Origin of the sequence: Siminovitchia fortis, assembly GCF_007681465.1 — a bacterium.
Classification (GTDB): domain Bacteria; phylum Bacillota; class Bacilli; order Bacillales; family Bacillaceae_C; genus Siminovitchia; species Siminovitchia fortis.
In genome coordinates this window covers 1-57,671 of sequence record NZ_VEKZ01000005.1, presented here as the reverse complement: position 1 = coordinate 57,671, position 57,671 = coordinate 1, and the positions used below count along the sequence as shown (strand labels likewise).

The 57,671-nt window shown below is 44.4% G+C and carries 49 protein-coding genes and 2 riboswitches (1 of these 51 running past the window's edge); of the genes, 36 read left to right on the top strand and 13 right to left on the bottom strand.

Annotated features, from left to right (window positions below):
- A protein-coding gene (locus tag FS666_RS03120) for a flavin reductase family protein (protein WP_144460551.1) crosses the window boundary here: on the bottom strand, window positions 1-536 show its 5' portion. It extends 88 nt beyond the left edge of the window; only the first 536 of its 624 coding nucleotides appear in the window; it begins with the start codon at window positions 534-536; its stop codon lies beyond the left edge, outside the window.
- 150 nt (window positions 537-686) lie between these two features.
- Between FS666_RS03120 and FS666_RS03115 the strand changes: the two genes are divergently transcribed.
- A complete protein-coding gene (locus FS666_RS03115; RefSeq protein WP_144460593.1) occupies window positions 687-1,982 on the top strand; it encodes a Zn-dependent hydrolase in 1,296 nt (431 codons plus the stop codon).
- Between the two features lie 28 nt (window positions 1,983-2,010).
- Here FS666_RS03115 and ytxJ read toward each other — a convergent pair whose 3' ends face one another.
- Window positions 2,011-2,349 (bottom strand): bacillithiol system redox-active protein YtxJ, encoded by a 339-nt coding sequence (gene ytxJ, locus FS666_RS03110; RefSeq protein ID WP_144460553.1) that lies wholly within the window; start codon window positions 2,347-2,349, stop codon window positions 2,011-2,013.
- 157 nt (window positions 2,350-2,506) lie between these two features.
- Window positions 2,507-3,583 carry a mechanosensitive ion channel family protein gene (locus FS666_RS03105; RefSeq protein WP_144460555.1) on the bottom strand — a complete coding sequence of 359 codons (1,077 nt, stop codon included), beginning with the start codon at window positions 3,581-3,583 and terminating at the stop codon, window positions 2,507-2,509.
- A 180-nt stretch (window positions 3,584-3,763) separates the two neighbouring features.
- Here FS666_RS03105 and FS666_RS03100 point away from each other — a divergent pair, with 180 nt between their 5' ends.
- From FS666_RS03100 to FS666_RS03085, 4 genes are all read left to right on the top strand, one after another.
- Complete coding sequence (locus tag FS666_RS03100; RefSeq protein WP_144460556.1) at window positions 3,764-6,937, top strand: DEAD/DEAH box helicase; 3,174 nt, start codon at window positions 3,764-3,766, stop codon at window positions 6,935-6,937.
- A gap of 162 nt (window positions 6,938-7,099) precedes the next feature.
- Window positions 7,100-8,566 carry a catalase KatA gene (gene katA, locus FS666_RS03095; protein ID WP_260842589.1) on the top strand — a complete coding sequence of 489 codons (1,467 nt, stop codon included), beginning with the start codon at window positions 7,100-7,102 and terminating at the stop codon, window positions 8,564-8,566.
- Between the two features lie 154 nt (window positions 8,567-8,720).
- Window positions 8,721-9,950 (top strand): threonine synthase, encoded by a 1,230-nt coding sequence (locus FS666_RS03090; protein ID WP_144460558.1) that lies wholly within the window; start codon window positions 8,721-8,723, stop codon window positions 9,948-9,950.
- 38 nt (window positions 9,951-9,988) lie between these two features.
- On the top strand, window positions 9,989-11,194 hold the full coding sequence (locus tag FS666_RS03085; protein ID WP_144460559.1) for a dicarboxylate/amino acid:cation symporter: 1,206 nt from the start codon (window positions 9,989-9,991) through the stop codon (window positions 11,192-11,194).
- Between the two features lie 89 nt (window positions 11,195-11,283).
- On the opposite strand, the gene uraA is transcribed toward FS666_RS03085, so the two are convergent.
- The 3 genes from uraA to FS666_RS03070 form a co-directional block, all read right to left on the bottom strand.
- Complete coding sequence (gene uraA / locus FS666_RS03080) at window positions 11,284-12,564, bottom strand: uracil permease (RefSeq protein WP_144460560.1); 1,281 nt, start codon at window positions 12,562-12,564, stop codon at window positions 11,284-11,286.
- 373 nt (window positions 12,565-12,937) lie between these two features.
- The gene (pepT, locus tag FS666_RS03075; protein ID WP_120074282.1) at window positions 12,938-14,182 is read right to left on the bottom strand and encodes a peptidase T; all 1,245 of its coding nucleotides are present in this window, start codon (window positions 14,180-14,182) and stop codon (window positions 12,938-12,940) included.
- A gap of 92 nt (window positions 14,183-14,274) precedes the next feature.
- On the bottom strand, window positions 14,275-14,592 hold the full coding sequence (locus tag FS666_RS03070) for a winged helix-turn-helix transcriptional regulator (protein WP_120074284.1): 318 nt from the start codon (window positions 14,590-14,592) through the stop codon (window positions 14,275-14,277).
- Between the two features lie 195 nt (window positions 14,593-14,787).
- On the opposite strand from FS666_RS03070, the gene FS666_RS03065 reads away from it, so the two are divergent.
- The 5 genes from FS666_RS03065 (at window position 14,788) to FS666_RS03045 (ending at window position 20,079) form a co-directional block, all read left to right on the top strand.
- A complete protein-coding gene (locus FS666_RS03065) occupies window positions 14,788-15,396 on the top strand; it encodes a nitroreductase family protein (protein WP_144460561.1) in 609 nt (202 codons plus the stop codon).
- Window positions 15,397-15,847: 451 nt separating this feature from the next.
- On the top strand, window positions 15,848-16,390 hold the full coding sequence (locus tag FS666_RS03060; protein ID WP_144460594.1) for a biotin transporter BioY: 543 nt from the start codon (window positions 15,848-15,850) through the stop codon (window positions 16,388-16,390).
- Between the two features lie 13 nt (window positions 16,391-16,403).
- A complete protein-coding gene (gene bioB, locus FS666_RS03055; RefSeq protein WP_144460562.1) occupies window positions 16,404-17,414 on the top strand; it encodes a biotin synthase BioB in 1,011 nt (336 codons plus the stop codon).
- 412 nt (window positions 17,415-17,826) lie between these two features.
- Complete coding sequence (gene yidC / locus FS666_RS03050) at window positions 17,827-18,588, top strand: membrane protein insertase YidC (protein WP_144460563.1); 762 nt, start codon at window positions 17,827-17,829, stop codon at window positions 18,586-18,588.
- A gap of 123 nt (window positions 18,589-18,711) precedes the next feature.
- Window positions 18,712-20,079: an FAD-binding oxidoreductase gene (locus tag FS666_RS03045; protein ID WP_144460564.1), complete on the top strand. Its 1,368-nt coding sequence runs from the start codon at window positions 18,712-18,714 to the stop codon at window positions 20,077-20,079.
- 55 nt (window positions 20,080-20,134) lie between these two features.
- Here FS666_RS03045 and gdhA read toward each other — a convergent pair whose 3' ends face one another.
- Window positions 20,135-21,511, bottom strand: coding sequence for an NADP-specific glutamate dehydrogenase (gene gdhA / locus FS666_RS03040; RefSeq protein ID WP_390614760.1), 1,377 nt, complete (start codon window positions 21,509-21,511; stop codon window positions 20,135-20,137).
- 169 nt (window positions 21,512-21,680) lie between these two features.
- Here gdhA and gltC point away from each other — a divergent pair, with 169 nt between their 5' ends.
- The 15 genes from gltC (at window position 21,681) to cysI (ending at window position 39,253) form a co-directional block, all read left to right on the top strand.
- A complete protein-coding gene (gene gltC / locus FS666_RS03035) occupies window positions 21,681-22,583 on the top strand; it encodes a glutamate biosynthesis transcriptional regulator GltC (protein WP_144460565.1) in 903 nt (300 codons plus the stop codon).
- Window positions 22,584-22,789: 206 nt separating this feature from the next.
- Window positions 22,790-22,899: riboswitch (SAM riboswitch) on the top strand.
- Window positions 22,900-23,265: 366 nt separating this feature from the next.
- On the top strand, window positions 23,266-24,426 hold the full coding sequence (locus FS666_RS03030; RefSeq protein WP_120071738.1) for an aminotransferase class I/II-fold pyridoxal phosphate-dependent enzyme: 1,161 nt from the start codon (window positions 23,266-23,268) through the stop codon (window positions 24,424-24,426).
- Window positions 24,410-26,263, top strand: coding sequence for a bifunctional homocysteine S-methyltransferase/methylenetetrahydrofolate reductase (locus FS666_RS03025; RefSeq protein ID WP_144460596.1), 1,854 nt, complete (start codon window positions 24,410-24,412; stop codon window positions 26,261-26,263). Before FS666_RS03030 ends, FS666_RS03025 begins: the two co-directional genes overlap by 17 nt.
- A gap of 25 nt (window positions 26,264-26,288) precedes the next feature.
- Complete coding sequence (gene metE, locus FS666_RS03020; protein WP_144460566.1) at window positions 26,289-28,577, top strand: 5-methyltetrahydropteroyltriglutamate--homocysteine S-methyltransferase; 2,289 nt, start codon at window positions 26,289-26,291, stop codon at window positions 28,575-28,577.
- 409 nt (window positions 28,578-28,986) lie between these two features.
- Window positions 28,987-30,753, top strand: a complete 1,767-nt coding sequence (locus FS666_RS03015) for an SLC13 family permease (RefSeq protein ID WP_144460597.1) — start codon at window positions 28,987-28,989, stop codon at window positions 30,751-30,753.
- A gap of 11 nt (window positions 30,754-30,764) precedes the next feature.
- Entirely contained in the window at window positions 30,765-31,364 is a 600-nt protein-coding gene (gene cysC, locus FS666_RS03010; RefSeq protein WP_144460567.1) for an adenylyl-sulfate kinase, read from the top strand.
- Between the two features lie 89 nt (window positions 31,365-31,453).
- Window positions 31,454-32,170 (top strand): phosphoadenylyl-sulfate reductase, encoded by a 717-nt coding sequence (locus FS666_RS03005; RefSeq protein WP_390614738.1) that lies wholly within the window; start codon window positions 31,454-31,456, stop codon window positions 32,168-32,170.
- A 17-nt stretch (window positions 32,171-32,187) separates the two neighbouring features.
- On the top strand, window positions 32,188-33,333 hold the full coding sequence (sat, locus tag FS666_RS03000; RefSeq protein ID WP_144460569.1) for a sulfate adenylyltransferase: 1,146 nt from the start codon (window positions 32,188-32,190) through the stop codon (window positions 33,331-33,333).
- A gap of 24 nt (window positions 33,334-33,357) precedes the next feature.
- Window positions 33,358-34,128, top strand: a complete 771-nt coding sequence (cobA, locus tag FS666_RS02995; RefSeq protein ID WP_144460570.1) for a uroporphyrinogen-III C-methyltransferase — start codon at window positions 33,358-33,360, stop codon at window positions 34,126-34,128.
- Window positions 34,129-34,142: 14 nt separating this feature from the next.
- Window positions 34,143-34,466 (top strand): sirohydrochlorin chelatase, encoded by a 324-nt coding sequence (locus FS666_RS20170; protein WP_244943829.1) that lies wholly within the window; start codon window positions 34,143-34,145, stop codon window positions 34,464-34,466.
- The gene (locus FS666_RS20165; RefSeq protein WP_244943828.1) at window positions 34,463-34,885 is read left to right on the top strand and encodes a CbiX/SirB N-terminal domain-containing protein; all 423 of its coding nucleotides are present in this window, start codon (window positions 34,463-34,465) and stop codon (window positions 34,883-34,885) included. The genes FS666_RS20170 and FS666_RS20165 overlap by 4 nt, the downstream gene beginning before the upstream one ends.
- 4 nt (window positions 34,886-34,889) lie before the next feature.
- Window positions 34,890-35,522, top strand: coding sequence for an NAD(P)-binding protein (locus tag FS666_RS02985; RefSeq protein WP_144460571.1), 633 nt, complete (start codon window positions 34,890-34,892; stop codon window positions 35,520-35,522).
- Entirely contained in the window at window positions 35,497-35,643 is a 147-nt protein-coding gene (locus FS666_RS02980; protein WP_144460572.1) for a YezD family protein, read from the top strand. The genes FS666_RS02985 and FS666_RS02980 overlap by 26 nt, the downstream gene beginning before the upstream one ends.
- A gap of 22 nt (window positions 35,644-35,665) precedes the next feature.
- Entirely contained in the window at window positions 35,666-37,501 is a 1,836-nt protein-coding gene (locus FS666_RS02975; protein WP_144460573.1) for an assimilatory sulfite reductase (NADPH) flavoprotein subunit, read from the top strand.
- Window positions 37,502-37,528: 27 nt separating this feature from the next.
- Window positions 37,529-39,253, top strand: coding sequence for an assimilatory sulfite reductase (NADPH) hemoprotein subunit (cysI, locus tag FS666_RS02970; protein WP_144460574.1), 1,725 nt, complete (start codon window positions 37,529-37,531; stop codon window positions 39,251-39,253).
- A 165-nt stretch (window positions 39,254-39,418) separates the two neighbouring features.
- Here the strand turns inward: cysI and FS666_RS02965 are convergent, their stop codons facing one another.
- Entirely contained in the window at window positions 39,419-40,528 is a 1,110-nt protein-coding gene (locus FS666_RS02965; protein ID WP_144460575.1) for a 5-methyltetrahydropteroyltriglutamate--homocysteine S-methyltransferase, read from the bottom strand.
- Between the two features lie 86 nt (window positions 40,529-40,614).
- Window positions 40,615-40,706, bottom strand: a riboswitch (SAM riboswitch).
- 201 nt (window positions 40,707-40,907) lie between these two features.
- On the opposite strand from FS666_RS02965, the gene FS666_RS02960 reads away from it, so the two are divergent.
- The 5 genes from FS666_RS02960 (at window position 40,908) to FS666_RS02940 (ending at window position 45,352) form a co-directional block, all read left to right on the top strand.
- Complete coding sequence (locus FS666_RS02960; protein WP_120071713.1) at window positions 40,908-41,594, top strand: phosphoribosylaminoimidazolesuccinocarboxamide synthase; 687 nt, start codon at window positions 40,908-40,910, stop codon at window positions 41,592-41,594.
- A 64-nt stretch (window positions 41,595-41,658) separates the two neighbouring features.
- Complete coding sequence (locus FS666_RS02955) at window positions 41,659-42,117, top strand: nucleoside deaminase (protein ID WP_144460576.1); 459 nt, start codon at window positions 41,659-41,661, stop codon at window positions 42,115-42,117.
- An 18-nt stretch (window positions 42,118-42,135) separates the two neighbouring features.
- Window positions 42,136-42,918 carry a cobalamin-binding protein gene (locus tag FS666_RS02950; RefSeq protein WP_144460577.1) on the top strand — a complete coding sequence of 261 codons (783 nt, stop codon included), beginning with the start codon at window positions 42,136-42,138 and terminating at the stop codon, window positions 42,916-42,918.
- Window positions 42,919-43,396: 478 nt separating this feature from the next.
- Window positions 43,397-44,434, top strand: coding sequence for a SepM family pheromone-processing serine protease (locus tag FS666_RS02945; protein ID WP_144460578.1), 1,038 nt, complete (start codon window positions 43,397-43,399; stop codon window positions 44,432-44,434).
- 12 nt (window positions 44,435-44,446) lie between these two features.
- Entirely contained in the window at window positions 44,447-45,352 is a 906-nt protein-coding gene (locus FS666_RS02940; RefSeq protein ID WP_144460579.1) for a DUF1002 domain-containing protein, read from the top strand.
- A gap of 44 nt (window positions 45,353-45,396) precedes the next feature.
- On the opposite strand, the gene FS666_RS02935 is transcribed toward FS666_RS02940, so the two are convergent.
- Together FS666_RS02935 and FS666_RS02930 are read right to left on the bottom strand one after the other, a co-directional pair.
- Window positions 45,397-46,416 (bottom strand): DUF1646 family protein, encoded by a 1,020-nt coding sequence (locus FS666_RS02935; RefSeq protein ID WP_144460580.1) that lies wholly within the window; start codon window positions 46,414-46,416, stop codon window positions 45,397-45,399.
- Between the two features lie 162 nt (window positions 46,417-46,578).
- The gene (locus FS666_RS02930) at window positions 46,579-47,964 is read right to left on the bottom strand and encodes a M28 family peptidase (protein WP_144460581.1); all 1,386 of its coding nucleotides are present in this window, start codon (window positions 47,962-47,964) and stop codon (window positions 46,579-46,581) included.
- A gap of 184 nt (window positions 47,965-48,148) precedes the next feature.
- Between FS666_RS02930 and FS666_RS20160 the strand changes: the two genes are divergently transcribed.
- A complete protein-coding gene (locus FS666_RS20160; protein WP_244943827.1) occupies window positions 48,149-48,382 on the top strand; it encodes a hypothetical protein in 234 nt (77 codons plus the stop codon).
- A 315-nt stretch (window positions 48,383-48,697) separates the two neighbouring features.
- On the opposite strand, the gene FS666_RS02920 is transcribed toward FS666_RS20160, so the two are convergent.
- The gene (locus FS666_RS02920) at window positions 48,698-50,293 is read right to left on the bottom strand and encodes an acetolactate synthase large subunit (RefSeq protein WP_144460582.1); all 1,596 of its coding nucleotides are present in this window, start codon (window positions 50,291-50,293) and stop codon (window positions 48,698-48,700) included.
- Between the two features lie 69 nt (window positions 50,294-50,362).
- Window positions 50,363-51,121, bottom strand: coding sequence for an AAA family ATPase (locus FS666_RS02915; protein WP_144460583.1), 759 nt, complete (start codon window positions 51,119-51,121; stop codon window positions 50,363-50,365).
- Between the two features lie 161 nt (window positions 51,122-51,282).
- Between FS666_RS02915 and FS666_RS02910 the strand changes: the two genes are divergently transcribed.
- Both FS666_RS02910 and FS666_RS02905 read left to right on the top strand, forming a co-directional pair.
- Window positions 51,283-52,209, top strand: a complete 927-nt coding sequence (locus FS666_RS02910) for a S66 peptidase family protein (RefSeq protein WP_244943826.1) — start codon at window positions 51,283-51,285, stop codon at window positions 52,207-52,209.
- Between the two features lie 96 nt (window positions 52,210-52,305).
- Entirely contained in the window at window positions 52,306-53,886 is a 1,581-nt protein-coding gene (locus FS666_RS02905; protein WP_144460584.1) for a bifunctional metallophosphatase/5'-nucleotidase, read from the top strand.
- Here FS666_RS02905 and FS666_RS02900 read toward each other — a convergent pair.
- Window positions 53,883-54,680 carry a YihY/virulence factor BrkB family protein gene (locus FS666_RS02900; RefSeq protein ID WP_144460585.1) on the bottom strand — a complete coding sequence of 266 codons (798 nt, stop codon included), beginning with the start codon at window positions 54,678-54,680 and terminating at the stop codon, window positions 53,883-53,885. The two genes, FS666_RS02905 and FS666_RS02900, sit on opposite strands and share 4 nt — an antisense overlap.
- Window positions 54,681-54,954: 274 nt before the next feature.
- Here FS666_RS02900 and FS666_RS02895 point away from each other — a divergent pair, with 274 nt between their 5' ends.
- The 3 genes from FS666_RS02895 (at window position 54,955) to FS666_RS02885 (ending at window position 57,572) form a co-directional block, all read left to right on the top strand.
- Window positions 54,955-56,157, top strand: a complete 1,203-nt coding sequence (locus FS666_RS02895; protein WP_144460586.1) for a CynX/NimT family MFS transporter — start codon at window positions 54,955-54,957, stop codon at window positions 56,155-56,157.
- A gap of 25 nt (window positions 56,158-56,182) precedes the next feature.
- Window positions 56,183-56,365, top strand: a complete 183-nt coding sequence (locus tag FS666_RS02890) for an SE1832 family protein (RefSeq protein ID WP_120071689.1) — start codon at window positions 56,183-56,185, stop codon at window positions 56,363-56,365.
- A gap of 112 nt (window positions 56,366-56,477) precedes the next feature.
- On the top strand, window positions 56,478-57,572 hold the full coding sequence (locus FS666_RS02885; protein WP_144460587.1) for a PRK06851 family protein: 1,095 nt from the start codon (window positions 56,478-56,480) through the stop codon (window positions 57,570-57,572).
- Window positions 57,573-57,671: the final 99 nt, after the last annotated feature.

Genomic DNA, 57,671 nt, shown 5'->3' with positions numbered 1-57,671 from the left:
AAAACATAGCCTTTTTGGGGGTCATATACTTCTTCATCCATATGTACGTATATAACTCGAGCCATGAGAAAATCAGTTACGGTGTCGCCGCGGTCATTTTTGATTTCGTGGTGCTGCTCAAGCCGGCACTCAAATCGGACCTTTGCTTCCAAAATGCCGGGGACGCTCACTTTTGTGCTCTCTACAATGTTAAGCCCCGTTAACTCCAGCTCACTGCGAGCTGCGGGAAGCAAGGCGGCGGTTTCGTTAATATCTTCAATCAGGTTTTCCGTGCTTATATGTACGACAAGCTCACCACTTTTAATGGCATTCCGTGCCGTATCCTTCATGGTGTTTCCTTTCCGTCTTCCGATGGACAGCGAAATAATCGGGGGGGCGCTGCTGATTATATTGAAAAAGCTGAATGGAGCTGCGTTGACCGCTCCATTTACAGTTGAAGAGGTTGTGACAAATGCGATAGGGCGAGGAACGATGGCCCCAGATAGCAGTTTGTACATTTCCTTGCCCTTCAGTTCATTTGGATCAAGAGTGATCATGAAATACCGCCTTTCTTAAGTATTCCGATTAATTTTTATTTCAATTGTACACAAGCTCTGGTGAAAAGAGAATATATATCTTTTGTCCAGGCATCCGGCATCCGCTATTCTTAAGATATAAATACTTTCTTATAGAAAGCGGTGTGGATGATGGAAAAAGTTTTTTCAAAAAAGCGTTTGCTGAAAGAATTAAACGATTGTCCTTCGTATGAAGGGATAGATCCGGCTGAATTGGCGGAAAAGCTGGCTGGGCTTGCTGAAATCGGAAGAACAGTGGGAGGGGGAGTCTCCCGTTTTCCTTATAAAGTTGAAGAAAAGCAGGCTAAGCAATTGTTCAGCGGATGGATGGAAGAAATGGGTCTTGCCGTCAAGGAGGATGCGATTGGAAACTTATTCGGAAGGCTTGATGGGGAAAATCCTGACCTTCCTGTGGTGTTGACAGGCTCCCATTTGGACAGTGTCCCGAATGGCGGTGCTTTTGACGGACCGCTCGGATGCGTCAGCAGCCTGCTTGCCGTCAAGGCGCTTATCCAGTCAGGCGCCCCTTTGAAAAGGTCGGTTGAACTCGTCGTATTTGTCGACGAAGAAGGTACAAGGTTCAACAACAGCCTGTTTGGGAGCAGGACATTGATGGGCGAAGTAAAAAAAGAAGACCTGATGAAATTTAAGGACCAGAACGGAAAAGTGTTATATGAGGCGATGAAGGAAAGCGGCTTCGACCCCGACAATATTTCATCCGCTTATCGGAACCCGAAGGAAATCCATGCTTTTTTGGAATTGCATATTGAGCAGGGAAAAAGGCTGGAGGCGGAAGGGAAAAATATCGGGATCGTAAACGGGATCGCCGGACCTGTCTGGACTTCCTTTACATTTTATGGTGAAACAGACCATGCAGGAAACACGCCGATGGAGTATCGGAAAGATACGGTGGCTGCAGCAGGGGAGTTTATCTTGGCGGTTGAACAAATGCCAAGAATATTTAGCGAAACGGCTGTCGCGACTGTCGGCAAAATGAATATTTTTCCTAACGGAACAAACGTGATTGCAGGAAAAACGGAATTAATGGTGGATGCAAGGGATATTGATGAAAATGCGAGAGACCGAATGATTGCCGCTTTGAAAAATACGGCGAAGGAAATCGCGCAAAAACGGGGGCTGTCTGTAGAAGTAAAAGAAGAAGTCAAAATCCCGCCTGTTGTTGTCCCTAATAAAATTCAGGAAGCAGTCCGTGAAGCTGCTGAAACAAGCGGATTGACGGCCATCAACATTCCAAGCGGGGCAGGACATGACGCGATGATCATGGGAAAATATGTGCCATCCGGTATGATTTTTGTTCCAAGCCTGAACGGGAAAAGCCACTCCCCTGAAGAATGGACGTCCTTGCCGGACTGTGTGAATGGAATCCAAGTGATGAAAAAGGCGTTGAAACGGCTGGCTAACGATTAAAGGGCGCCCTCCGCGCCCTCTCAAGTCATTATTTTATATTCTCTTCCAATGCTTCCTTCATATTTTTCTCCGTAATATTCCAGTGGGAAGTGTTCCACGCGGCTTTTCCATCGTCTAAAAGGAAAATCTGCGGCGATTCATGTTTGATTCCCAAATCCTCCGCTACTTGATTTGAAACCGGGCGGCTTTCGCTCACGATCAAATAATACTTGTCCAGGTCAGTTGCAAACTCTTGGTATTCCTTATAGGCATTGGCGCTGACAGGGCATGTAGTGCTATGTTTGAACAAAAATGCAGGTTTCTCTTTTGAACCCTGCAACAGGGCTTCCCATTCTGCTTCAGATGTAATTTGTTTTAATTCAGCCATGATGATCATCCTTTCATTACTTTAAAGTTTGTAGAGTTGGCTTTACTTCCGGCATTGGACGCCGCGCTTTTCGCTTTTTGTGTCTGGCTGCAAAAGCTCAGTCCTTCCGTCGCTAAACGAGCCTTCCACTTTTCTTATTATCCCAAATATCTCTCCATCAATCACCTTTATTGCCTTCTTCCGGTTCATCCGGAACATCTGCAGGCCGAATATCGTTTTTATAAAAAGAAGAGACGATCAAATGACGGAGTTTATCCTCCAACTTTTCTTTGCTTTCGGTATTTTTAACCGGGATTGCAACGGAAAATGTCAAAGTCGATTCTTGGATGTCGGTAAGCCGGACCGATGGCGGAGGGTCTGGGAATACACCTTCCTCACCTTCAATCCCCCGATTAGCTGCTTCTTGCAAAAGAGCTTCCGCTTTTTTCGTATCCGTCCCATAAGCTACGCCGACAGTAATATTCGTATAAAGTTTTTCGCCCCCCAGATTCCTGATCAAGTTTTCAATGAGATATTGGTTCGGAATGATAAGCGTCCCTTCTTTGTACAGCTTTATGGAAGTGGACCTCAATTTTATTTTTGTCACTACTCCTGTCTTGCCGTCGACTTCAATTACTTCACCAACCTCCAGCGGCTTTTCGAATAAAATGATCAGCCCCGAGATGAAATTCGCTGCCACATTTCGAAGCCCGAATCCTACACCAATGCCAAGTGTACTGAATATGACGGCAATGGCTTTCCAATTAAAGCCGACAATGGCAAAGCTGATCATGATGGCAATCATCATCACTATATAGTAAATGAGGCGGTTGATCGTATAGCCGGTACCGGCATCTACATGAAACCTTTTGTAAGCGAGCGGCATGACATGGGTGTTGAATACTTTTACGATTCGGTTTGCGAATGTGATAATCATGAAGGCCACCAGAATCAGGAAGAGGGAAACATCGATCCCTTTTACTTTATAAATAGGGGCGAACAGCCATTTTTCTCTTGAAAAATAAAAGATGAATAAAAGGATGGTTCCGTAAAACGTGAGCCAATTGAGAATGGCTTCAACAGTTGGAATAAAACTTCCTTTGGACTTTCCTGATGTATATACCTTTTTGAAAATAAACAGGACTGTCCATTTTACAGCAAAAATAATAAAAACATATACAAAGAAAAGAAGAATGCCTTTGAGTGATAAATTTTTCAGGAAATCGAGCCCATGAATCATTTGATTGTCACCCAAGCATGACTACCTCCCCAGACGATTATTCCTTTCCCCCTTTCCCTGTTTTATAAAGGAAAAACGGCAGTTTTTCGGGAATGTGAATGTGTCTGAAAATATGATAAAATAGGTAAGATAAACTTTTAGAATAAAAGCTTTAACGATAAATCAATTCGGATAGAAAGAAGGGTTTATTGCAATTTGGCACTTATACAGAAGAACCAAGTAGCAGATATGTTTCATCCGACAATTTACAGGCGAGGAAGGGAATATTATTTCCAGGGCCGGGTTGGAAAATTGAATTTTGAGCATGGAAGCGGTATTTGCCGGACATATGTAGAAGGGACTCATTCCTATCTGGTGGAAGTGAATGTAAGCAAGCTTCCGGAGAATGTGGCGGTATATTGCGACTGTCCCGCGTTTGAACAGTACTATGAATGCAAGCATATAGTGGCTGCCATGCTTGAAATCTGCGAAAAGCAAGATGAATTGCTGCAGGCAAGAGGCAGGTCGTATGACAGGTATCATGCCGCGGCAGATTTGCTCCAATTGCTTGATGGGGGCACTTCCGTCCAGCAAATCATTCCATCTTTCGGGAAAAAGCGGTTAAAAATTGAGTATCATTGTGATTTTTCCAATCCTCAAGCTCTTTTCGCAGAGCTAAGGGCAGGCGTGGATCATGCGTATGTTGTCCGTGATGTTGGAGAGTTTATTGAACATATTAAGGGCGGCCAGGAACACCCGTTTACAAAAAAATTCACTTACAGTCCGGAAGAACATGAAATAGATCCGGCGGACATGGCCATTTTAGATGAGCTGTACCTGATCATCGAAAATGAAAAGCTGTATGCCGAAGGCATCAAGTCTTACTATGTGAATCCGTCTATCTATTCGACTTCGCGGTCCGTGATGATCCCTCCGTTATTTGCCAGGTCATTACTGGAAAAATTGACGGACAGACATGCGGTTGGAAAATTGGGTTCCAGGACTTTTGCCGGGATCAAGATCATCGAGGAAGAATTTCCATTCCAATATGAACTCGGAAAAAATAAGGAAAATGATCTTGAGCTGTTGCTGCCCAATATCGAAAATGCCGTTTATATGGGGCCGTATGATCTGGTCTTTTTAAATGGAGACATTTATTTTCCGCAGCCTGACCTTCTTCCTTTCATCGAAAAAATCTTAAAGATTCAAACGAAAGACAGTAAAATATCCATCGCTGCGGATCAGGCGGATGCTTTTGTGTCCGAAGTTTTGCCGCGCTTGGAAAAGCTGGGTACTGTCCGGGTTGCAGAAAAGGTAAAAGAACAGATCATCCAGGTTCCGCTGGCAGCAAAAGCATATATCGATCTGGAAGACGATACTATCAAGGCAAAGCTGGAATATGATTACGGTGGTTTAATCGTAGACCCATTTTATCAACATGAAGAGCCGGGAAAAATTTTAATCAGGGATGTCGAAAAAGAGAAGGAAATCATGACGATCATCGAAAACGCCGGAATGAAATATAACGGAAAAGAACTGCATCTTCAACTGGAAGAGGAAGAGCTCTATGAATTTCTGTTTTTCATCCTGCCGGCGCTTGGAGAGCGGTGCGAATTATTTCTGACAAACAATATTCGCCGGATTGTTTCCTTGGAGCAGCCCGTCCCTAAAACGAACATCGAAACGGAAGAGTCAGCGGGTCTGCTGGAAATCAGCTTCCAGCTTGAAGGGATCGACGATGAAGAGATTGCCGATATTATGAGAACCGCGATTGAGAAAAAGCGTTTTTACCGAATGAGAAACGGGGCTTTTCTATCGCTTGAGACGGATGAATTTCAATCGCTTCAGGAGCTTTTTACGGACCTGCGCGTCAGCAAGGAGGAATTGGAAGAAGGGAGCGTCCATGTTCCAATATTCCGCGGCGTGCAAATAGATGAAGCACTGCGGACAAAAAAGCAGTATGATCCTGCCTTTAAAAGACTGCTTGATCATTTGAAAAAGCCGGAAGAGCAGATTTATTCATTGCCTGAAGGTTTGAAAGCCTCTATGAGAGAATACCAGAAAACCGGGTACCAATGGTTTCGTTCTTTATCGGAATATCATCTCGGGGGAATTTTGGCAGACGATATGGGATTGGGTAAGACACTGCAAAGCATTGCTTATCTTTTATCGGAACAGGAAGGGAACCGGCATTTGATCGTGGCACCGGCGTCATTGATCTATAACTGGCAGAGTGAATGGAACAAGTTTGCCCCATCGGTAAGGGCTGTTGTTGTGTCCGGAACGCGGGAGGAAAGGGAGAAAGCCCTGGCCCTGCAGGATGCCGATGTTTATATTACGTCTTACTCCACACTTAGACAGGATATCGATCTTTATAAAAACGAACAGTTCCACACGCTCATTTTGGACGAAGCGCAGTTTATCAAGAATTACACGACGAAATCCGCTGCTGCCGTCAGAAGCATCAGGGCATCGCGAAAATTCGCTTTAAGCGGAACGCCAATTGAGAATTCAGTCGATGAACTGTGGGGAATTTTCCAAGCGATTATGCCGGGGCTATTCCCCGGCCTGAAGGATTTTAAAAAGCTGGAACCTGAAAAAATTTCGCAAATCATCAAGCCGTTTATTTTACGCAGGCTCAAAACCGATGTATTGAAGGAGCTGCCGGAAAAAATCGAATCCACCCATATTACCGAACTGTCAAAGGAGCAGAAGGAGCTGTATTTAGGGTACTTGCAGCGGATTCAGGAAGAAACCGCAGCTTCATTGCAGGGAGAGGGATTCCAAAAAAGCCGAATGAAAATTTTGGCAGGCATTACACGCCTTCGCCAGCTTTGCTGCCATCCATCGCTTTTCCTGGAAAATTATGAAGGCAAGTCTGGTAAGCTGGAACAGTTGATGGAAACTGTTGAAGCCTCCATTGAGAATGGGAAAAAGCTCCTGATTTTCTCCCAATTTACGAGCATGCTGGAAATCATTCAACAGGAACTGGTAAAAGCGGGGCATCCTCATTTTTATTTGAACGGGCAGACGCCCTCACAGGAGCGGCTGAGAATGAGTGAGCAGTTCAATAACGGAGAGAAGGCCATTTTTCTCATTTCGCTGAAGGCGGGAGGGACCGGTTTGAATCTCACGGCCGCCGATACAGTGATCCTTTACGATTTATGGTGGAATCCGGCAGTGGAGGACCAAGCTGCGGGAAGAGCCCATCGCTTCGGGCAAAAAAATGTCGTCCAGGTGATCCGCCTGATCACGAAAGGGACGATTGAAGAAAAGATTTATCAATTGCAGCAGAAAAAACGGGAACTGATCGAACAGGTCATCCAGCCGGGTGAAACGATGCTCTCCAGTTTAACGGAAGACGATATAAAAGAAATATTAAGCATGTAAGGTGAATATAGTGATAAAAACAGCTTTCTTAGGATAGCTGTTTTTTTGTCATGAGCAAATTATATTCGATTCTAAATAATAATTATTTTAACTTGAAAATAATTATTGCTCATGCTACTATGTAGTTACATTATAATTATTATAAATAAGGCGGGGATAAAATTGACGAACAGCAATCATAAATTAACGACAAGCTGGGGAGCTCCGGTAGGAGACAATCAAAATTCCATGACGGCCGGATCACGCGGTCCGACACTTATTCAAGATGTCCACCTATTGGAAAAACTGGCCCATTTCAACAGGGAACGGGTTCCGGAGCGGGTCGTTCATGCGAAAGGCGCCGGCGCACACGGCTATTTTGAAGTGACCAATGATGTGACTAAATATACGAAAGCGAAGTTTTTATCCGAAGTTGGCAAACGCACGCCGACATTTGTGCGATTTTCAACGGTAGCGGGTGAATTGGGATCTGCGGATACTGTCAGGGATCCTCGCGGGTTTGCGGTGAAGTTTTACACGGAAGACGGAAACTATGATTTAGTCGGGAATAATACGCCTGTCTTTTTCATACGGGATGCGATCAAATTCCCCGACTTTATCCATACACAAAAAAGAGATCCGCAAACGCATTTGAAAAATCCGAACGCCGTGTGGGATTTCTGGTCACTATCGCCTGAATCGCTGCACCAGGTCACCATTTTAATGTCCGACAGGGGCATTCCGGCAACATTCCGCCATATGCATGGTTTCGGAAGCCATACATTCAAATGGACAAATGCAGAAGGAGAAAGTGTCTGGGTAAAATATCACTTTAAGACAGACCAGGGCATTAAAAACCTGGATGTGAATCTTGCAGCCAAGCTTGCAGGGGAAAATCCCGATTACCATACAGAAGATTTGTTCAATGCGATTAAGAATGGTGACTATCCATCATGGACGTTGTATGTACAGATCATGCCGATAGAAGATGCCGATACGTACCGGTTCGATCCATTTGATGTCACGAAAGTATGGTCGCAAAAAGATTATCCACTGATTGAAGTCGGCAGGATGACATTAAACCGCAATCCGGAAAACTATTTTGCGGAGGTTGAGCAGGCGACATTCTCACCTGGAACGCTTGTGCCGGGAATTGATGTTTCCCCTGATAAAATGCTGCAGGGGCGTTTGTTCGCTTACCATGATGCCCATCGCTACCGTGTTGGGGCAAACCATCATATGCTGCCGATCAATCGTCCAAGGAACGAAATTAAGAATTATCAGCGTGACGGCGCGATGCGCTTTGATAATAACGGCGGCGGCTCAGTTTACTATGAGCCAAACAGCTACGGCGGACCGAAAGAATCTCCTGTAGACAGGCCGGCTTCATATCCGGTTTCGGGTGAAGCTGCAAGTGTAAGTTATGACAACCACGACCATTACACACAGGCAGGGGACTTGTACCGCTTAATGAGTAAAGAGGAACGTGAACGCCTCGTTGCCAACATCGTTGCGGCGATGAAGCCTGTTGAAAAAGATGAAATCAAGCTTCGCCAGATCGGCCACTTCTACAAAGCCGATCCGGAATACGGAACAAAAGTCGCTGAGGGATTGGGGCTGGAAGTCCCTGCAAATGAAGTAAAATCTTAAATTATGCGAAAATGAGAGAGCTGTAACAAGCAGCTCTCTTATTTTTACGTGCTGATAAATCGGTGTTAAAGATTACAAGGAAAATTAAATTTTGCACATCATCATCATATCATTATAACTTGCTGTCATATGATTGAACGAGGGAGGAAACGTTATGATGTTCAGTTATATGACACATTTATCCTGCTCAAAATGTTCGAGGACATACAACCCGGATACGGTTCAACAGCTTTGCGAGTGCGGTTCACCGCTGTTAGTGAACTACGATTTAAAGAAACTGGCAAAAGATTTTAAGCCAAATGAGTTGTTGAATAGAAATCATGATCTGTGGCGCTACCATGAGCTGCTTCCTGTTCAAAGTCCCGAAAACATCGTATCGCTCGGAGAAGGGGTGACCCCTTTGATTCCGATGAATAAGATTGGCTCCGATATGGATATTGCCCATTTGTATATGAAGGATGAAGGGATTGCGCCAACAGGCACGTTTAAGGCGCGAGGCGCTGCAGTAGGTGTATCGAAAGCGAAGGAATTGGGCGTTAAAGGACTTGTGATGCCAACGAATGGAAACGCAGGTGCCGCCTGGTCACTTTATTCTTCCAGGGCTGATATTCAAGCGGTGATTATCATGCCCGAGAGTGCGCCGGCCATGATCCGGTCCGAAGTGGCTTCCGCGGGTTCCCATTTATATTTAGTCAATGGAGTGATCAGTGATGCAGGAAAAATTGCTGCAAAGGCTGCCGCTGATTTTCATTTATATGATGTCTCAACGTTAAAAGAGCCGTACCGGATCGAAGGGAAAAAAACGATGGGGTTTGAAATCGCGGAGCAGCTTCACTGGGAAACACCTGATGTCATTTTATATCCGGCGGGCGGCGGAGTCGGACTTATAGCCATTTATAAGGCGTTTAAGGAGCTTCAAAAGCTTGGTTGGGTTGGCAGCAAAAAAATGCCCCGGTTTGTTGCAGTGCAGGCGGAAGGCTGTGCCCCCATCGTCAAAGCCTGGAAAGAGGGAAAAAGAGAATCAGAATTTTGGCCTGATTCACGTACGGTGGCGTTCGGGATCAATGTTCCGAAGGCTTTGGGCGATTTTCTGGTCCTCCAAGCCATTTACGAAACAAATGGATACGCAATGGCTGTCAAGGATGAAGAAATTTTAAAAGAACAGAAAAACATGATCAGGAATGAAGGAGCTTTTATATGTCCGGAAGGGGCGGCAGCGTTTTTGGCAGCGCGAAAGCTTAGGAAAACTGGCTGGATAAAAGAGAGTGAGAGAGTGATTGTCATCAATACTGGTATGGGCTTGAAATATATGAACAAGGAAGATATAAACCTTCCTGTACTGCAGCCTGTTGAGTCCATTGAAAGCCTCCCAGGATTGCCATAACGTTCTTCCCTCATCAGAAATACGAGGAGGGCTTGTCTATGAAAAAGAACTTAATGCTTCAAATTTTTGCAGCCTTTATCCTTGCCATTATCGCCGGAATCATTTTTGGGGAAAAAGCGGCAGTTGTCCAGCCTTTGGGCGACCTGTTTTTAAGGCTTATTAAATTTATCATTGTTCCTTTGATCCTCTCGACCATTGTGGTTGGTGTGACAAGCGCAGGAAGTATGAAAAAACTGGGCAGCTTGGGTGGAAAAGCGATTGGGTACTTTCTAGTGACGAGTTTTATTGCCATTGCCCTTGGCCTGTTTGCAGGATTTGTTTTTCAGCCGGGAGCCGGTGTGGATCTTGCTGTACAGGGAGCTGAAGTGGAAGCTCCTGAATCAGGGGGTGTCATTCAGACTTTATTAAATATTATTCCTGAGAATCCGATCGAAGCGCTGACGACTGGAGCAGTCCTGCAGATTATTTTCTTTGCGATTTTTCTCGGGATCGGCATTTCGCTTGTCGGGGAAAAGGCCATTCCGGTCCAGAGTTTTTTTGAAGGGTTGTCCGAAGTGATGTATAAAATTACGGGCATTGTCATGAAGCTCGTTCCGATTGGCATCTTCGGATTGCTTGCTCCTATTGTTGGAACGTACGGCGCTTCCGTATTGATGCCGTTGATCAAAGTGATCATTGCCATGGTGGTTGCCGTGATTGTACATGTGGCACTTGTCTATTCGGCAGCAGTCAAGGCACTTGGAAAAATGGATCCTTATCAATTTTTTAAAGGGATCTTCCCTGCTGCCTCGGTTGCTTTTGCTACTTGCAGCAGTTCAGGGACACTGCCGGTTACGATGAAAAATACTCAAGAAAATTTAGGAGTCTCAAAAGAAACGAGCAGTTTCGTCTTGCCGCTCGGGGCAACGATTAATATGGACGGCACAGCGATTTATCAGGGGATTGCCGTCATGTTCATCGCGCAATATTTTGGTGTGGAATTGACAGTGGCTCAAATTCTGATCGCGGCGTTAATGGGAACATTGGCTTCCATTGGAGCGGCGGGTGTTCCGGGTGCAGGATTGATCATGCTGACGATGGTGCTGACAGCTGTCAATTTGCCTTTAGAAGGAATTGCACTGATTGCAGGGATCGACCGGATTCTTGATATGCTGAGAACTTCGGTAAATATTGTGGGGGATGCCTCAGCCTGTGTCGTGGTGGAAGGCGGGAAGCCTGATGCGGCGATCAAGAAAGGGGCCTAAGGAATATGAAAAAACGGCGCAGGGAAGCGGAATTCCCTGCGCTGTTTTAGATCCCGTGACAATGCATTTTATAGGATGAAACTGGAGTCCTATTCATTCGTCAAATTCAATTTTTCCAACAGCTTAAAGAACAGGCTCAAAACGATCGCAACAACGGTTGCAAGTCCCATTCCCGACAACGGAACGGTTCCGATCTTGATGGATGCTCCGCTGATTCCGATGGCAAGGACAACACAAGTCAAAATCATGTTGTAAGACACGTTGTAATCTACGTTTGCCTCAACAAGCATACGGATGCCGCTGACGGCAATGATTCCGAATAATAACAGCGAGATGCCGCCCATGACCGGAGTCGGAATGGAAGAGATCAGAGCAGCCAATTTTCCGCAGAAAGATAGAAGGACAGCAATAACCGCGGCAATTCCGATAATCCAAGTTGAATATACCCGGGTGATGGCCAGAACGCCGATATTTTCCCCATATGTCGTATTCGGGGTGGATCCGACAAAGCTTGAGATGATCGTTGAAATACCGTTACTCATTAATGACCGGTCGAGGCCGGGATCTTTTACCAAATCTTTTTTTACAATATTGCCGGTTACGACAAGATGGCCGATGTGTTCCGGGACAAGTACCAGGGCAGCTGGAAGAATCAGCAGGACATCCGCCCAGTTGAATTTCATCGCATAATAAGTCGGGGTAGAAATCCAGGCTGCTTCACGGACAGCGGTCAAATCCACCATGTTCATGGCGAGGGCAATAATATATCCTGAGACAATGCCTAGAAGAATCGGAATGATTTTCAAAAAGCCGCGCATGGTCACCCAGCATATTATCGTAATCGCAAGTGTCAGTAACGAGACGGTAATGATCTTCGGATCGGGTGACCATGTGTCGGGGGCATCGGCGGGTTTCAACAGTCCTGCCATGTCAGCCGCGGTAGGAACAAGCTCCAATCCGATAACGGCTACGATGGCGCCCATGGCTGCAGGCGGGAAGATCACGTCAATCCAGGCGGTTCCTACAAGTTTGACAATCAATGCTATAATGACGAGCGTCACGCCGACCGCAAGGAAGCCTCCAAGTGCATAAGCATATCCTTCTCCACCTGCATATTTGGAAAATACAGCAAAAACAGGGGAGATAAAGGCAAAGCTTGATCCGAGATAAGCAGGGATTTTCCCTTTTGTAATAAAAATATAAAGCAGTGTGCCAAGTCCGTTCATCAGCAGGATCGTCGCGGGGTCCACTTCAAACAGGAGCGGTACTAGGACAGTGGAGCCGAACATGGCAAATAAATGCTGGAAACTGAGCGGAAGGCTCTGCAGGATGGGCAAACGCTCATCCACCTGGATTTCTCTTTGACTCATCTTTTTCTCTCCAATTCATGTTATTTTATCAAGAAAAGCGCAAGGCGCGCAGCCTTAGGCGACAAGCACAAGGCGAATTGCGAGGAGGCAGCTTTTCAGCCGCCACAGCAATTCGGCTTGATCCTTGCGCCGATGGCGCCTGGAGCTGGACAAAGAATTTATAAATGAAAAGCACCTTACCTCAAAGGCAAGGTGCTTGGCTACATTTCCACAGCAAAATTGACGCGCGAAAAGTTTCTCATGCGTAGCGCACCTTGTCAGCCTCACGGGACTGGTTTAAAGGTATTTTTAGATATAATTATCAAAAATATTATGTCAGCTGTCCGATTGAAAGTCAATCGTTTTTGTCAAAAATATCAAAATATGTCCGTTCCTATTTAAATTCTTCTGCACGTTCCTCAAACAGCTTCACGATTTCCACAATCGTCTGCACCGATTTTTCCATCACGTCGACTGACACAAACTCATAAGGACCGTGGAAGTTTTCTCCGCCGGTAAAAATATTCGGAGTGGGCAGTCCCATAAAAGAGAGCTGGGATCCGTCGGTTCCGCCGCGAATTGGTGAGATGTCCGGTTCGATGCCCAATTTTTTCATCGCATCTGAAGCAATTTCGACAATTTCTTTTACGGGCTCGATTTTCTCCCGCATATTGTAATATTGGTCTTTCAATTCTAACCGGATCCTGTCTTGTCCATACTTTTCTCCCAGTTCCTCGGCAATCTGCTCCATGAATGCTTTCTTTTTCTCAAACTTTTTCCTGTCAAAATCCCGGATGATGTAATGAAGCACGGTTTCTTCCACATTGCCTTCAAAAGAAAGGAGGTGGTAAAAGCCTTCATATCCTTCAGTTAATTCAGGGACTTCATCGGCGGGGAGGCGGTTATGGAATTGGATGGCGATGGCTTGAGAGTTGACCATGATCCCTTTCGCAGTTCCCGGATGGATATTTGTCCCTTTGACAGTCAGCTTGGCGCTTGCGGCATTGAAACTTTCATATTCCAGCTGTCCGATTTTTCCTCCGTCAACAGTATAGGCGAATGAGGCATTGAAAGCTTGGACATCAAAGCGGTGCGGGCCTCTTCCGATTTCCTCATCCGGAGTGAAAGCGACTCTTACCTTTCCATGTTTGATTTCCGGATGCTTCAACAAATAATCCATCGCCGTTATGATTTCTGCGATTCCGGCTTTATTGTCTGCGCCAAGCAGCGTTGTCCCGTCCGTTGTGATAAGCGTATGGCCTTTGCACTCAGCAAGCGAAGGGAATGCTTTTGGCGACAGGACGATCTGTTTTTCTTGATTCAATATGATATCTTTCCCGTCATAGTTTTCCACGATTTGAGGATTTACGTTTTTTCCCGTAAAATCTGTCGCTGTATCGATATGCGCCAAAAATCCGATGGTCGGCACTTCTTTTTCCGTGTTGGCCGGAAGGGTCGCCATAACGTATCCGTTTTCGTCGATCGTCACTTCTTTCATGCCGATTGATTCCAATTCTTTTACCAATTGATTGGCCAATGTCAGTTGTCCAGGTGTGGAAGGGCATGTGTCACTGTTCTCATTGGATTGCGTATCCACTTTTACATACGAAGTAAACCTGTCAATAATATCATTTTTCACTTTGAAAAACTCCTTTCCCTTTATTATTTATCTTAATGGGGGATAATACACAATATAAAGATGCCGATTGACTCATTCTGAGCAATCGGCATTTATTCAGCAGGAATTTCAACCCATTTTTCAGCCCATGAGGCAATTTCATTCATAAGCGGCTTGAGTGCCATCCCTTTTTCGGTCAAAGAGTATTCAATTCTAACCGGTGTTTCGGGGTATACCTGTCTTTTGACAATTCCCTCTTTTTCCAGATCTTTTAAACGCTCAGACAGGACACGCGCACTGATCGGCATCGACGCCTCCACCGTACAAAAGCGCTGCGGGCCGTTCAGCAGCTGGTATATAATCAGTCCGGTCCAACGCTGTCCCAATATGCTCATGGCTTTTTCAAATCTAGGACATGTGTTTCCGTTCATACTGTTCACCTCGATAATTAAATTATATCATTAATTGTTTCTTCTTGACAGACAAAATAAACTAATTTATAGTTGCTTACGTAAAGTAAGTTGAGGGGTCTGACCCCATAAAAAAATGCTTGGATTTCCAAGGAAAGTGGAACAATAAAAATGAAAGATCCATCAGGAAACTATAAAGAAAAGGGGAATTTCACCATGATTCAAACAAAACAGGATTTTTATACTGCTGTCAAGGAAAGACGTTCGATTTATGGAATCAGCAAGGAATCACCGATTTCCGATGAAAAAATTGAAGAATTGATTGAATATGCCATCAAGCATGCGCCGTCTTCTTTTAACTCACAAAGTGCCAGAGTGGTGCTTCTTCTTGGGGAGAACCATGATAAACTCTGGAATATAACGGAAGCGGTATTAAGGGAAATGGTTCCTGAAGACCAATTCGAGCCAACCGCGAAAAAAATGGAAGGTTTCCGCAACGGTTATGGAACTGTCTTGTTTTTCGAGGATCAAGAGGTTGTAAAAGGATTGCAGGAGCAATTTCCAACTTATGCGGATAAATTCCCGGATTATGCCTTGCAATCATCCGGAATGCTTCAATACATCGTTTGGACAGCATTGGAACTGGAAGGCTTCGGCGCTACTTTGCAGCATTATCAGCCGCTGATTGATGAGGCTGTCCAAGAAATTTGGAATGTTCCTGAAAGCTGGACATTGCTGGCGCAAATGCCATTTGGCAAACCGACGGCTGCTCCAGGGGAAAAACAGTTCCAGAGCATGGATGAAAGATTTAAGGTATTTAAATAATACAGACTATAAGAAAAGCGCAAGCGCCCGTTTAGCGACGTACAAACTGGAGCACTCCGCAATGAGATAAAGGAAACACGGCGACGGAGGAGCCGATGTTGACTTATCGTAGTGGAGGAGTGCGAAGTTTGCTAGTCGCTGGGCGCTGGAGCTGGACAAAGCAACGACACTTTTATATGAATAACCATGAAAAATTTATGCTTTCTACTATAATAAAGGGGTCCAATGCAGCATTGGACTCCTTTTATTTGTTCATTTTTCAATGAATCCAAAGCTTTCATTGAGAATTCATGTTGTTGCAGAAAAAGTTTAACTTAATTGTAAACCAACATACAAATTAAGTTGACAATTGAGTTTGTTATCAAGTATCCTCTAAATATATTAAACAACAGAGGTGATAATAGTGGGCAGTGAAGCAATAAAGACAAAAAGCAGGCTAAAGACCTTGGATATGATTTATATTAGCTTATTTTCAGCTTTGATGATGATTGGAGCAAATATCACTTCTTTTGTTCCATTTATGGTCATTGGGGGAGTTCCCATTACGCTCCAGGCTTTCTTTGCCGTTTTGGCAGGAGCATTTCTTGGCAGCCGCCTTGGGGCCATTTCAATGGCAGTCTATGCGTTTATCGGACTTGCAGGAGCGCCGGTGTTCGCCCGTTTTCACGGGGGGATCGGGCAGCTGCTCAGTCCTACGTTCGGATTTATCATTGCATTTATTTTTACAGCATATATTACAGGGAAAATCATTGAAAAAAACAGCAAGGTGCATTCATATGTCATTGCAGCTTTGCTGGGGACGGCTTTCAGCTATTTATTCGGGACAAACTGGATGTACGGAGCCTATAAACTTTGGGCAGCCGCACCGGATGCTTTTTCTTATAAAGTCGCATGGATGTGGATGGCAGTTCCGCTTCCCAAAGACATATTGCTCGCCGTTTTGGCAGGGTTATTTGCACATCGGATGCAGGGAATTGTAAAAAGGCCTAGATAAAGGGGAGAAAAAGATGAATCTATATGATGTGATTGCAGAAGCTTCTCTAGCGGGAAAAGAGGTGACGGATGAACAGGCCATGGCAGTGCTTGACTGCCCGGATGATGAGCTGCTGACCCTATTGCATGCTGCGTATAGGGTAAGAAAGAACTTTTACGGAAAAAAAGTGAAACTGAATATGATCATCAACACAAAATCGGGACTTTGCCCCGAAAATTGCGGCTACTGTGCGCAGTCGATTGTATCGAAGGCTCCGATTGAAAAATATTCCATGATGAAAAAGGATGAGATTGTCGCAGGAGCAGCCCGCGCAGCGGAGCTGAACGCAGGAACATATTGTATCGTGGCGAGCGGTAGGGGACCTGCGAACAGGGAATTGGATATCGTTGTGGATGCGGTAAAAGAAATCAAAGGCAAGCATAAAGGCATGACCGTTTGTGCCTGCCTAGGAATCTTGAAACCCGGACAGGCGGAGCGTTTGAAGGAAGCGGGGGTTGACCGCTACAACCATAATATCAACACATCAAGCAATCATCATGAGAACATCACGACTTCCCATACATACGATGACCGGGTCAATACTGTGGAAGCGGCAAAAGCATCGGGGATTTCTCCTTGTTCCGGCGTCATTATCGGCATGAAAGAATCGAAGGAAGATGTCATTGATATGGCGCGCAGTTTAAAAGTGCTGGATGCTGACTCCATTCCGGTGAACTTTCTTCATGCCGTGGACGGCACTCCCCTCGAAGGGACCAACGAACTGGATCCGCGCTATTGCTTGAAAGTGCTTTGTCTGTTCCGTTTTATCAACCCGACAAAGGAAATCAGGATTTCGGGCGGACGGGAGGTCAATTTGCGGAGCCTGCAGCCGCTCGGATTGTATCCGGCAAATTCCATTTTCATCGGCGACTATTTGACAACGGAAGGACAAGAGAGATCGAAGGACTGGAAAATGCTTGAGGACATGGGCTTTGAAGTGGATTTGGAACCTTTAAATCGCGAAACAGCAAAAGCTTTGACGTAAAATCGAACCGGGCGGTAATCCGCCTGGTTTTATTCATTTTTTTGAAAAACCATTTTTATTTACCGCCGTTTATCGTTATACTGGAAATAACGAATCGAAATTAGGTGCTGAATATGCTTGAACTAATTTTTCAGGATTCTTACACGGAATGGTTTATACCGCTGACTATCCTCATTATGTGGATTCTCAGTTTGGGCATTATTTCCCTGTCCCGTCCTGTGAATAAACAAAATTACTATCAAAATATCAAAAAAGAAAATATCTTTCTTATAACCAGAGTTTATGATGAACTTATACCACGTATCTGTCTCCAGTTCATTAAAACTGTCAGGAGGAAAGTATGTCCTGATGATGGGGATGAACATGTCCACCTTCTATTTAAATAAATATTTAAATAGAAGGGTGAGTGCAATTGAAGAAAAAGTTATTTCTCTTTTTTATACTTGTTATCACTGCCACAATGCTTGGGGGCTGTTCAGGAGTTGCGAATCAGACCGGATTCTTTTATGATTTCTTCGTTCGGCCGTTTGTCTGGCTTATTCATGAGATCGGGATCGCTCTTGGCGGTAACTTCGGCCTGGCGCTGATCATCATCACATTGTTGATTCGTCTGGTTTTGATGCCGTTTATGCTGAAAACGTATAAAAACCAGCAGTTGATGAAAGTGAAGATGGATAAACTGAAACCGGAAATGGAAGAAATTCAAAAACGTTCCAAGCAGGCAAAAAACCAGGAGGAACAGCAGAAAATCCAACTGGAAATGATGGAGCTTTATAAAAAACACGGAGTGAACCCATTAAATATGGGATGTTTGCCGATACTCATTCAAATGCCGATATTAATGGGGCTGTATTATGCGATCCGCAGTTCAAAGGAGATAGCGTCGCATACTTTTCTTTGGTTCAATCTGGGCCACTCCGATATGACCATGACAATCCTTGCCGGCTTAGTTTATTTTACCCAGGCGCAGGTTTCACTGGCGACGGTGCCGGAAGAACAGAGAAAACAAATGAGGTTGTTTTCATATATGTCACCCGTCATGATCATTTTCATTTCCTTGAATGCTCCCGCAGCTTTACCGTTATATTGGGCGGTTGGCGGTATTTTCCTCATCATCCAGACTTATATTGGACGGAAATACTATATGCAGCATCCAGAAAAAGCAAAAGAGTAACCCAAAGTGACCAGGGATTTTCCTTGGTCACTTTTTTGAATCGTTTTTCGCATTTTTTAAAAGGACGCCATCTGTTTGTGATATTATTTAAGCAAAGAACAAATTAGTGGGGGAAGAAATGACATGGACATATATCCAGATTTATGCAAGCTGATCGGGGCGGATCAAACATCCGTCAATGAAACGATCCTCAGAAACCATAGTAAAGATGAGTCCGATCATGCGGCGAGTGAGCCTGACGTCGTTGTATTTCCCGAATCAAGCGAAGACGTACAGAAAGTTTTACGATATGCAAATAAACATAAAATCCCTGTTGTTCCCTTTGGGGCGGGCTCAGGATTGGAAGGGCAGGCCATCCCGGTCAATAAAGGGATCTCCATTGACTTTGAAAGAATGAATAAGGTGATTGAAGTGAGGCCCGAGGACCTGGTTGTCATTGTGCAGCCCGGCATCACACGAATTCAACTGAATGAAGAGTTAAAGAAGTATGGGTTATTTTTTCCGGTAGATCCGGGGGCAGACGCTACTATCGGCGGAATGGCCTCAACGAATGCAAGCGGTACGATGACTGTCCGCTATGGGGGAATGCGTGACCAGGTCTTGAACTTGAAAGTTGTTTTGGCGGACGGCCGGATCATTGAAACAGGCAGCTTGGCGAAAAAGTCTTCATCGGGACTTCACCTGAATGGCTTATTTGTGGGATCAGAGGGAACTTTAGGCGTCTTTACGGAAATAGCCTTGAAATTGCACGGTATTCCGGAAGATATTGTTGCAGCGAGATGTTCATTCCCTTCGGTGAAAAGCTGTGTGGAAGCCGCAACCGCTATTTTGACAGCAGGCGTTCCAATGGCGCGCATGGAGCTTGTCGACGCGCGGAGCATCCGCCAGGCGAATGAATACTCCGACACGGATTATGAGGTAGCCCCGTCATTGTTTTTTGAATTCCATGGCAATAAAGGAGGAAACAAAGAAGACATCGAATTTGTCCGGGCCATAGTGGAAGAAGCAGGCTGCCTTGAATTTTTGTTTGAAACCGATTCACTTAAGCGGACGGCTCTATGGAAGGCCCGCCACGAATTGAATTACGCCTATAGACATGGAAATCCTCAATTGGCCTGCATGACGACAGACGTATGCGTACCTATTTCAAAGCTGGCGGAAAACGTTGAGTTTGCAAGCAATAAGCTGGATGAGTACGGATTCAAGGGAGGGGTTGTCGGGCATGTTGGGGACGGCAACTTCCATACGATGATCATGTATGATCCAAAAGTGGAAGGTGAGTTTGAAAAGGCCGTCGAGTTCAGCCATCAAATGGTTAAGCTTGCTCTGAAATCAGGAGGCACATGTACCGGCGAGCATGGTGTTGGCCTTGGAAAAATTGATTTTCAAAGGGAAGAACACGGGGAAGCAATGGAAATCATGCTGGCATTAAAGCGTACATTGGACCCCAACCAAATATTGAACCCGGGAAAAATTTTCCCGAAAGAATAGGAAAAAGCGGTTTGATCAGATCCGATCGAACCGCTTTTCAAAGTCTTTTTATTGATTAAATAACCCCTTGGACAATCATCGCATCAGCCACTTTTGTAAATCCGGCGATGTTCGCACCGGCAACAAGGTTGCCGCTCATGCCGTATTTATCAGCAGCTTCGACGCTGTTTCGATAAATATCAACCATGATTTTCTTAAGTTCTGCATCGACTTTTTCAAGTGACCATGCAATACGGGAGCTGTTTTGCGCCATTTCAAGGGCTGAAACTGCTACCCCGCCTGCATTGGATGCTTTTCCTGGTGCATAGAGGATGTCGTTTTTAAGGAAGACTTCAGCCGCATCATGAGTTGTCGGCATGTTTGCTCCTTCACCGACTGCCTTTACGCCGTTAGCTACAAGAGTTTTTGCAGCTTTTTTGTCAAGCTCATTTTGAGTAGCGCAAGGAAGTGCGATATCACAAGGAATAGTCCAGATGCCTTCGCTTCCCTCAATATATTTTGCATGAGGATGTTCGTTGACATACTCGGAAATTCTGGATCTCTCGACTTCCTTCAAGTGTTTCAGTGTATCAAGGCAAATGCCTTTTTCATCATAGATGTATCCGTTGGAGTCACTGCAGGCAACGACCTTAGCCCCATACTCCTGTGCTTTTTCAATCGCATAGATGGATACATTTCCGGATCCGGATACGATGACCGTTTGGCCTTCAAAGCTCATGCCCTTGTCTTTTAACATTTCATCGACAAAATAAACGAGTCCATATCCTGTTGCTTCAGTTCTGCCGAGGCTTCCGCCATAACCGATGCCTTTTCCGGTAAGAACCCCTGCATCGTAATGCCCGGCAATTCTTCTGTATTGACCGAAAAGATAACCGATTTCCCTAGCTCCTACCCCGATATCACCTGCAGGAACGTCAATGCCGGAGCCGATATATTTGCTTAATTCGGTCATGAAGCTTTGTGTAAATCTCATGATTTCCGCATCTGATTTTCCTTTTGGGTCAAAATCCGATCCGCCTTTGCCGCCGCCAATCGCCTGGTTCGTCAAAGCGTTCTTAAAAACTTGTTCAAATCCCAAGAACTTGATGATGCTCGCATTAACGGAAGGATGAAATCTGAGTCCGCCTTTGTAAGGTCCAAGAGTACCATTGAATTGAACGCGGAATCCGCGGTTAACTCTCACTTTCCCTTTATCGTCCACCCAAGGTACCCGGAAGGAAATCATGCGTTCCGGTTCTACGATTCTTTCTAATATTCCGTTTTCCATATACTTTGGATTTTTCACTAATACGGGAAGAAGAGAGTGGAAAATTTCTTGGACAGCCTGGAGGAATTCAGGTTCGTTCGCATTGCGTTCTTTTACTGTATCATACACACTTTTAATATATTTTTTGGCTGTTTGCAATTTATGAGCTTCCATTTCCATAATCATTGCCATTTATTATCACTCCCATTCACCTGTATTTGATTTTCAAAAAATTTCCACGTCCTGAAACTTGGTACAATTCATTCTATCCTTTACAATTAATCTATACAATATGGATTTGAGATAAATTTGATGCCTTTTTGATATCAATCGATGAAAAAGGGGGAATTCGCTGATGGAATTAAGACAAATCCAGTATTTTATCGAAGTGGCCCATAGAGAGCATATGACAGAAGCAGCAGAAGCCTTGCACGTTGCCCAGTCTGCTGTCAGCCGGCAAATCGTCAACCTGGAAGCGGAGTTGGGGGTCGACCTGTTTATTCGGGAAGGGCGGAACATCCGCCTGACTCACGTTGGAAAAATGTTTTTGGAAAAGATGGAGACCGCCATGGATTTGATTCATGAAGCAAAAAGAGAAATCGAGGAACAGCTGGACCCCGAACGCGGGACAGTCCGAATCGGATTTCCCAGCAGCCTGGCGGCATCGTTGCTTCCAACCGTCATCTCCGCTTTTCGAAAAGGCCATCCCTTTGTCAATATCCAGCTTCACCAAGACTCATACCGCCATTTGGTGGAACAGGTCGTAATAGGAGATATTGATTTGGCTTTGCTTGGGCCGGTCCCTAAAAATGATGCAAGGGTGACAAGTGAAATTTTATTTGTGGAAAACCTCGTAGCCCTGCTTTACGCAAAACATCCGCTTGCTTCAAGAAAGTCCCTGCAGTTGGATGAACTCCGAAATGATCCGTTCATTTTATCCCCTAAAGGATATATACTGCAAAATATCGTTGAAAATGCCTGCCGGCAATACGGTTTTGAGCCGCAAGTCTCTTTTGAAGGAAAAGACATTGATGCCATCAAAGGACTGGTCGCTGCAGGTCTTGGGGTCACTTTACTCCCGGAAATTACTCTTGTGGACAGCCTTCCACGTACAACAGTCAAGATCCCGCTTGCCGAACAGAATGTTACCCGGACGGTAGGAATGATCATTCCGAACAATCGGAAGCTGATGCCGACGGAGCTCCTTTTTCATAAATTCCTGAAAGACTTCTTCCGTACATTGAGCGGCTTTCAGTAGAGATTTGAATGAAATATTGAAACGTTTCTCTTTTAATTGTTGACAGGATTTTGATAAGTATGTATAATCCTATTTAACTTAACAGAGCAGGAATATGAGTATTGACCGGTCAACCGGAGATACAGCCTTTTTGTAAAAAGGATTGTATCTCCGGTTTTATTTTGCTTTGAAGAGTTGCTAAAACAAAATTGTATATACAGTTTTTTTTCTTATCCAGAGAGGTTGAGGGATTGGCCCTGTGACGCCTCAGCAACCACCGTGTCAAAACGGAAAGGTGCTAAATCCAACAAGTTGCTTGCGACTTGAAAGATGAGAAGAAACCTAGTGATTTTATTGGGTCTTCTTCTTGTGGGAAGGCCCTTTTTGTTTGTAGAGGATGTTCAAAAAGCACCAAATGATAAGCGTCGAATCTCTTCGTTGGCTTGTTTCTCCACTGCTCACGTATATAATGCATACGTTCCGCTGCTCGGCAGGCTCAAGCGGCGACATCCTGTCGCTTCGCCTGCACTAGGACGTCCTGTCCGTCGAAACTACGCCGCCTCGATATTCTTGCGACGCACACGACGTGCTAGTGTCGACGTTGCCACACGATGTGGCGCACTTAGTCGACCTTCTAATTTGGCACTTTTTGAACACGTACTTGTAAAAAGGCCTTCCAATCATGAAAGGAAGGAGAATGAAAATGTCGTCTGTACCATTAAAGAAAGAAACACTGCTTGCCCAAGTCGGGAATGACAGAGATGAACCGAATGGTGCGATTAGTACGCCAATCTATTTATCAGCGCCCTACCGGCATCATGAGATTGGATTGTTGAAGGGCTACGATTACATCCGCACAAGTAACCCGACGCGTGAGGTATTGGAAAACGCCATCGCCAAATTGGAAAAGGGCGATCGGGGTTTTGCCTGCAGTTCCGGAATGAGTGCGGTGCAATTGGCATTTTCCTTATTTAAATCAGGAGACCATATTGTCGCTTCAAGGGATTTGTACGGTGGGTCTTACCGGTTGTTTGAATGGCTTTCCCAGCAGTATCAATTGGAATTTTCGTATTGGGATCCGGAAGAAAATGAGGTGGAAGGGCTGATTCGGAAAAACACAAAAGGCCTGTTCATTGAAACGCCCACCAATCCATTGATGACTGAAACAGATTTGAAACTTGCTGCGGAGACGGCTAAAAAATACGGATTGTTGCTCATCGTGGATAATACGTTTTATACGCCTCTCCTTCAAAGGCCCATCGAATTGGGGGCCGATGTAGTCATACACAGCGCGACCAAATATTTGGGCGGACATAATGATCTGCTCGCCGGATTAGTAGTATCAGCTAACCCGGAGCAGAGCGACCGGCTGTTTGATTTCCATAATTCCTGCGGAGCAGTTTTGCCGCCATTTGATTGTTGGCTCTTAATCAGAGGTATGAAAACATTGGCTTTGCGCATGGAGCGGCATGAGAAGAATGCGAAGGAAATTTATTCATTTCTGTCCGGGCACCCACTGGTGGATCAGGTGTATTATCCGCGAAAAGGCGGCATGGTCAGCTTTGAAATCGCAAGGGAAGCATGGGTTGCGCCATTTCTGAAAGCTTTAAAGCTATTCACCTTTGCGGAGAGTCTGGGAGGGGTTGAAAGCTTAATCACATACCCGGCCACCCAAACTCATGCCGATGTACCAGAAGAAACAAGAACAAGCTATGGACTCAGCAATCGCCTTCTGCGCGTATCCGTAGGCATCGAGCATGCGGATGATCTGATTGAGGATTTGGCACAGGCCTTCAATCAATTGAAGGAGCCGGCACCGGGAATAAAAGGGCAGGGAGGTGCTGAAGCTGAGCCTGTTAGATAGTTTGAAAGGGCGGATCTTAATTGGCGACGGGGCCACAGGAACGCTGCTTTATTCATACGGAGTGGACCGCTGCTTTGAGGAGTTGAATCTGACACATCCCAATGAAGTTATATATACCCACAAAGAATATATCAAGGCCGGGGCGGATCTTATCCAAACAAACACCTACGGCGCCAATTATATCAAGCTTTCAAGATATGGATTGGAAGAACGGGTGAAAGAGATTAACAGCGCAGCTGTAAGAATCGCCAGGAAAGCAGCTGGCAAAGAAACCTATGTTGTCGGATCGATCGGCGGAATCCACGGGGCGAGGTTCCATAATGAATTGGAAGAAGAGATTAAGAGAAGCTTCAGGGAACAGCTTTATTGTCTGCTTCTTGAAGGCGTGGATGGCCTGCTGCTCGAGACCTATTATGACCTGGATGAATTGACCACCGTTTTGAAAATTGCCCGTGAAGTGACGGACCTGCCGATTATCACCAATGTTTCGATGCATGAACCCGGCGTTTTGGAAAATGGGGTGCTGCTGTCAGAAGCTTTTGCCCGCCTTGAGGATTTGGGAGCAGATGTCGTAGGCGTAAATTGCCGATTGGGCCCTTATCATGTGTTAAAGGCGCTGGAGACCACACCGATTCCTGAGAAAGCTTTTTTATCTGCGTATCCGAACTCCAGCCTTCCCGAATACCGGGATGGAAGATTGTTGTATAAATCGGAGCCGGATTATTTTAAAAAGTTCGCGCGTTTCTTCCGCAATGAGGGCGTACGGTTAATGGGCGGCTGCTGCGGAACCACGCCGGAACATATCAAAGCCCTGAAGGAAGGAATCAAGGGGCTGGAACCCATTACGGAAAAGAAGGTAAAAAGTGAGGCCAGGATTGAGATAAGCGAAACAAAACAGCATGACGAATGTACCATATTTGAAAAGGTGAAGACAAAGCGTTCAATCATTGTAGAACTGGATACACCGAAACATCTGGACACGAAGATTTTTTTTGAAGGGGCCAAAGCGTTGAAAGAAGCCGGGGTCGATGCTCTGACGATTGCCGATAATTCATTGGCTTCCTCAAGAATATGCAATAAGACGATGGCTTCGCTTGTCAAAAGGGAACTGGGGTTGCCTTCGCTCGTCCATATTACATGCAGGGACCGTAACCTAATCGGCTTGCAATCCCACTTAATGGGTCTTCACACATTGGGCATCCGGGATATTCTAGCCATTACCGGCGACCCGACAAAGATTGGCGATTTTCCTGGTGCTACATCTGTTTTTGATGTTACCTCCTTTGACTTGATCAAACTGATCAAGCAGTTTAATGAAGGAATTTCCTTCTCAGGAAAATCTCTTAAGCAAAAAGGGAATTTCCGTGTAGCGGCAGCTTTTAACCCTAATGTTCATAATATTGGGAAATCGGCAGAGCGCTTAGAGAAGAAAATTCAATATGGGGCGGATTATGTGCTGACGCAACCTGTCTTCAGCCGAGAGAAAATCATAGAGGTTTGGGAAGCGACTAAACATTTAGAAGTACCTATCTATATCGGGATAATGCCGCTTGTCTCCTCAAGGAATGCGGAGTTCTTGCATAACGAAGTACCCGGAATCAAGTTGACGCAGGAGACGCGAAGACGGATGAATGATGCGAAAAGTCCGGAGGAGGAAATTCAAGAAGGCTTGTCCATCGCAAGGGAATTAATCGATACAGCCATTCAATATTTTAATGGGATTTACTTAATAACGCCATTTATACGCTATGAGATAACGGTAGAGTTAACCAAATACATTCAACAAAAGACAAGGGAATTGGAAACAGCCGAAGGTGTGTCGTTTGCTTTATCTTAATGAATGAAAAATAGGAGGAAGAAACATGTCTAACGTATTGAGTTCAAATGTGGGATATCCGAGAATTGGCGGAAATCGTGAATGGAAAAAAGAGTTGGAAAAGTTTTGGGATGGAAAAATCACGGAAGAGGAGCTGCTGAATAACACAAAAGCCATTCGTTTGGAAGGTTTGAAAAAACAAAAAGAAAAAGGGATTGATTTGATTCCGGTCGGAGACTTTTCACTGTATGACCATGTCCTGGATACGTCCGTTTTATTTGATGTCATTCCAAAAAGGTTCCAGGAGAACGCTGACAGCAGGACACCGTTGGAAACTTATTTTGCCATCGCCAGGGGGACAAAAGATGCAGTAGCCTCGGAAATGACCAAATGGTTCAACACAAACTACCATTATATTGTTCCGGAATTCAACGAATCCAAGCCAACGTTGAAAGAAAACCGCCCGCTTATCTTTTATAAGGAAGCGAAGGAGGAGTTGGGGATTGAAGGAAAGCCTGTTATTCTAGGGCCTATTACCTTTATCAAGCTTGGAAAAGGGTATGAAGAGAAGGAGTTTCCTGAATTAGTCAGTGAATTCCAGCCTTTATATATTCAGTTATTGCAGGAATTGAAGGAAGCCGGGGTTAAGTGGGTACAGTTGGATGAGCCTATTTTTTCAACCTCGTTGTCAGAAACAGGGCTTCAGCAAGCGAAACAGGTATACGAAGCTATTGCTAAGGAAGTTCCGGGAATCAATGTCATTATTCAAACGTATTTCGAAACGGTTGATGCGTATGAGGAGATCGTCAATTTGCCGGCAGCGGCGATCGGGCTGGATTTTGTCCATGGGAACTCCCTCGAGTTGCTTCAGAAGCATGGATTCCCTAAAGATAAATATTTGGCAGCAGGGGTCATCGATGGAAGAAATGTATGGCGCCATGATTTGAATGAGAAACTGGGCTTATTGGAAAGCATCAGCCGATTTGTTGATAAGAAAAGTATCATTGTCCAGCCATCCTGCTCCTTGCTGCATGTGCCCGTGACAAAAGAAGTCGAAACGGCACTGGATCCGGTTATCAAGGATGCACTTTCTTTCGCAGATGAAAAATTAGCTGAAACAGCTGTACTTAAAAGAGGGTTGGAATCCGAAAAAGAAAGCATCAAGAAGGAAATTGAAGAAAGTATCACGGCTATCAGAACACTAAATGACTCCAAATACCGAAAGCCAATCAAAGGAACGGCGAAGATAAACGAACTGAAAGCCGACCGTGGATTGCCGTTCAACGAGCGGATTGTTTCACAAAAAGAAAAGCTTCAACTCCCTCTATTGCCTACAACAACAATCGGAAGCTTGCCGCAGACAGCTGAAGTAAGGAAACAGCGGTTGAAATGGAGAAAAGGGGAAATCACGGATCAGGAGTATGAGCAATATATCAAAAGCGAGATTGAAAAATGGATCACCATTCAGGAAGAAATTGGGCTCGATGTGTTAGTCCATGGAGAGTTCGAACGGACGGACATGGTTGAATATTTTGGGGAGAAGCTGAACGGATTCTTGGTCACAAAATTCGGATGGGTCCAATCGTATGGATCCAGATGCGTAAAGCCGCCAATCATTTTCGGAGATGTGTCATTTGATCAGCCGATGACAGTCAAAGAAAGTGTGTACGCCCAATCGCTGACGAACAAAAGGGTAAAAGGGATGCTGACAGGGCCGGTCACCATTTTAAATTGGTCCTTTGCCAGGGATGACATTTCCCGTTTCGATGTGTTGGATCAAATTGCCGCGACGCTTCGCAGCGAAATCGAAGAGCTTGAAAAAAATGGAATCAGCATTATCCAGGTCGATGAGCCCGCATTAAGGGAAGGCCTTCCGCTTAAAGAAGATAAATGGAAAGAATACCTGGATCGAGCTGTGCATGCCTTCAGACTGGCAACAGCATCGGTGGAAAACAGTACGCAAATCCACACGCATATGTGCTATTCGGATTTTGAAGATATTTTTGAAGCCATCCACGCATTGGATGCCGATGTGATTTCGATTGAAACGTCAAGAAGCCATGGAGAACTGATTTCAGCATTTGAGGAAAATACGTACGACAAAGAAATCGGTCTTGGCGTGTATGATATTCACAGCCCAAGGGTTCCAAGTACAGAAGAAATTAAGGATAACGTAACCAGGGCGCTCAAGACGATCCCGGCCAACCAGTTCTGGATCAATCCGGATTGCGGGTTGAAAACAAGAAAAGAGGAAGAGACCATTGCGGCTCTGAAAAACATGGTGGAAGCAGCGAAAGAAGTAAGGGAAGCCCAATTGGCTGCTCAAACGAAATAATAAAAAGAAACGGCTTTGGCCCTGCCACCAGGGCTGAGGCTGTTTCTCTCCATTATTCTCAGACAAAAGCGCTTCACTGCTGTCTTTTTTGAATAAAACCAACAAAACCAATTGGTTTAAAAATAAATTCAGAAAAATGGTTGACTTTCCAATTTTTATCATGTAATATAGACCAAAATCTTATAAATGATTCTTATCCGAAAGAGTTTAAGAGAATGGCCCGATGAATCCTCTGCAACAAGCAATAGGGGAAGCTGTAATGATGAGAAGAGAGCTTAACAATTAAATAACCATGCTGATTAGATAACTAAAGGCATCTTTCCGATCGCAATTGTTTTTTTGCGGTCTGAGAGGTGTTTTTTTGTTTACTGTTTGGCCCTTTCAGGAGGTGACGTTTATCAATTGGGAAATGATCATTGTATTGCTGCTGATCGTGATGATGCTGATCGCCCTGCTCTTGGAACTTGCAAGGCCGGAATTGATTATTTTCCTGGTATTGGTGACTCTATTGCTCTTGGGAATTATTACACCAGAACAAGCGCTAAGCGGGTTTTCCAATGAAGGCATGATCACGATCGCACTGTTGTTTATAGTGGCCGGTGCTGTACAAAAGAGCGGGCTGATTGACGATGTTATGGAAAGGTGGCTTGAGAAAAGCAAGACCGAGCAGGAGTCGAAATTGCGTTTCTTTATACCGATCGCCGGGTTGTCAGCTTTTCTCAATAACACGCCTATTGTCGTAACTTTTACGCCTATTATAAAGAGTTGGTGTGAAAAGCGCGGGATAGCACCTTCCAAGTTTTTAATCCCTTTATCATATGTAACCATTTTGGGCGGAACAATCACACTGATGGGAACCTCAACGAATATAGTCGTACATGGGATGCTGTTGGAATACGGTTTTGAGGGCTTTTCACTGTTTACTATAACCGTTGTGGGAATACCAGTAACGATTGCCGGTATGCTGTACCTTTTCACAATCGGAAATAAGCTGCTGCCGGATCATAAAGGTTTCAGCCAGCGAGTAAAAGAGGATGCCAAAGAATATATTGCCGAGTTGCGTGTGAAGGAAACCTTCCCATATGTAAACCAAAGTGTAAAAAAATCCGGGTTAGGCAATCTGAATGGTTTGTATTTAATTGAAATTATCAGAAGGAATGAACGGGTTTCCCCTGTTCGGAATTCGACCATTATCCAAGCCGGGGACCGATTGGTTTTTACGGGACAAATATCAACGATGGCTGAATTGCAAAGCACTGTGGGGCTGACGCTGGAAACCGGCACAAATCTGGAGCTTGATGATCTTAAGAATGGATCTATATATTTAGTAGAGGCTGTAGTGTCCCATCATTCTTCTTTATTATCAAAATCCGTCAAGCAGACACAGTTTCGGTCCCGTTATGATGCAGGTGTCATTGCAGTTCATAGGAAAAATGAAAAAATACAGAGCAAGGTTGGCGACATTATTTTAAAACCCGGTGACGCCCTTTTATTATTGGCCGGGGAAGATTTTATTAAAAAGTATAAGCCGTCCAACGACTTCTATGTTGTTTCCCGTTTGGAACCACCGAAATTATTGACTAAAAACAAATTCCAAGGTTTATGTTCCATAGGTATCCTGCTTGCGATGATCATCTTAGTATCCTTCGGCTTATTGTCAATGTTGAAAGCTATGGCATTGGCAGTGATCATATTGCTCGTATCAAGAATGATATCCGCAGAAGAAATCATGAGCAATGTACAATTCCATGTTCTTCTGATCATTGCGTGTTCTCTTGGGATCGGCACTGCCATGACAAAGACGGGGCTTGCTGAGTGGACAGCAAAAGGCTTAATGGCCATTTCCGCCCCGATTGGAGTGGTTGCGGTATTAACCATTATGTACCTGCTGACAAGTGTTTTTACCGAATTTTTAACGAATTCTGCTGCGGCGGCAATCATGCTGCCCATCGGCCTGGAACTCTCAAGTTCCCTGCAGCTGGATCCGACCGGTTTCGCGGTACTGGTTGCAATTGCTGCATCTGCAAGCTTTATTACCCCGATCGGCTACCAGACAAACTTGATTGTCTATGGGCCGGGCGGATACAGATTTATAGATTATATAAAAATTGGAACACCCTTGAGTTTCATTGTGATGGTTACTTCAGTAACAGTTATTTATTTTGTATGGTTTTAGGAGGCTGTGAGATGACAAAAGCTACTAATCTTATATGGCATGAATCTGAAGTTTCAAAATCGGACCGGCAGGAATTAAAGCGGCATAAAAGTGCGATTCTTTGGTTTACGGGATTATCGGGCTCGGGAAAGTCAACCATATCGTCTGCCCTGGAAAAAGAATTATATATCCATGGAATTCACACATACAGATTGGATGGAGACAATATACGGCAGGGCTTAAACAAGGACTTGGGATTCAGTCCGGAAGATCGGACGGAGAATATCCGGAGAATCGGTGAAGTGTCAAAATTGATGGTGGATGCCGGGTTGTTTGCATTAACTGCTTTTATTTCCCCATATCAGGGCGACCGCACGCTTGTCCGGGAACTCGTGGAACCGGATGAATTTATAGAAATTTACGTGAAAGCCAGTGTGGAAACCTGTGAAGAACGTGACCCGAAAGGATTATACAAAAAAGCGCGGGCGGGTGAAATTAAAGGTTTTACAGGGATAGATGCACCATATGAAGAACCGATCAATCCAGAGATAACAATAGACACAAACGTGTTGAGCGTAGAAGAATCAGTTGAAGCAATAGTAGATTATCTAAAGGAAAACCACTACCTATAATGTCAAAGGAAAATTGGATTAGTGTATCATAAAAACCAAGTTAATTCATAGGGATAATTATATTGGAGATGAGCGGAGGTGTAATACAATTGAAAATTACTTATGAATCCTGGTCAGACCCCAGTACCGATTTTATTGTTGATGATGAATATAAAGGTGCACTGAATGTATTGGACTGGGCTTTTGAAATGTATGATGAGGAACTTGTATATGCCTGCAGCTTTGGTATAGAGGGTATAGTCCTGATCGATTTAATATCCAAAGTTAAACCGAACGCAAAGGTTGTGTTTCTAGATACTGGGCTGCATTTCCAAGAAACATATGACTTGATTGCTTCGGTGGAAAAAAAATATCCGTTATTAAAAATTGAAATGAAAAAGCCGGAAATCTCATTGGAAGAACAAGCGGAAAAATATGGTGAAAAACTATGGGAGACTAAGCCCGACCAATGCTGCCAGATTAGAAAGGTATTGCCGCTGCAAGAAACATTATCACAGGCAACCGCATGGATTTCTGGCTTGAGGCGGGAGCAGTCGCCGACAAGACAAAGCACTAACTTCATTAATAAAGATGAAAATTTCCGCTCCGTAAAAGTCTGCCCCCTTATTCATTGGACTTGGAACGATATATGGAATTATGTTGAGAAAAATCAGCTGCAGTACAACCCGCTTCATGACCAAGGTTATCCAAGCATTGGATGCCAACCTTGCACATTGCCGGGGGATATGTTGACAGGTTCCAGGGCCGGGCGCTGGGCGGATAAAGAAAAAACAGAGTGTGGATTGCATCAGGCCAAAAATCAATAACTAAGGAGGAATGTAAGATGGGATTAAGTCAACCGCACGGAGGCACATTAATTAATCGCTGGAATCCACATTATGATTTTGAAGCTATCACAAAAGAAATCGAGTTGGATGAGATATCTTTAAGCGATTTGGAGTTGATAGGTACAGGTGCATACAGCCCGTTAACAGGGTTTTTAACCGAAGAAGATTATCATTCCGTACTGGAAAATATGAGGTTGTCTACGGGTGAGCCATGGACCATTCCAATCACTTTGCCGGTAACAGAAACAAAGGCAGGCACTCTTTCTATAGGGGATACAGTGAAATTGGTAAAGGATCAGCATGTATATGGTGTATTGGAAATTACGGACATTTTCTTGCCAGACAGGGAAAGGGAGGCAAAGCTTGTCTATAAAACCAATGATTTAGAGCACCCGGGTGTAAAGAAACTGTTTGAGCGGCCAAATGTCTATGTTGGCGGAAAGATTACCCTGATCCGCCGTACACCGCCAAGCCAATATTCGGCCTATATATTTGATCCAATTGAGACCCGGGAACAATTCAAGGCATTAGGCTGGAATACCGTTGTCGGTTTTCAAACGAGAAATCCTGTGCACCGGGCGCACGAGTATATTCAAAAATCCGCATTGGAAATCGTGGATGGCCTGTTTTTGAATCCATTGGTCGGGGAAACAAAGCAGGATGATATTCCGGCAGGTGTACGGTTGAAAAGCTATGAAGTTCTATTAGAGAAGTATTATTCGCATGATCATGTATTTTTAGGTGTTTTCACTGCGGCTATGAGATATGCCGGTCCGCGGGAGGCTGTTTTTCACGCGATGGTGAGGAAGAACTTCGGCTGCACCCATTTTATTGTGGGGCGGGATCATGCCGGAGTGGGAAATTATTACGGGACCTATGATGCGCAAAAGATTTTCAGCAATTTTACTCCAGAGGAACTTGGCATCACTTTATTGTTCTTTGAACATAGTTTCTATTGCAATCAATGCAAAAGCATGGCAACCCCGAAGACTTGCCCGCATGACCCTGAATATCATGAAATCTTATCAGGGACAAAGGTAAGGGAAAAACTCAGGAATGGTGAACCATTGCCGGAAACATTCAGCCGTCCGGAAGTTGTCGAGGTATTGATTGCCGGATTACAAAAAGAAGTAAACGTATAACCTTACATGAAGGGGTGGGGAAATTTGGGAAAGGTATACATTGTAGGAGCGGGACCCGGCGATGTTGATCTGATTACGGTAAAAGGCCTGAAATGCATTCAAACAGCTGATGTGATCCTGTACGACCGTTTAATCAATCAGGAACTGCTGCATCATGCGAAAACCGGGGCAGAATTGATCTACTCCGGAAAGATGCCGGGTTTTCATCACAACCAACAGGAGATCATCAATGATTTATTAGTGAAGTACGCAAAAAAAGGAAAAACCGTCACCAGATTAAAAGGCGGAGATCCCTTCGTATTTGGCAGAGGAGCCGAAGAAGCGAAAAGTTTGGCGGACAATGGAATCCCATTTGAAATTGTGCCGGGAATTACATCAGGCATTGCCGCTCCTGCCTATGCAGGGATTCCTGTAACACACCGGGACCTTGGCTCAAGTTTTGCCATAGTGACAGGCCACATGAGGGCTGGTAAGGATGATTCTATTCGGTGGAAAAATTTAGCCGAAGGTGTTGATACATTAGCCATTTATATGGGTGTCGGCAATCTGCCTTATATATGTGAACAACTTACAAAATACGGAAAATCAAAAGAAACTCCGGTTGCCTTAGTTCATTGGGGCACAACGAAGGAGCAGCATACCATTACAGGCACGCTTGCGACAATTGTTGAAGTAGCTAAGGACGCAAAAATTAAAAACCCCAGCATGATCATCGTCGGAGAAGTTGTCGGATTGCGGGAAGAAATTCGCTGGTTTGAGCAAACTCTGGAATACCGGCAGGAGACGGTGGTGTAAACGGGGGGATCAATATGCAGGCAGTTCTATATGTAGCCCATGGCAGCCGGCTAAGGGCCGGTGTAACGGAAGCGATTCAGTTTATTGAAGACAGTAAGGTTTATATTGATGCGCCCATTCAAGAGATTTGTTTCTTGGAGCTTGCAAAACCGGGAATCTCCGAAGGCATCTCAAAATGTGTGGAACAGGGCGCTTCAAAAATAGCGATTATCCCTATTTTACTATTAACTGCGGGCCACGCTAAAAAAGATATTCCTGAAAAGATTGAGATGGAAAAAAACAGTATCCTTACATTCAATTCACTTACGGAAAAACATTTGGGGTTCATCCAAAAATGATTGAGAGTCTCTATGATCGCATGATTGAACAAAAGGTTCCGTTAACTGCGGATGCCGCTGTTTTACTCGTCGGAAGAGGCAGCAGCGACCCTTCGGTCAAGGAAGATTTAACCAGAATTGCGAATCAATTAAAAGAAAACTACCGGTTTAAGCAAGTTGAAATTTCTTTTCTTTATGGTGCAAGTCCTCATGTGGATGAGGCTCTTGATTTATTGGTGGACTCCGGACGCAAACAAATATTTGTTATTCCTTACTTATTATTTTCCGGCCTGCTGATGACTGGATTAAAGAGCAAGATTAAGGAATTGACAGACCGAAACCATCCCATTCTTTTGTGCGACAGTTTAGGTTATCACCCGAATGTTCAAGAGGTTCTTTTGGAACGTGTCAACGAGTTGATTGGCAATAGGAGGGGATAAAACCATGGAAACATATCCCGTCATGCTTAATTTATATGGAACAAAAGCCGTAATAGCAGGCGGAGGGAAGATAGCCTATAGAAAAACAATCGGTCTTTTAAAAGCCGGAGCTAAGATAACGATTATCAGCCCTGATTTATATTCCGAGTTTCATAATTTGTTAGAGTCCGGCCAGGTTGAATGGAAACAGAAGGAAATCGAGGCAAATGATTTAAAGGACGCGTTGATTGTGATTGCAGCAACAGATGACAAATCGGTCAATAGGAAAATATCCGGCCTTGTATCTCCTCACCAGCTTGTCAATGTTGTCGACGATTCAAGACTTGGCAATTTTCATGTGCCTGCAAAGGTGACAAGGGGCAAACTGACCATTGCTGTAGGAACGGATGGGGCCAGTCCGATATTGGCACAAAAGATTCGGGATGAAATTGCGGATGTTTATGATGAGTCTTACAGGGACTATCTTCTATTTCTTGAAAAAGCAAGAGAAAAAATCCATGCGAAAAAGGGACACATCACACTCAGAGGGCAATTATTAAAAGAAATAACACAAAAAGAATACCGGACTGCGGAAAACCAACAGAAATTTTTAGAAAGGATGAATGGTAAAAATGGGAGGGCGGAAACAAAGCCATGAAATTGCCATATCGGAAATTAAGACATTGTTGAATACGATGAATTACGGTTCTATCACACTAATTATACAAGACGGTGTAGTCATTCAGATTGAGAGAAATGAAAAAATCAGATTGAAATAGACTTCATGGGAGGTGAATACTATTGCTACTGCAAGTAACGAACAGTCCATTTAATCAAGAACAGGCTGAGCTTTTGAATCGTTTGCTGCCATCATTATCAGAAAGTCAACAATTGTGGCTGAGCGGATACTTAAGCGCCTGCAACACTCAGGCAGCAGCGTCTGCCGTCGGCCTGCAAAATCCGCCAGGAGCTTTGCAGCAAACGGAAGCGACACAAGCCACTAAAGAATTAACAATCCTATTTGGTTCCCAAACAGGGAATTCGCAAGGGTTGGCTGAAGAAATATCGGAAAAACTGAAAAGCATGGAGTACAAAATCACGTTGGAGTCCATGAATGACTTCAAAGTGAAAGACTTAAAGAAACTTACTTATCTATTAATCATTGTCAGCACCCATGGCGAAGGGGATCCGCCTGATACCGCATTGCCTTTGTATGAGTTCTTATACAGCCGCCGGGCTCCGAAATTAAACGATTTACACTTCTCGGTGCTCGCTTTGGGTGACAGCTCTTATGAGTTTTTCTGCCAGACAGGAAAGCAATTTGATGCACGGTTGGAGGAACTGGGAGCGAAACGTCTGAGTCCCCGTGTTGACTGTGACTTGGATTACGATGAACCGGCGGCCAGGTGGTTTGAAGACGTCGCCCAAAGTTTGAAAAAAATGGATGGAGACTTTTCGAGCGGGCCGGCCGGTGATGGGGCATTTGTCCCTGCGGTGTCAAGTCCCATCCCAGACCAGCCAAAATATTCAAGAACAAACCCTTTTCGGGCGGAAATATTAGAAAATATCAATTTAAACGGCCGTGGTTCCAATAAAGAGACCCGCCATTTGGAACTATCTCTGGAAGGCTCAAATTTTAAATTTGAACCTGGAGACAGTATCGGAATATATCCTGAAAATGATGAGGAACTGGTCAATTCGATCATCGAGGAACTCCAGCTTGACCCAAGCGAATCTGTCCCGATCAATAACCAAGGAGAAGTTCGTTCTTTAGCGGAAGCATTAAAGAATCATTATGAGATTACTGTTCTATCAAAACAACTATTGGAAAAGGCCTCTGAAGCAAATGAAAAACTAAAGGAGTTTATTGAATCCGGGGATCATCACAAGGATTATGTGAAAGGGCGGGACTTGTTAGATTTAGTCCGTGATTTCTCTCCGTGGAATATCTCAGCCGGAGAACTGGTTGGAACATTGCGCAAGCTCCCTGCGCGTTTATACTCCATTGCGAGCAGTTATCAAGCCAACCCTGACGAGGTTCATTTGACAATAGGGGCAGTCCGCTATGAATCCCACGGGAGAAAGAGGAACGGTGTATGCTCTGTCCATTGTGCTGAGAGGGCTGAGCCTGGTGATGCTTTATCAGTTTATGTACAAAAAAACGCCAATTTCAAACTCCCTTCGGATCCGGATATTCCGGTTATCATGATTGGCCCGGGCACGGGTGTCGCACCATTCAGGTCTTTTCTTGAAGAAAGAGAGGAGATTGAAGCAAAGGGGAAAACATGGCTTTTCTTCGGTGACCAGCACTTTGTTACGGATTTTCTTTATCAGGTTGAATGGCAAAGATGGCTTAAAAATGGAGTGTTAACCAAAATGGATGTCGCTTTTTCACGGGATACGAAAGAAAAAGTGTACGTTCAACACCGTATGCTTGATCATAGCCGCGAATTATATGATTGGCTTCTGGAAGGAGCCCATGTTTATATTTGCGGAGATGAAAAAAATATGGCAAAAGATGTCCATGCAACGCTCCTTGAGATTCTTGAAAAAGAAGGCGGTATGACCTCTGAGGAAGCAGTTGCTTATCTGGCGGATATGCAGCAGGAGAAGCGTTATCAAAGAGATGTGTATTAAGAAGGTGAAGGGAGACAGGGATGAATAATGTCAAAAACAAAACTTTCCCCAACGCAGGATGGTCCACCAAGTGATGTCGAACGAATCAAAGCTGAAAGCAATTACCTGCGCGGCACATTAGCCGAAACAATTTCAGACCCGCTAAGCGCAGGTATACCGGATGATGATAATCGGCTGATGAAATTCCATGGCAGTTATTTACAGGATGATAGGGACGTGCGCAATGAGCGGCAAAGACAAAAGCTGGAACCGGCGTATCAATTTATGGTCAGAGTAAGAGCGCCCGGCGGTATCGTAACAGCAGACCAGTATATAGCCATGCACAATATCGCCAAAAAGTATGCAAATGGGACTTTAAGATTGACGACAAGGCAGTCGTTTCAAATGCACGGCATTCTTAAATGGAACATGAAGCAAAGTATAAGGGAAATCAATGACTCGCTATTGGATACACTCGCAGCCTGCGGGGATGTGAACCGCAATGTGATGTGCAATCCGAATCCATATCAGTCGGAGATGCATGGAGAGGTATATGAATGGGCTAAAAGAATAAGTGAACATCTTTCTCCAAGAACCCGCGCTTATCATGAAATTTGGCTGGACGGTGAAAAGGTGGCAGACAGTACCGAGAGTGATGTGGAGATTGAACCTATTTATAGTCCCGTTTATTTGCCGCGGAAATTTAAAATCGGTGTTGCAGTGCCCCCTTCCAATGATGTAGATGTATTTTCGCAAGACTTGGGTTTCATTGCCATTTTGCAAGACGGACATTTGCAAGGCTTTAATGTCGCAGTCGGAGGAGGAATGGGAATGACTCACGGGGATACAGACACTTATCCTCAATTGGGTCGCGTCATTGGTTTTTGCTCCCCGGACCAGGTGGTGGATGTGGCTGAAAAAATAGTGACCATACAAAGGGATTATGGAAATCGCTCTGTAAGAAAAAATGCCCGTTTCAAGTATACGATAGATGCCAAGGGCATAGAGTGGCTGATCAATGAACTTCATGATCGTCTCGGCTGGGAGCTTCAGCCTGCCCGCCTATTTGAGTTCGAACATAACGGCGACCGGTATGGCTGGGTAAAGGGCATCAACAATAAATGGCATTTTACTTTGTTCATTGAAAACGGAAGAATCAAAGATCATGAAGAGTATAAACTGATGACCGGACTGTTGGAAATTGCAAAAATTCACCAAGGGGACTTCAGACTTACTCCAAACCAAAATTTGATCATTGGTAATATCGCGGAAGAAAATAAAGCCCAAGTGGAACAATTGATAAAAGCGTATGGACTGACAACTGGCAAACAGCATTCCGCATTGCGTAGAAATTCCATGGCCTGTGTTTCCTTGCCGACATGCGGGCTGGCCATGGCTGAATCGGAACGTTACTTGCCATCACTTCTTGATAAAATTGAGGGGATTTTAGATGAAGCAGGTCTGAGAGAGGAAGAAATTGTCGTACGTATGTCCGGATGTCCCAACGGCTGTTCACGGCCAGCCTTGGGAGAGATTGGATTCATTGGAAAAGCACCAGGAAAATATAACTTATACCTGGGCGCAGGTTTTTCCGGAAATCGGCTAAATAAGCTTTATCGTGAAAATATAGGTGAAAAAGAAATTTTGGAAGAGCTAAAGCCTATCATCCATCATTACGCAAAGGAACGTCAGGAAAATGAACATTTCGGAGATTTTGTGATCCGTACAGGTTATGTAAAAGAGGTCCATTCGGGATTGGATTTTCATGATTGATATAGATCATGAAATGGTCCCTGACACAAACAAAGGAAAAGTGGAGGTGGTTGTTCATGGGCTCGGCAGATAAGGAGCCGGACTCGTACTAATGGAAGACAGTTTATACTAAAGAGAAATAGATCCCGGAGAGGGCGGCTCTTTCGGGATCTATTGAATACAGACTTATTTTCCCCAAATTTCTTCAGCAATTTCAACAATGAATTTCAACTTTTCCCATTGCTGTTCTTCAGTCAGCTCATTTCCGTGATGGGTCGAAGCGAAGCCGCATTGCGGGCTCAGGCAGATTTGCTCAAGCGGAACATATTTAGAAGCTTCTTGTATTCGTGCCTTGATCGCTTCCTTGTCTTCCAATTCGCCGGATTTGGAAGTGACGACGCCGAGAACAACTCTTGGTCCGTCTTTTGGGATGTAGCGAAGCGGGTTGAAGTCTCCGGAGCGCTCATCATCATATTCAAGGAAGAAGCCGTCCACTTTCTCTTTGGCCAGCAGCGTCGGCGCAATCAGCTCATAGCTTCCTGAAAACATCCAGCTGGACCGATAGTTACCGCGGCATAAGTGTGTGGTTACGAATAAGTCTTCCGGTTTGTCCTCGAGCACGCCATTGATGACGCGCAAAGCCAGATCGATGTATTTTTCCCTTGTGAAGCCATTCTCATCAAATTTTCGATCCGGTGAAGACAGGCCTGCGATATAAACATCGTCCAGCTGGAGGTATCGCACTCCCGCATTATAGAATGCTTTGATAGTTTCCTTATATGCTTGAATAATATCGTTTGCGTAATCTTCGATATCGGGATAGATATCTTCATCGCGGATTCCTATATGGAACAGCTGATTTGGACTTGGGATCGTTTGTTTCGCAACAGCGCGCCCACCTACGATTTCATTGAATTCGATAAAATCTTTGATAAATGAGTGTTCAGGACTAAAGGAGATCTTACCTGTGTTGCGGACCCCGTATCTCTCGGTTTCCTTGTTGTGGAATTGATATCCCGATTCAGGTACGTATCCTTCAAGGCCGTTGAGTTCCTCCAAGAAGTCCAAATGCCACCATGTCCGGCGGAATTCGCCGTCTGTCACAAGTTCCAAGCCTGCATCGATTTGCTTATCGACAATGCGTTTGATTTCTTTGGTTTCTACTTCGCGCAATTGCTCAGCTGAGATTGTGCCTTCCTTGTAATCCTTTCTTGCTTGGACAAGGCTTTCTGGACGCAATAGGCTTCCTACGTGGTCTGCTCTGAACGGTACTGCGGTTGTTAAAGTCGTTGTCATTTTTGAATACCTTCTCTCTTTTGTAATATAAAAAAATTGAGGACCTTCTTGGATAAAAAGAAGGTCCTCAATAAATGAAAACAAACTTCTTATCTATTTGGAATTAGCACCATTTCCTTGAAAAAGGCTGGTTGCTGAGACTTCATCGGGCCAATCCCTCCGTCTCTCTGGATAAGAAAATCTGTATAAAGTTGTTTAATTAACTGATATTTTCTACTTTATTACAAGCTCTGAAGAAGTGCAAGAGCTTTTGTGAAAAAAGCCAGATGGGAACGCCAATGCCCTCATGATTGAAACTGAAACATATCCCGTAAATGAATTCGCGATATATTGTGATATGATATGAATATAACGAAATTAACGGATGGGGGAAAGCCGCATGAAATTGGTTTATGAAGGCAAAACGAAAACCGTATTTGAATTGGAAGATGGAAACTATTTATTAAAATTCAAAGATGATGTCACCGGGGAGGATGGAGTATTCGACCCGGGTGCCAACACAGTCGGCTTGACAATCGAAGGGGCAGGAAAGACGGGGCTTCGCCTTACTAAATTTTTCTTTGAACTTTTAGAGAAGAAGGGAATTCCGACCCATTTCGTTAATGCTAATATAGAAGACGCGACTATGACAGTAAAGCCGGCGGAGATGTTCGGCAATGGCTTGGAAGTGATTTGCCGTTACCGCGCGGTAGGAAGCTTCTTGCGCAGATACGGTATGTATGCGGAAGAAGGGCAGGAGCTGGACGGATTTGTTGAAGTGACTTTGAAGGATGATGCCCGCCAGGACCCGCCGATCAGTGAAGATGCATTGGCGATGCTTGGCATTTTGAGCCATGACGAATATAAAAGGCTGAAGGAACTGACAAGGGAAATCGGAGCGATTGTCAAAGCCGAACTTCTGGAAAAGGGGATCGACCTATACGATATAAAACTGGAATTCGGCAGAGCGGGCGACAACAAGGAAATCACTCTGATCGATGAAATTTCCGGAGGAAACATGAGAGCATACAAAAACGGAGAATACATTGAACCTTTGAAGCTCGGGGAATTGATTCTCAGCGAATAAATTAGATTTATTTTTTCCAAATTAATATGTCAAATATAATGTCGTATATAAGGAGGAGAAACAGTTGGATCAATTTATGAAAAGAGCTGTGGAATTGGCCGATGAGTCGGTAAAGGAAGGCGGGCAGCCGTTCGGGGCTGTTCTTGTAAAGGACGGGGAAATCATTTCTGAGGGCATCAATGAACTGCATCTGAAATACGATATAAGCGGCCATGCTGAACTCATTGCCATCCGGAAAGCCCAGGAGCAGCTGCAGACACTGGATTTAAGCGGCTATACGATGTATGCAAGCGGGGAGCCATGCCCCATGTGCATGACGGCTATTTATTTTTCAGGGATTGAAAAGGTCTATTATTGCGGGACTGTCGAAGACGCCAAAGCCGCCGGCCTTGGCAAATCAGTCTATGTTTATAATCAGTTGGCACTGCCCCGGGAAAAGCGGGATGTACATATGGTACATATGCCTTTGACGCAGGGAATGTCCAACCCGTTGGAAAACTGGACAGAAAAAGAAGGAAAGTAGACCGAAGGGAGTAGAGGCATGCGGATTGTTTCGTTGTGTCCAAGTAATACGGAGGTCATCGGTTATTTGGGGAAGGAAGGCATGCTTGTTGCCGTAGATGATTATTCCAATTGGCCTGAAAGTATTAAAGGATTGCCAAGGATAGGCCCGGACCTTACGGTTGACATGGATAAAGTGGAGGCCATGCAGCCTGATCTCGTCGTTGCCTCTCTCAGTGTACCGGGGATGGAGAAAAACATTTATGAATTGAGCAGGCGGGATATCCCACATATTATTCTCAACCCTAATTCTTTGGAAGAGATTGCCTGCGACATTGAAACGCTTGGGGAAGCACTCGGTTTTCCTGAGTTGGGGAAAGAGAGGGCTTCCCATTTCAGGGAAGAAATCCGGCAAAGAAAGATTGTCGCCCAAGGCAGGAATGAACATTTTACGATCTATTGGGAATGGTGGCCCAAACCCGTTTTCACGCCGGGAGGGCCCAATTGGCTGACGGAAATCAGTAAACTTGCGGGAGGCCGGAATATTTTTGAATCTGAGCCCCGGGCAAACGTTCAGACGGATTGGGATGACGTAGCCGAAAGAAACCCGGACCATATATGCATGGTCTGGGTAGGTATTGAAAAAGAAAAGGTCAGGCCGGAATTATTGAAAAAACGGCCAGGCTGGGAAAAGATCAAAGCAGTTCAAAACAATCAGGTGCATGTCCTTGGCGATTCCCTTTATTGCCGGCCGTCGCCGAGATTGTTATTAGGCTTGGATAAACTTATTGCTACATTGTCGGGTCAATCTCCTCTGCGGTAGAAGCTTTTGCCACAGGTGGGGATTGACCCATTTTAATCAAATAAGAAGGACAACGGCCATCCCCGGGACGGGCAAAATATGAACGACAGCCTCCAAGGAATATCCGGCTGCCGTAATGAACAGGCTGATACAGGAATAAACAATATAATGGGCTGCAACCCAAAAGGGATGCCAAACTGCCCAAAGAGAGCCGTCTTTTTTCAAGATATAGGAAAGTATATAATTTGACTAAAATTTTCTTTAGAAAAGTAAGCGTCTTGTCTAGCTCCAGGCGCCATCGGCTCGAGGTCACAAGTCAAATTGCTGTGGTGGCTGTAGAGCTGCCTCCTCGCAATTCGCCTTGTGCTTGTCGCCGATAGGCGGGCGCCTTGCGCTTTTCTAATAACAGTCATTAAATACATAGACAATGACGGCATTTCAAAAGTACAATATCAATAATGGATGGATGCCCACTTAGGAAAGGAACCAGACATAAGCCATGAAACATGATGTGCAGAAGACAAGAAAAAAAAGAATACTTATCATTATTTGCTTTATATTCGCTGTCACATTGTTTATTCCTACACCATTTTATTTATTTCAGCCCGGTTCGGTAGAGGAATTGAGTTCAAAGGTAACGGTTGAAGAGGGGGAAAAGGCAGGGCAGGGCCATCTATATTTGACTACTGTCCTGTCAGTGAAGGCAAGCAATATTTATTATTTGGCATACGGCCTTCTTGCGCCGCATACAGACATTCAGCGGTCACACGTTGTGAAAGGGGACATGTCTGAGAAGGAGTATAACCGCTGGCTGGCCTATTTGATGAAATCCTCACAGGAAAACGCCATTACGGCCGGATTAAAGGCGGCTGGAGAAGAGGTGCAGGTTGTCCCGAAAGGGATGATTGTAAGGAATTTCAGTAAAAATTCAAAGGCAAAGGGAATTATTGAAGCGGGAGACCTCATTTTAAAGGTTGACGGAAGAACGATCAAAGCAACCGAGGATCTGCTTGGCTATTTTAAGGGAAAAAAAGCTGGGGAAAAAGTAAGTGTCGTTTTTTCCCGGGATGGGAAAAAGAAAGAAAAGCAGGTGGAGCTTGTTCTGCTGCCGGGAAAAAAGTCACAGCCAGGCATCGGGGTCGGCCTTGAGGAATATGTAGAGGTAAAACCCGCCCGGAAGGTCAATATTCAGGCAGGAGAAATAGGCGGACCGTCTGCAGGACTGATGTTTTCCCTGGAAATCTACAGGCAGGTGACAGGGGAGGATATTACCAAAGGATATAAGGTCGCCGGGACAGGTACGATCGACAAGGCCGGAAATGTAGGCCAAATCGGCGGTATAGCCGAAAAGATTGCAGCTGTTGATAAAGCCGGAATGGACATATTCTTCTGCCCGATGGATGTCCTTCCGGGCGATACAAATGAAAAAGAAGTAAAAGCCGAAGTTGAAAAATATGGATATGACGTTAAAATAGTACCGGTTAAAACATTGGATGAAGCTGTAAATTATTTAGACAGGCTTCCTCCGAAGTCATAGGAGGCATTCAACATGATAAAAAAAGCAAGCAAGCTGTTTTTGGCAGGTATTCTAAGTGTCGGATTCATTTTTTACGGACATGGAAAGGCATCTGCAGAAAACGATGATGTCATTAATGAAAAATTAGGCGTGCCGATCGTTGTTTACGGTGAAACTCTTACAGGCGACCAGAAAGAAGAAGTCAGAAGGCTTCTTAAAGTGGATAATCCGCAAAACGTCGATGAAATTACAGTCACTGCCAAGGATTTGGCCCGCTTGATCAACGGGAATCCAAACTCCAGAATGTTTTCGTCAGCTAAAATTACATTAAAAGAGAAAGGGAACGGACTGGTCGTAACAATTGTTACACCTGAAAACATCACTGAGGTCACAACTGAAATGTACGCCAACGCTCTTCTGACAGCAGGCGTGGAAAATGCGAATGTCGATGTTGCGTCACCTGTTAAAGTGACAGGCCACTCCGCTTTGGTCGGAATTTATAAGGCATATGAGAGTAAAGGGGAAGTCCTCGATAAAGACCGCATGGAAGTTGCCAATGAAGAGCTGGAACTGGCAACAGAACTCGCGGACAAAGAAGGCTTGAGCGATGAAAAGGTAACAGAGTTGCTCACTGAGATTAAAAAAATGATTGCAGAACAAAATCCTGCAACGAGGGAAGAGGTGGAGCAAATCGTTCAGGAGCAATTGAACAAAATGAGTATTGAACTGAGCGAGCAGGACCGCCAGCTGCTGATCGACCTTTTTGACAAAATGCGCTCTTTGGACATTGATTTCGGTCAAGTGAAGAAGCAGCTCGAGGACATTTCCAAGGATATCAAAGGGAAGCTGGAAAAGGTTGTAGGAGATGAAGGGTTCTGGGACAGCGTAGCGAACTTTTTCCAAAAATTGTTTGATTCCATTCGCAATTTGTTTAAATAAATGAAATAAAAAACTCCTGGAAAATTAATTCCAGGAGTTTTTTATCATACGTAAAAAATAAGAATAACGATAAAGTAAATGACCATGGCGATCAAACCTACAGGAACACCGAAACGTGCCCATTCGCGGCTTGTAATATTTAATTTGCCTGCCGCAATGATGTTCGGGATATTTCCTGGAATGAGCATACCGCCGCTGATCATGAGTCCGAGTAAAATGGATACAAGGGTCGGATCGCTCATTTGGGGACTGATTTCTGCTGCAGCCAGTGTGGCGTTATCCAGGATAGCGGAAATCATGTTAATCCAATATAGGATCTGCGGGCTGAGCCCAAGCAGATATTTTTCGATAAATGGTTCAAAACCTGCTCCGAGCAGTGTAAGGCCCATGACGAATAAATAAACTTTAAAAGCACGGATGAGTATCTCTGGATAGCTTTCAGCTTCGAGACTGGATGATTCTCCAGCGCCGCCCCTTGTCGGGTCGACAATAAATGCCGCTAAAATACCAAATAAAATGACGGCTGAAATGACATCCGGGCCGATCAGACGAAGCAAATAGAAGAAGTCGGCATTCAATTTGCTTACGGCGATGGTTGCCAATGGTTCTCCGATCGGTGTCAAAGCTGCGCCAAGCCCGATAGAGAAGCAGGCGAGAATGACAAGGCGGATTGTGGCTTGGCGCTCAAGACGCAATACGCTTACAATCACAACCAGGACAATTGCCGCAATAATCGCAGTAATGACACTTGAGATTAAACCGAGAACGATTACAACTAAAGCTATAAACAAGCGTGATGGGATAGCACGGCTCATCCCCAGAATTCCTTTTTCAATTGATGTCTGGAACCATTTGAACAGCAGACCTGCAATCAGAACAGCAAGTGTAATATGTATTGGATCCACCAATGCTTTTGTAAACAGTTCTCCTGTCAATACGTGGCTTGTCCAAGCCGCCAGGATCCCCATAACAAATAAAAAGGCTTCCAAATTCTTTTCTACAATTCCTACAGTAAACGGCAAGAATAAAACTAGAATTAGTATAATAGTTAAACCAAGAATCATAACCCCATATCCTTTTCTATATAATTTCAATATTTTCTATTATATATGAAAGCGGATAAAGAAGAAAGTAGTACAATTTTACATAGAAAAGAAGGGTTGATAGACCCGTCGCCGTTTTTTGGAAAAGAAAAAGCGGAAAGCTCGGCTTTCCGCTTTTTAATCTTATTGAATTCCACCAACGATTTTCTCATATTCCACTGGTTTAGGTGCCACTTTGGACCTTTCAAGTGCCGGTGTATCAGGGCGTGCAATTCTATAAACTGCTGCACCCACGATTTCCGCAGTCTCTTGAAGTTTTTCCTTACTGATCTTATCAAGTGTATCCTCTGGGGTGTGGTACCAAGGTTCTACAGGGTTGTGGATGAACAATGCTGCTGGAATGCCTGCCTCATAAAATGGAACATGGTCGCTTCGGCCTTCCTGACCGTACGTTAGTGGAGTGCCAGTCCTTACTCCGGCAGCTGCAGAGAGGTCTGTAACTACGTTTTTCTCTCCGTCAACGGTAAACATGACGAGGTCACCAGCATCTCTGCTTCCAACCATATCCATTTGCCACATGCCGACTATACGATCGCGCTCATCTTGGGAGAGGGAGTCAACATACTCGTACGAACCGACGAGACCAAGCTCCTCCGCTCCAAATGTAACAAATCGGATTTCAGTGTCGGTAGGCATATTCGCCATTACACGTGCCAGTTCAAGAGTAGCGGCGACTCCGGAAGCATCATCGTTTGCACCAGGCGCCCCAGGAACAGAGTCATGGTGCGATCCTACAACAATGATTTGGTCTGTTGCTTTTTTCTTTTGTGTCGGCTTTTTAACAGCAACCACATTATGTGATGTTTCCTGAACAATTCTGCCATCTGTCACACTGACCGTTGCAGAAATGGTTTGTCCTTCCGACAATCCCGCTCTTAATCTTTCTCCGTCGTCCTGTGAAAGGGCTACAGCCGGTACATAATTATCATTTGTTTCTCCAAGTGTTCCATTAATCTCACCCGGTGCATTATTGAAAATAATTACTGCTGAAGCACCCGCATTAGCAGCATTTAATACTTTTTCACCAAAAGAAATTTCTCCCCTTTGAACCAGGGCGATTTTTCCGGCCAGATCCATACTTTCAACATCCGAGGCTCTTCCAAGTCCTGCATATACCAAGTCTGCTGTTACAACTCCGTTCGGTGTGTATGTAAAACTGCTTGATGATAAGGCCTCTCCACCCGCTGTGACAGCCACTTTTGGAGCATAATAATTCTCAAATGTGAATGGCTGAATTTCCGTTTCATATCCGTATGAAGAGAGCCTTGCTTCGATATACTGGACTGCATTCCACTCCGCCTCAGTTCCTGCTACACGTGGCTCTGCGGCAAGATGGGCAATGTGGTTGTACATATTATCGGCACTTATTTTTTTGATTATTTTATTATCAAAAGCTTTTTGTGCCTGGGCCGGTGGAGCGGATGCTTCCTTAGCGTAAGCAGCAGGAACACCGACTGCTAAACTGGCAGCGATCAATAGAGCTGCTAATGGTTTTTTTCTTATTACCACAATTATTCAAGCCTCCTTAAAATTTTAATATATTACTATATTGATTATAGTAATTATTCTAATAATTTAGGAAGTGGATATAGTCCTATTGTTTTTACGGGACTTTTTATGTTTGTAAGCTTCGTAATCAACGAATAAGGATGGTCATATACTGAATAAGTGCTTTAAAGATGGGGGAGGGTCATTGGGATACAGGATTTTCGAGAATGCTTTATCCATTCATGAAAAATGCAACAATTTATCTTATACGAACCGGCTTGTACTCGTGGCGATTTTCAGCGGATTGGCAGCGGTTTTTCAATCGGTTGGTGCATTATTTCCAGGAATAGGATATTTCGTCAGTCCATTGGCAACCGCGCCCATTATCTTTTGTTCCATATTTTCAGTGCGCCTTGGCTTCTTATCATACTTGCTTTAACCATAACGGCTTGTTCAGCACTATCTATGGGAATATTGACCGTGCTGTACGTATTGAAGTTCCCTTTGCTCGGCCCTATGGCATCAACTGCTCCGAAACTATCAGCTATTGCCGGAATCGTATTATTTTCGGGAATTTACAGCTGGGTATGGGTGCAGATAAGTCGCCTAAGGCTGCGCGCCTTGCGCTTTCCTTATAACTTTCCAAGTCATACCGGTGTTCGGTAATCCGGTGCAGTTTTTCGGTTATTCTTTGTTTTCATCCCATCGAATAATCATCTCTTTCATGATTGTTCAGGTGACCTTCCCATCATACTTAAGAATTAGGAAGGGGGATATCAAATAAAATCGGTTCCAAAGATGATATCGCGACTTGAAACAATTCTTCAAACTCTCCCAAAGCTTTCGGTCTGAATCCCCTAATGCCGAAGCTTTCGGCAAGAAGGACAAAATCAGGATTTCCGAACGATACACCGACGCTTTTACCATGTTTCTTGTTCATCATTTGTTGCTCGAGCTTTAACACTCCGTCGTTCAGAACGATAAAAATCAGAGAAATCCCAAGCCGTTTAACTGTTTCCAATTCAGAAATTGTCATCATTGCACCGCCGTCTCCGGTTATGGAGATAACGGGAGCATGTGGCCGGGCAAGCTTGGCTCCGATCGATCCTGGAATACTAATACCCATGGAAGCAAGTCCATTTGAAATGATCAGATTTTCAGGCTGTTTCGGCTGATAGGTACGTGCTATTGATATTTTATGTGCCCCGACATCGGAAACAACGATAGTGTCTTCTGGTGACAGCATTTCAATGGCGTGCAATATGTTCTCAGTTGTCAGGGGCAGATGTGAATTATCATCATACCCTGACTTGATTTGAAAGGAATGCTCGATCTTTTGTTTTAAATTTCCGGAAGGGATCCAGCCTTTGGAAGGAATGCTGCGAGTGCTCAAATTTTGCAACGTTTGCTTTATGTGGCCAATGACCTCTGCTGCTGTTGGGTAATACTCGTCCGGCTCAGGTGTTTGTGAGTCGATATGCAAGATGGGGATTTTTTTTCGATTCCATTCCTTAGGCGGCCTTTCCACGGGATCAAATCCGATAATAATCAACAGATCTGCTTCATCAATTCCTGACAAGACCAAATCATTTTCAGAGAATCCAAACGTAAAATAGTTATAAGGGACGTTTTTAGGGATCACCCCTTTTGCCATAAAAGAGTGGGTGACAGGTGCTTGTAGCTTTGATAGAAAAAGAAGCACGTCCTGAGACGCATCCTGTCTTATGACTTTATCACCGATAATGACAAACGGTTTTTCACTTTCATTCAAGAGGGAAATAGCTGACTGAACAGCTTTCCCGGCAGGAAGAACAGGCTGTTCCTCCGTTATTGGCACTACTCCAGGCGGGACCGATTCAAACGCCAGGTTTTCAGGGAGTTCCAGAAACACGGATCCCGGCTTTTCTTCGTTTGCGGTTTTAAATGCCTTCCGAACCATTTCAGAAATCGAGTCAGCTTCTTTGATCTGGGCCGCCCATTTTGTAGCGGGTGCCATAACATCGGTCATCTCTATAAACTGGTGAGAATGCTTATGCTGATTGTTAAGCCCTGTCTGCCCGGTAAGAGCGACTACAGGACACCCGTCAAGTGTAGCCGTAGCCAAACCTGTTAACAGGTTGCCCGCTCCGGGTCCCAAAGTAGCCGTACAAACTCCAACTTTTTTAGAAAGCTTTCCATAAACGCATGCCATAAAAGCCGCTCCTTGTTCATGGCGGACCGGAACATATTGAATTTGCGTGGAACGGGAAATGGATTCAACCAGATCAAGCGTCTCTTTCCCGACAATTCCAAAGATATATTCTACACCTTCATTTTCCAAACACTGTACTAGTACATCTGTTGCTTTCATCAATATCCTCCGCAGTAAAAGTTAGAGTTAGCTTTGGCCATTGATGTTAAAAATATGAATGCATTACCCTCAAGTATTGAATAAATGAAAAAGCATACGTTCTTTATCATCGAAGAATTGTTTCATTAGTGTGAAATGCTCCGTATTTTCAAGAGTCGTTTTCCTTATTCCTTCTTTTGTGAACTCATACAATAGAGCGTCAGGATAGGCCATGATGATCGGGGAATGTGTGGCAATAATGAACTGGGATGATTGGCCGGCAAGCTCATTGATCCGGGACAGCATCGATAATTGCTTTAAGGGTGACAATGCGGCCTCAGGTTCATCCATGATGTAAAGTCCTTTTCCCCTAAAACGATGTGTGAAGGCAGCGAAGAATGACTCCCCATGCGACTGCTCATGGAGAGAAACTCCTCCGAATTGATCAATGATACGCGGGCTTCTCGGTTCACGATCAAGCTCTTCAATATTTGTTGCCACATTATAAAATGTTTCTGCCCGAAGAAAAAAACCGTCTTTTGGTCTTTGCACTCCTTTTATCAGGCGAAGATGCTGTTCCAATTCGGAGTGGGAATCGCGGGTTGAAAAGTTGAAGTTGAAAGATCCGCCTTCAGGATTGAATCCGGCGGAAATGGCGATTGCTTCAATTAGAGTTGACTTCCCCATCCCGTTTTCACCTACAAAGTATGTCACTTGAGGGTGTAAGGGGAGTTCGTTGAGAGATTCAATCGCCGGAAGGCAAAAAGGGTATTCAGCGTTTGATGGTATGTCGTCACGTAACAATTTGATCTTTTTAATATATTGGTTGGATTCATTTAACTTCACCATTATCCGCTCCATAATAAATGTTTCTATCATCTTACCTTATTTGGGCGAAAATTTGATAAGGAATTACCATCATTTTATTTCCCCGGCAATAATCGACAACGCCAAGCTTATTTCCCCGGGAATATTCGACATGTATAAATATTTTAATAGAGGTGAGGGTATTGGAAATAAAAAAGGTTAAGGGGCTCACGCCAAATGATGTTGTGGGACTGACGGCACTCTCAGGCCCCGCCAGTCAAGAGAAATTGAAAAAGGCTATCGCGGCATTGGAAGAGGCAGGTTTCCGTGTGGAAGTCGGAGAAACGTGCTATATGGAGCATCGAGGGTATTTGGCAGGACCGCCTCAAGATCGTGCGGCAGAATTAAACAGTATGTTTTCGAATAAGGAGATAAAAGCAATTTTTTGCCTGCGGGGAGGGTATGGCTCCCCGCAAATCTTGCCTCTTCTTGACCAAGAACAGATTAGGAACAATCCAAAACTGTTCGTCGGCTATAGTGATATCACGGCTTTGCATCTTTTCCTTCAGCAATGCTGTGAAATTCCGACAATACACGGACCGATGGCCGCTTCGGATTTAATTGACGCGGATTCTTTTACAAAAAAAGATCTTTACCGGTTATTGAAAGGCCATACTTCAATGGGAAAAGTATGTAATCCTCCTGGAGAAAGAATGGAATGCCTGATCCCTGGAAGGGCAAGCGGAATACTCACAGGAGGGAATTTGACTCTCATCTCCGCTTTGATGGGAACCCCCTATGAAATAGACACGAAAGGAAAAATTTTATTTCTCGAAGAAATAAATGAGGAGCCGTATAAATTGGACAGGATGATGACGCAGCTTGCGTTAGGAGGTAAATTTTCAGAAGCGGAAGGGGTTGTTCTCGGGAGTTGGACCGGGTGCCATTTTGATTCAAACTTTAACATTAAAGATCTATTTAAGGAGATCCTTGAACCGTTCGGAAAGCCTGTTTTATTCAATTTAAGGGCAGGACATTGCAGACCGATGGTATCTCTGCCTTTAGGGGCATTTGTAGAAATGGATGCCGGCAAAGGAGAATTAGTGATCAAAGAGGGTATTATACAATAGGCAGAGTCCTTGCTATACTCTACGATCCATTATAAGATAATGGATAATTTTACAATTTTACTAATATATTTGTCAGGTTAGGAGCAGGCATTATCAATGACGACAACAAACTTGGTGATTTTGCAGACAAGCGATATCCATGGAAACATCTTTCCGGTCAACTATGGAACGAATGCCTATGCTGATGTTGGGCTGGGAAAAATTTCAACCCTTGTAAAAAAAGAACGGAAAAGCAATGACAACGTCCTATTAATCGATAATGGCGACCTGATCCAAGGGACGCCGCTGACTTACCATTACGTCCGCTCAGATGAACATAGACACCTTCCGAATCCAATGGTGGCTGTATTGAATGAAATGAAGTATGATGCCGGGGTGTTCGGCAATCATGAATTCAATTATGGGCTGGGAAACTTGAAGGCCGCTGTAAAACAGGCGAGCTATCCTTGGCTGTCAGCCAATATTTTAAACGCCGCCAACCAAAATCCGTATTTTGGAAAACCATACACGATAAAACAGTTTGATGATCTGAAGGTGGCCGTATTAGGTTTAACAACCCCCTACATACCGTACTGGGAAAAGCCGGAAAATATTGTGGGTTTAAAGTTTGATGATCCTGTGAAAACAGCGAAAAGCTGGGTGCCGTTTTTAAAAGAAGAAGAGCGGGCTGATATCATCGTTGTATCGTATCATGGCGGCTTTGAAAGAGATTTGGACACAGGTGAGCCGATCGAAAAAATTACCAGGGAAAATCAAGGCTACCGCTTATGTATGGAAGTGCCTGGCATTGATGTCCTTTTAACCGGCCATCAACATCGGCAAATTTATGGAAAAGAGCTGAACGGAGTCATTGTCCTGCAGCCGGGAAGTTCAGGAGCCTTTCTTGGGAAGGCTGTATTGAAGCTTGAAAAGGCTGGAGGGAAGTGGAAGGCAGTAAATAAACATTCCGAGCTATTATCAGTTCAAGGGGTGCCGGAAGATCGGGCGCTGCTGGATAAGGTGGAAGTATACGAAAGGAATACACAGGCATGGCTGGACCAGCCCATCGGGAAAATAGAAGGGAATATGCTGGTGGAAGATGCCATGAAAATCAGGCTGCAGGATAATGCACTCATCGAATTTATTAACAAGGTACAAATGGATGCTGCAGGAGTGGATATTTCAACTACGGCCCTATTTGACAATGAATCCCCGGGGTTCCCTCCACATGTGACGATGCGTGATGTCGTCTCCAACTATATTTATCCGAACACTTTAAAGGTTATCCGTATATCGGGTAAGGATATGAGGGATGCCTTGGAGCGCTCCGCTTCTTACTTCATGCAATATAACGGCAAAAAAATAGAAGTAAACCCGGCATTTACGACACCAAAGCCGCAGCACTATAATTATGATATGTGGGAAGGAATCGATTATATCATCGATATTTCCAAGCCTGAGGGGCAGAGGGTTGTCAAGCTGGAATATAAGGGTCGACCTGTTTTGCATGAACAATCATACGATGTCGTAATGAGCAATTACCGGGCGGGAGGCGGCGGACAATATTTTATGTACCAGGGAAAGGCTGTCATAAAAGAAATACAAATTGATATGTCCGAGCTGATCGCCAATTACTTTCTCAGGGAAAAAACGGTGAAGGCAACGGTGAATAACAATTGGAGAGTGATTCACGATTAGCTGTCTTTGAGAAACGAGGCGTTGATCAATCCTCCGACCAGCAGTACTGCAGCCGTCAGGTAGAACCAGACCATTAACATGATAATGCTCCCAAGCTGTCCGTATAGCTGGGAGTAATTGATGTAAGAGACATAGTATGAAAACCCGATGGATACGCCCTGCCAGCCTATCGTTGAAAAAATGGCGCCCGGGACAACTGACGAAAAAGGGATTTTCCCGCTTGGGACAAATTTATAAAACAGAAGAAAGAATAGGAATAAATAAATTGTTCCAATGACCCACTTGATCAGAAACCAGGACTCATAAAAAAGCAAGGGCATGTCGACTTGGGAAGATAAAAAAACGCGTCCGATTTCTTCTCCAATGGGGACAAGTAAAGAGATGGTCAAAGTGATCATCAGGATGGCCGTTAAAAATAAATCCTTGGCAAGAGCCAGAAAAAAACCTTCCTTTCTGATGATACTGTATGCATCATTCATTGCCCTGACAAGGGATTGAACTGCCATGGAGGATATCCAAAAGGAAGCGATCAGGCTGAAAGAGGCGAGCTTAGTCCTTTGCTTATCGAAAATAAGGTTGACATTGTTCTCGATGAGGGCATAGCTCCCTTTGGGAGCGAATTGTTCGATGGCAGACAATACATCCGTCGAATGGATGGGAAAAAAGCTCAGCAGGGAAAGGACGAAAATCAGGAAAGGGAAGATGGATAACATGAAGAAGTAGGCCATTTGGGCAGACTGGTCATGGAACCGGTCTATAAAGAAGCGTTTAAATATATCCAAAATGAGCCTCATGTCCATCCTCCCCTGAATTGTCCGCATTCTACTTTACATTATTCCCGTACCGTTAAAATTATTTTCCTCGCATTTTTATTTTTCTCGATGAGAGCAACAGTCTCGCCAATTTTTAATTACAGAGAATCTTCAACAACAATAATCGCTTACACCTATTTCATCTCCTTCCATATGATTCGTTTTTTATGTAAAATGAGTGAGTTACTGTTATCGTAATGAAATGGACTATTTTTTTCCGTTTTACCGAAATTTTTATAGATGAGGAAGATATGCAATGGATTTTCATGCTCTGGCTAAAAGACGAACAATGGCACAGAAGATTTTTCTTGTCACCGGCATCGTTTTCATAGCCTTTAATTTGCGGCCTGCCATCACTTCCGTCGGGCCGCTCGTCAGCTTTATACGAAGTGACCTGGGCCTTTCAAATGGAATGGCGGGATTTTTGACGACTCTGCCGTTGATTGCTTTTGCGGTATTGTCACCTTTTGCCCCGAAAATCGGGCAGAAGATTGGGAATGAGCTGACGATACTGTTGGGAGTCGCGCTGATAGGCGCAGGTATCGTTATTCGATCGATGGGAAGCATCTCACTTTTATTTATCGGGACGGCCGTAGCTGGAATCGGAATAGCCGTGGGGAATGTACTGCTCCCGGGAATCGTTAAGATGAAGTTTCCCAACAAAGCTACATTAATGACAGGGGTATATTCGGCATCTCTGGGCATTTCAGCAGCCATCGCATCAGGAATCAGCATACCTTTGGTGGAAAAATTCGGTTGGGGGTGGGAAGCATCCCTTATGACATGGGCTTATTTGGCCCTTGCCGCATTTCTTATTTGGATCCCTCAAATCAGGAAGCAAAAAGTCTTTGAGGGAAGAGTAAAGATTATTAAATACGGGAATTCCATGCTAAAGTCCAAGCTTGCCTGGCAAGTCGCATTCTTCATGGGATTGCAGTCCCTGATCTTCTATTGTCTCATTACCTGGGTTCCGGAAATCCTGTACAGCCATGGTTTCTCACGGTCTTTATCCGGCTGGATGCTTTCGGTCATACAGTTTGCCGGCCTTCCAGCTTCCTTCATCATTCCGGTTGTGGCAGGAAAATTGAACAACCAAAGGGGACTTGTTCTAGGTTTGGGAACTATCTATCTGATTTCTTTTACAGGGCTGATGTTTGGGGGAGGCCCCCTCATCTTTTTATGGGTAGTCATGATCGGAATAGCGCAAGGCTCCGGCTTCAGCTTGGCTCTTACTTTCCTTGTATTACGTGCCAAGGGTGTCATGGATGCGTCCCGCTTGTCGGGGATGGCTCAATCGCTGGGGTATTTTCTTGCAGCTGCAGGCCCCACTTTGATCGGTTACGAATATGATCATACCCATTCTTGGTTTCTGCCTATCATGACACTTATTATTGTCTCAGTCTTAATGACCGCGGCAGGCTTAGGGGCCGGAAGGAACAAATTTGTACTGGAAGATTAATATCTTTTTAAAAGGAGCTTTTTAAATGAATAAATCGGAAATCGAATATAAAATTGCAGATTTAAAAGCGGACTATGTCAGGCTTCAGCACGATTTAGAGAAACTCGAATATGTGAAGGGCATATTGCATCCACTTGAAAAACAGCTGATGGAAATTGAGGAAGAATTAAAAACTTTAAACAAAATGCTTGATGAAATAAGCGAATAACCGCGTATTTAGTGAGGCTGCCCAGTTTTTTTACCGAAACTACGTACCTTCCATTCACCCAAAGCATAGGCTGAAGAAAAAGAACAAAGATAACAGTATTGAGGGTGACAATGTGAGCGGAAATGTCTTGCATTATTTTGGCGGCGGCAATACTGCCAAGGGATTCAGCAATTTGTACGATTCAAATATGCGCGGGTTGGACCGTGTCTTTATTCTATCAGGTAAATCCAGCTTGGAGAAAAAGGGTTTAATTCACAGGCTGATGGATGAATGGACCGGAAAAAATGTAAGTCTTGAAGCACTTCATTCCCCGAATGATCCGGATTCGTTGGAGGGACTGATTATACGGGAGCTGGGATTTGGAATTGTCGACGGTGATTTTCCGCGTGAAATCGGAAAGGAATTTGTTGGTGACAGATGGGAGACAGTCGATTTGGACGTAATGGACTTCTCCTCCCTGGAAGCCGCCGTAAAGAAGGACATCACACAATTGGAAGCAAAGAGGGAAGATGCACTGGATAAGGCATATCAATCATATGCAGCGGGATTGCGGGTCCACGACAGGTGGGAGAAGCTCTACGTTGACCGGATGGACTTTTTAAAGGCGGATCAAGTGACAGACCGCTTGATTAAAAAGCTGATTTTTAAAAATTCCAGCCGAAAAGAGCGAACAACAAGGCGCCGGTTTCTCGGTGCCGCAACTCCAAAGGGCCCGGTAGATTTCGTAGATAATATCACAACCGGCCTAAACAAGAGAATTTTTTTAAAAGGCCGGGCCGGGACAGGGAAGTCCACTGTATTGAAAAAGATCGTGATGGAGGCCGAAAAAAGAGGATATGATTTGGAAATCTATCATTGCGGATTTGACCCTGCCAGCCTTGATATGGTTGTTGTCAGGGAGCTTGGCTGGGCTGTGTTCGACAGCACCCAGCCGCATGAGTATTTCCCTTCCCGAAAAGGTGATGAAGTGATTGATATGTATGAATTGACGGTAGCCCCGGGAACAGACGAATTATATGCAAATGAAATTGCGGAGATTGAAAAGGAATACCGGGAACAAATGAAGGCCGGAAAAGATTATCTTGCAGAAGCAAAACGGGTCAATGATCAATTGGAATCCATTTACCAGGACAATATGGACCATTCCCGGATTGACGAAATATTTTCCGACATTCAAAAAGAAATCAAGCTGCTTGCAAAAGATTAGCGCCTCTTCGAAAGACTGAAGAGGTTTTTTTCTAATCTAAAGAAAGCATAAAATTTTACCGAATTTTCTCTTCAAACAAGATTAACGTAATGTCCAGCT

Excerpts from the sequence above, each read along its gene's own strand:
- FS666_RS03115 (WP_144460593.1), top strand. The coding sequence starts at position 687 with ATGGAAAAAGTTTTTTCAAAAAAGCGTTTGCTGAAAGAATTAAACGAT.
- ytxJ (WP_144460553.1), bottom strand. The coding sequence starts at position 2,349 with ATGGCTGAATTAAAACAAATTACATCTGAAGCAGAATGGGAAGCCCTG.
- FS666_RS03090 (WP_144460558.1), top strand. The coding sequence starts at position 8,721 with ATGATGTTCAGTTATATGACACATTTATCCTGCTCAAAATGTTCGAGG.
- FS666_RS03085 (WP_144460559.1), top strand. The coding sequence starts at position 9,989 with ATGAAAAAGAACTTAATGCTTCAAATTTTTGCAGCCTTTATCCTTGCC.
- uraA (WP_144460560.1), bottom strand. The coding sequence starts at position 12,564 with ATGAGTCAAAGAGAAATCCAGGTGGATGAGCGTTTGCCCATCCTGCAG.
- FS666_RS03070 (WP_120074284.1), bottom strand. The coding sequence starts at position 14,592 with ATGAACGGAAACACATGTCCTAGATTTGAAAAAGCCATGAGCATATTG.
- FS666_RS03065 (WP_144460561.1), top strand. The coding sequence starts at position 14,788 with ATGATTCAAACAAAACAGGATTTTTATACTGCTGTCAAGGAAAGACGT.
- FS666_RS03060 (WP_144460594.1), top strand. The coding sequence starts at position 15,848 with ATGATTTATATTAGCTTATTTTCAGCTTTGATGATGATTGGAGCAAAT.
- bioB (WP_144460562.1), top strand. The coding sequence starts at position 16,404 with ATGAATCTATATGATGTGATTGCAGAAGCTTCTCTAGCGGGAAAAGAG.
- FS666_RS03045 (WP_144460564.1), top strand. The coding sequence starts at position 18,712 with ATGGACATATATCCAGATTTATGCAAGCTGATCGGGGCGGATCAAACA.
- gdhA (WP_390614760.1), bottom strand. The coding sequence starts at position 21,511 with ATGATTATGGAAATGGAAGCTCATAAATTGCAAACAGCCAAAAAATAT.
- gltC (WP_144460565.1), top strand. The coding sequence starts at position 21,681 with ATGGAATTAAGACAAATCCAGTATTTTATCGAAGTGGCCCATAGAGAG.
- FS666_RS03030 (WP_120071738.1), top strand. The coding sequence starts at position 23,266 with ATGTCGTCTGTACCATTAAAGAAAGAAACACTGCTTGCCCAAGTCGGG.
- metE (WP_144460566.1), top strand. The coding sequence starts at position 26,289 with ATGTCTAACGTATTGAGTTCAAATGTGGGATATCCGAGAATTGGCGGA.
- FS666_RS03015 (WP_144460597.1), top strand. The coding sequence starts at position 28,987 with ATGATCATTGTATTGCTGCTGATCGTGATGATGCTGATCGCCCTGCTC.
- cysC (WP_144460567.1), top strand. The coding sequence starts at position 30,765 with ATGACAAAAGCTACTAATCTTATATGGCATGAATCTGAAGTTTCAAAA.
- sat (WP_144460569.1), top strand. The coding sequence starts at position 32,188 with ATGGGATTAAGTCAACCGCACGGAGGCACATTAATTAATCGCTGGAAT.
- FS666_RS20170 (WP_244943829.1), top strand. The coding sequence starts at position 34,143 with ATGCAGGCAGTTCTATATGTAGCCCATGGCAGCCGGCTAAGGGCCGGT.
- FS666_RS20165 (WP_244943828.1), top strand. The coding sequence starts at position 34,463 with ATGATTGAGAGTCTCTATGATCGCATGATTGAACAAAAGGTTCCGTTA.
- FS666_RS02985 (WP_144460571.1), top strand. The coding sequence starts at position 34,890 with ATGGAAACATATCCCGTCATGCTTAATTTATATGGAACAAAAGCCGTA.
- FS666_RS02980 (WP_144460572.1), top strand. The coding sequence starts at position 35,497 with ATGGGAGGGCGGAAACAAAGCCATGAAATTGCCATATCGGAAATTAAG.
- cysI (WP_144460574.1), top strand. The coding sequence starts at position 37,529 with ATGTCAAAAACAAAACTTTCCCCAACGCAGGATGGTCCACCAAGTGAT.
- FS666_RS02965 (WP_144460575.1), bottom strand. The coding sequence starts at position 40,528 with ATGACAACGACTTTAACAACCGCAGTACCGTTCAGAGCAGACCACGTA.
- FS666_RS02960 (WP_120071713.1), top strand. The coding sequence starts at position 40,908 with ATGAAATTGGTTTATGAAGGCAAAACGAAAACCGTATTTGAATTGGAA.
- FS666_RS02950 (WP_144460577.1), top strand. The coding sequence starts at position 42,136 with ATGCGGATTGTTTCGTTGTGTCCAAGTAATACGGAGGTCATCGGTTAT.
- FS666_RS02945 (WP_144460578.1), top strand. The coding sequence starts at position 43,397 with ATGAAACATGATGTGCAGAAGACAAGAAAAAAAAGAATACTTATCATT.
- FS666_RS02940 (WP_144460579.1), top strand. The coding sequence starts at position 44,447 with ATGATAAAAAAAGCAAGCAAGCTGTTTTTGGCAGGTATTCTAAGTGTC.
- FS666_RS02935 (WP_144460580.1), bottom strand. The coding sequence starts at position 46,416 with ATGATTCTTGGTTTAACTATTATACTAATTCTAGTTTTATTCTTGCCG.
- FS666_RS02920 (WP_144460582.1), bottom strand. The coding sequence starts at position 50,293 with ATGAAAGCAACAGATGTACTAGTACAGTGTTTGGAAAATGAAGGTGTA.
- FS666_RS02915 (WP_144460583.1), bottom strand. The coding sequence starts at position 51,121 with ATGGTGAAGTTAAATGAATCCAACCAATATATTAAAAAGATCAAATTG.
- FS666_RS02905 (WP_144460584.1), top strand. The coding sequence starts at position 52,306 with ATGACGACAACAAACTTGGTGATTTTGCAGACAAGCGATATCCATGGA.
- FS666_RS02900 (WP_144460585.1), bottom strand. The coding sequence starts at position 54,680 with ATGAGGCTCATTTTGGATATATTTAAACGCTTCTTTATAGACCGGTTC.
- FS666_RS02895 (WP_144460586.1), top strand. The coding sequence starts at position 54,955 with ATGGATTTTCATGCTCTGGCTAAAAGACGAACAATGGCACAGAAGATT.
- FS666_RS02890 (WP_120071689.1), top strand. The coding sequence starts at position 56,183 with ATGAATAAATCGGAAATCGAATATAAAATTGCAGATTTAAAAGCGGAC.